This window comes from Streptomyces fulvoviolaceus (assembly GCF_000718165.1).
In the GTDB taxonomy this organism is placed as follows: Bacteria; Actinomycetota; Actinomycetes; order Streptomycetales; family Streptomycetaceae; genus Streptomyces; species Streptomyces fulvoviolaceus.
The window spans coordinates 170,733-226,685 of the sequence record NZ_JOEY01000016.1 but is presented as its reverse complement, the minus strand read 5'-3'; the positions used below and the strand labels follow the sequence as shown (position 1 = coordinate 226,685).

Annotated in this window: 55 protein-coding genes and 3 pseudogenes (2 of these 58 running past the window's edge); 27 read left to right on the top strand and 31 right to left on the bottom strand. The window is 70.1% G+C overall.

What is annotated here, in order from left to right:
- On the bottom strand, positions 1-26 hold the 5' portion of the coding sequence (locus tag IG08_RS0119345; RefSeq protein WP_030603702.1) for a glycosyltransferase family 2 protein. It extends 1,003 nt beyond the left edge of the window; only the first 26 of its 1,029 coding nucleotides appear in the window; its start codon is at positions 24-26; the stop codon falls past the left edge of the window.
- 128 nt (positions 27-154) lie between these two features.
- Here IG08_RS0119345 and IG08_RS0119340 point away from each other — a divergent pair, with 128 nt between their 5' ends.
- A complete protein-coding gene (locus tag IG08_RS0119340; RefSeq protein WP_078655652.1) occupies positions 155-1,621 on the top strand; it encodes an LCP family protein in 1,467 nt (488 codons plus the stop codon).
- Positions 1,622-1,628: 7 nt separating this feature from the next.
- Here IG08_RS0119340 and IG08_RS0119335 read toward each other — a convergent pair whose 3' ends face one another.
- On the bottom strand, positions 1,629-2,186 hold the full coding sequence (locus IG08_RS0119335) for an acyl-CoA thioesterase (RefSeq protein ID WP_030603695.1): 558 nt from the start codon (positions 2,184-2,186) through the stop codon (positions 1,629-1,631).
- A gap of 118 nt (positions 2,187-2,304) precedes the next feature.
- On the opposite strand from IG08_RS0119335, the gene IG08_RS0119330 reads away from it, so the two are divergent.
- The gene (locus tag IG08_RS0119330) at positions 2,305-3,615 is read left to right on the top strand and encodes an LCP family protein (protein WP_030603694.1); all 1,311 of its coding nucleotides are present in this window, start codon (positions 2,305-2,307) and stop codon (positions 3,613-3,615) included.
- Positions 3,616-3,699: 84 nt separating this feature from the next.
- Here the strand turns inward: IG08_RS0119330 and IG08_RS59110 are convergent, their stop codons facing one another.
- The 4 genes from IG08_RS59110 to IG08_RS0119315 form a co-directional block, all read right to left on the bottom strand.
- A complete protein-coding gene (locus IG08_RS59110) occupies positions 3,700-4,113 on the bottom strand; it encodes an FG-GAP repeat domain-containing protein (protein ID WP_052424785.1) in 414 nt (137 codons plus the stop codon).
- Complete coding sequence (locus IG08_RS59105; protein ID WP_106980973.1) at positions 4,044-6,341, bottom strand: S8 family serine peptidase; 2,298 nt, start codon at positions 6,339-6,341, stop codon at positions 4,044-4,046. Before IG08_RS59105 ends, IG08_RS59110 begins: the two co-directional genes overlap by 70 nt.
- 204 nt (positions 6,342-6,545) lie before the next feature.
- Positions 6,546-7,361 (bottom strand): class I SAM-dependent methyltransferase, encoded by an 816-nt coding sequence (locus tag IG08_RS0119320; RefSeq protein ID WP_030603692.1) that lies wholly within the window; start codon positions 7,359-7,361, stop codon positions 6,546-6,548.
- Positions 7,362-7,433: 72 nt separating this feature from the next.
- Complete coding sequence (locus IG08_RS0119315) at positions 7,434-7,796, bottom strand: four-helix bundle copper-binding protein (RefSeq protein WP_030603690.1); 363 nt, start codon at positions 7,794-7,796, stop codon at positions 7,434-7,436.
- A 777-nt stretch (positions 7,797-8,573) separates the two neighbouring features.
- Between IG08_RS0119315 and IG08_RS0119310 the strand changes: the two genes are divergently transcribed.
- Complete coding sequence (locus IG08_RS0119310; RefSeq protein ID WP_234342913.1) at positions 8,574-8,981, top strand: DUF6193 family natural product biosynthesis protein; 408 nt, start codon at positions 8,574-8,576, stop codon at positions 8,979-8,981.
- Positions 8,982-9,148: 167 nt separating this feature from the next.
- On the opposite strand, the gene IG08_RS0119305 is transcribed toward IG08_RS0119310, so the two are convergent.
- The 3 genes from IG08_RS0119305 to IG08_RS0119295 form a co-directional block, all read right to left on the bottom strand.
- Positions 9,149-9,868 (bottom strand): leucine-rich repeat domain-containing protein, encoded by a 720-nt coding sequence (locus tag IG08_RS0119305; RefSeq protein ID WP_106980972.1) that lies wholly within the window; start codon positions 9,866-9,868, stop codon positions 9,149-9,151.
- A 217-nt stretch (positions 9,869-10,085) separates the two neighbouring features.
- Positions 10,086-10,280: a DUF397 domain-containing protein gene (locus IG08_RS0119300; RefSeq protein ID WP_030603681.1), complete on the bottom strand. Its 195-nt coding sequence runs from the start codon at positions 10,278-10,280 to the stop codon at positions 10,086-10,088.
- A gap of 11 nt (positions 10,281-10,291) precedes the next feature.
- Positions 10,292-11,155, bottom strand: coding sequence for a helix-turn-helix domain-containing protein (locus tag IG08_RS0119295; RefSeq protein WP_030603678.1), 864 nt, complete (start codon positions 11,153-11,155; stop codon positions 10,292-10,294).
- 255 nt (positions 11,156-11,410) lie between these two features.
- On the opposite strand from IG08_RS0119295, the gene IG08_RS0119290 reads away from it, so the two are divergent.
- Positions 11,411-11,818 (top strand): ATP-binding protein, encoded by a 408-nt coding sequence (locus tag IG08_RS0119290; RefSeq protein ID WP_030603676.1) that lies wholly within the window; start codon positions 11,411-11,413, stop codon positions 11,816-11,818.
- Entirely contained in the window at positions 11,815-12,846 is a 1,032-nt protein-coding gene (locus IG08_RS57205; RefSeq protein WP_234342912.1) for a tyrosine-type recombinase/integrase, read from the top strand. The genes IG08_RS0119290 and IG08_RS57205 overlap by 4 nt, the downstream gene beginning before the upstream one ends.
- Before the next feature lie 125 nt (positions 12,847-12,971).
- Here the strand turns inward: IG08_RS57205 and IG08_RS0119280 are convergent, their stop codons facing one another.
- Entirely contained in the window at positions 12,972-14,129 is a 1,158-nt protein-coding gene (locus IG08_RS0119280; RefSeq protein WP_030603667.1) for an acyl-CoA dehydrogenase, read from the bottom strand.
- Positions 14,130-14,319: 190 nt separating this feature from the next.
- Between IG08_RS0119280 and IG08_RS0119275 the strand changes: the two genes are divergently transcribed.
- The 6 genes from IG08_RS0119275 (at position 14,320) to IG08_RS0119250 (ending at position 20,438) form a co-directional block, all read left to right on the top strand.
- Positions 14,320-15,663 (top strand): UDP-glucose dehydrogenase family protein, encoded by a 1,344-nt coding sequence (locus IG08_RS0119275; RefSeq protein ID WP_030603664.1) that lies wholly within the window; start codon positions 14,320-14,322, stop codon positions 15,661-15,663.
- Between the two features lie 425 nt (positions 15,664-16,088).
- On the top strand, positions 16,089-16,709 hold the full coding sequence (locus IG08_RS0119270; RefSeq protein ID WP_030603661.1) for a hypothetical protein: 621 nt from the start codon (positions 16,089-16,091) through the stop codon (positions 16,707-16,709).
- Positions 16,706-18,076 carry a copper resistance CopC/CopD family protein gene (locus IG08_RS0119265; RefSeq protein ID WP_078655649.1) on the top strand — a complete coding sequence of 457 codons (1,371 nt, stop codon included), beginning with the start codon at positions 16,706-16,708 and terminating at the stop codon, positions 18,074-18,076. Before IG08_RS0119270 ends, IG08_RS0119265 begins: the two co-directional genes overlap by 4 nt.
- 27 nt (positions 18,077-18,103) lie before the next feature.
- Positions 18,104-19,087: a cupredoxin domain-containing protein gene (locus IG08_RS0119260; RefSeq protein WP_030603654.1), complete on the top strand. Its 984-nt coding sequence runs from the start codon at positions 18,104-18,106 to the stop codon at positions 19,085-19,087.
- 119 nt (positions 19,088-19,206) lie between these two features.
- Positions 19,207-19,695: a hypothetical protein gene (locus IG08_RS0119255; RefSeq protein WP_030603651.1), complete on the top strand. Its 489-nt coding sequence runs from the start codon at positions 19,207-19,209 to the stop codon at positions 19,693-19,695.
- Positions 19,692-20,438 (top strand): cupredoxin domain-containing protein, encoded by a 747-nt coding sequence (locus IG08_RS0119250; protein ID WP_234342911.1) that lies wholly within the window; start codon positions 19,692-19,694, stop codon positions 20,436-20,438. The genes IG08_RS0119255 and IG08_RS0119250 overlap by 4 nt, the downstream gene beginning before the upstream one ends.
- A 111-nt stretch (positions 20,439-20,549) precedes the next feature.
- Here the strand turns inward: IG08_RS0119250 and IG08_RS0119245 are convergent, their stop codons facing one another.
- Entirely contained in the window at positions 20,550-21,059 is a 510-nt protein-coding gene (locus IG08_RS0119245; RefSeq protein ID WP_030603645.1) for a CGNR zinc finger domain-containing protein, read from the bottom strand.
- A 97-nt stretch (positions 21,060-21,156) separates the two neighbouring features.
- On the opposite strand from IG08_RS0119245, the gene IG08_RS0119240 reads away from it, so the two are divergent.
- Complete coding sequence (locus IG08_RS0119240; protein ID WP_030603642.1) at positions 21,157-21,525, top strand: VOC family protein; 369 nt, start codon at positions 21,157-21,159, stop codon at positions 21,523-21,525.
- A 16-nt stretch (positions 21,526-21,541) separates the two neighbouring features.
- Entirely contained in the window at positions 21,542-21,925 is a 384-nt protein-coding gene (locus IG08_RS0119235; protein WP_030603640.1) for a VOC family protein, read from the top strand.
- A gap of 4 nt (positions 21,926-21,929) precedes the next feature.
- Here the strand turns inward: IG08_RS0119235 and IG08_RS0119230 are convergent, their stop codons facing one another.
- Together IG08_RS0119230 and IG08_RS0119225 are read right to left on the bottom strand one after the other, a co-directional pair.
- Entirely contained in the window at positions 21,930-23,048 is a 1,119-nt protein-coding gene (locus tag IG08_RS0119230) for a dipeptidase (protein WP_030603637.1), read from the bottom strand.
- A 106-nt stretch (positions 23,049-23,154) separates the two neighbouring features.
- Positions 23,155-23,514, bottom strand: coding sequence for a MerR family transcriptional regulator (locus tag IG08_RS0119225; protein WP_030603635.1), 360 nt, complete (start codon positions 23,512-23,514; stop codon positions 23,155-23,157).
- Between the two features lie 71 nt (positions 23,515-23,585).
- On the opposite strand from IG08_RS0119225, the pseudogene IG08_RS63035 reads away from it, so the two are divergent.
- Positions 23,586-24,139 (top strand): annotated as a pseudogene (locus tag IG08_RS63035) (oxidoreductase); the annotation flags it as partial.
- 276 nt (positions 24,140-24,415) lie between these two features.
- Positions 24,416-24,562, top strand: a pseudogene (locus IG08_RS63030) (oxidoreductase); the annotation flags it as partial.
- Between the two features lie 26 nt (positions 24,563-24,588).
- Here IG08_RS63030 and IG08_RS0119215 read toward each other — a convergent pair.
- On the bottom strand, positions 24,589-25,767 hold the full coding sequence (locus IG08_RS0119215) for a dipeptidase (RefSeq protein ID WP_030603633.1): 1,179 nt from the start codon (positions 25,765-25,767) through the stop codon (positions 24,589-24,591).
- Positions 25,768-26,046: 279 nt separating this feature from the next.
- Between IG08_RS0119215 and IG08_RS0119210 the strand changes: the two genes are divergently transcribed.
- Positions 26,047-27,249 (top strand): RNA-guided endonuclease InsQ/TnpB family protein, encoded by a 1,203-nt coding sequence (locus IG08_RS0119210; protein ID WP_043454674.1) that lies wholly within the window; start codon positions 26,047-26,049, stop codon positions 27,247-27,249.
- A 33-nt stretch (positions 27,250-27,282) separates the two neighbouring features.
- Here IG08_RS0119210 and purE read toward each other — a convergent pair whose 3' ends face one another.
- Positions 27,283-27,807 (bottom strand): 5-(carboxyamino)imidazole ribonucleotide mutase, encoded by a 525-nt coding sequence (purE, locus tag IG08_RS0119205; protein ID WP_078655648.1) that lies wholly within the window; start codon positions 27,805-27,807, stop codon positions 27,283-27,285.
- The gene (locus IG08_RS0119200) at positions 27,804-28,943 is read right to left on the bottom strand and encodes a 5-(carboxyamino)imidazole ribonucleotide synthase (protein WP_030603624.1); all 1,140 of its coding nucleotides are present in this window, start codon (positions 28,941-28,943) and stop codon (positions 27,804-27,806) included. Before IG08_RS0119200 ends, purE begins: the two co-directional genes overlap by 4 nt.
- Positions 28,944-29,118: 175 nt before the next feature.
- Between IG08_RS0119200 and IG08_RS0119195 the strand changes: the two genes are divergently transcribed.
- The gene (locus IG08_RS0119195) at positions 29,119-29,631 is read left to right on the top strand and encodes a GtrA family protein (RefSeq protein ID WP_030603621.1); all 513 of its coding nucleotides are present in this window, start codon (positions 29,119-29,121) and stop codon (positions 29,629-29,631) included.
- Between the two features lie 138 nt (positions 29,632-29,769).
- On the opposite strand, the gene IG08_RS0119190 is transcribed toward IG08_RS0119195, so the two are convergent.
- Complete coding sequence (locus IG08_RS0119190; RefSeq protein ID WP_030603618.1) at positions 29,770-31,044, bottom strand: ATP-binding protein; 1,275 nt, start codon at positions 31,042-31,044, stop codon at positions 29,770-29,772.
- Between the two features lie 160 nt (positions 31,045-31,204).
- Entirely contained in the window at positions 31,205-31,882 is a 678-nt protein-coding gene (locus IG08_RS0119185) for a response regulator transcription factor (RefSeq protein ID WP_030603615.1), read from the bottom strand.
- Positions 31,883-32,273: 391 nt separating this feature from the next.
- Between IG08_RS0119185 and IG08_RS0119180 the strand changes: the two genes are divergently transcribed.
- A complete protein-coding gene (locus IG08_RS0119180; protein ID WP_030603612.1) occupies positions 32,274-33,770 on the top strand; it encodes an oligopeptide:H+ symporter in 1,497 nt (498 codons plus the stop codon).
- 125 nt (positions 33,771-33,895) lie between these two features.
- On the opposite strand, the gene IG08_RS0119175 is transcribed toward IG08_RS0119180, so the two are convergent.
- The 6 genes from IG08_RS0119175 to IG08_RS0119150 form a co-directional block, all read right to left on the bottom strand.
- Positions 33,896-35,143 (bottom strand): hypothetical protein, encoded by a 1,248-nt coding sequence (locus IG08_RS0119175; protein ID WP_234342910.1) that lies wholly within the window; start codon positions 35,141-35,143, stop codon positions 33,896-33,898.
- Between the two features lie 284 nt (positions 35,144-35,427).
- Positions 35,428-36,531, bottom strand: a complete 1,104-nt coding sequence (locus IG08_RS0119170) for a hypothetical protein (RefSeq protein ID WP_030603606.1) — start codon at positions 36,529-36,531, stop codon at positions 35,428-35,430.
- Positions 36,528-37,364, bottom strand: coding sequence for a COG1470 family protein (locus IG08_RS0119165; protein WP_030603603.1), 837 nt, complete (start codon positions 37,362-37,364; stop codon positions 36,528-36,530). Before IG08_RS0119165 ends, IG08_RS0119170 begins: the two co-directional genes overlap by 4 nt.
- A gap of 87 nt (positions 37,365-37,451) precedes the next feature.
- Positions 37,452-38,132, bottom strand: coding sequence for an LPXTG cell wall anchor domain-containing protein (locus IG08_RS0119160; RefSeq protein WP_030603600.1), 681 nt, complete (start codon positions 38,130-38,132; stop codon positions 37,452-37,454).
- Positions 38,133-38,350: 218 nt separating this feature from the next.
- Positions 38,351-38,866 carry an ATP-binding protein gene (locus IG08_RS0119155; RefSeq protein WP_030603597.1) on the bottom strand — a complete coding sequence of 172 codons (516 nt, stop codon included), beginning with the start codon at positions 38,864-38,866 and terminating at the stop codon, positions 38,351-38,353.
- Between the two features lie 210 nt (positions 38,867-39,076).
- Positions 39,077-39,454: an STAS domain-containing protein gene (locus IG08_RS0119150; protein WP_030603593.1), complete on the bottom strand. Its 378-nt coding sequence runs from the start codon at positions 39,452-39,454 to the stop codon at positions 39,077-39,079.
- Positions 39,455-39,697: 243 nt separating this feature from the next.
- Between IG08_RS0119150 and IG08_RS0119145 the strand changes: the two genes are divergently transcribed.
- Positions 39,698-40,624, top strand: coding sequence for an RNA polymerase sigma factor SigF (locus IG08_RS0119145; RefSeq protein WP_030603590.1), 927 nt, complete (start codon positions 39,698-39,700; stop codon positions 40,622-40,624).
- A gap of 193 nt (positions 40,625-40,817) precedes the next feature.
- A pseudogene (locus IG08_RS57190) lies at positions 40,818-42,260 on the top strand (ricin-type beta-trefoil lectin domain protein); the annotation flags it as partial.
- Positions 42,261-42,354: 94 nt separating this feature from the next.
- On the opposite strand, the gene IG08_RS0119125 reads toward IG08_RS57190, so the two are convergent.
- Together IG08_RS0119125 and IG08_RS0119120 are read right to left on the bottom strand one after the other, a co-directional pair.
- Complete coding sequence (locus IG08_RS0119125; protein ID WP_030603579.1) at positions 42,355-43,254, bottom strand: hypothetical protein; 900 nt, start codon at positions 43,252-43,254, stop codon at positions 42,355-42,357.
- A gap of 33 nt (positions 43,255-43,287) precedes the next feature.
- Positions 43,288-43,701: an ATP-binding protein gene (locus IG08_RS0119120; RefSeq protein ID WP_030603576.1), complete on the bottom strand. Its 414-nt coding sequence runs from the start codon at positions 43,699-43,701 to the stop codon at positions 43,288-43,290.
- Between the two features lie 247 nt (positions 43,702-43,948).
- On the opposite strand from IG08_RS0119120, the gene IG08_RS0119115 reads away from it, so the two are divergent.
- Complete coding sequence (locus tag IG08_RS0119115) at positions 43,949-44,800, top strand: helix-turn-helix domain-containing protein (protein ID WP_030603574.1); 852 nt, start codon at positions 43,949-43,951, stop codon at positions 44,798-44,800.
- An 8-nt stretch (positions 44,801-44,808) separates the two neighbouring features.
- Positions 44,809-45,006, top strand: a complete 198-nt coding sequence (locus IG08_RS0119110) for a DUF397 domain-containing protein (protein WP_030603571.1) — start codon at positions 44,809-44,811, stop codon at positions 45,004-45,006.
- Between the two features lie 204 nt (positions 45,007-45,210).
- Here the strand turns inward: IG08_RS0119110 and IG08_RS0119100 are convergent, their stop codons facing one another.
- Positions 45,211-45,435 (bottom strand): hypothetical protein, encoded by a 225-nt coding sequence (locus IG08_RS0119100; protein WP_030603569.1) that lies wholly within the window; start codon positions 45,433-45,435, stop codon positions 45,211-45,213.
- 119 nt (positions 45,436-45,554) lie between these two features.
- On the opposite strand from IG08_RS0119100, the gene IG08_RS0119095 reads away from it, so the two are divergent.
- Entirely contained in the window at positions 45,555-47,132 is a 1,578-nt protein-coding gene (locus IG08_RS0119095) for a hypothetical protein (protein ID WP_158812258.1), read from the top strand.
- A 28-nt stretch (positions 47,133-47,160) separates the two neighbouring features.
- On the opposite strand, the gene hutI is transcribed toward IG08_RS0119095, so the two are convergent.
- The 4 genes from hutI to hutU all read right to left on the bottom strand — a co-directional run bounded on the left by hutI (position 47,161) and on the right by hutU (position 52,725).
- Entirely contained in the window at positions 47,161-48,336 is a 1,176-nt protein-coding gene (gene hutI, locus IG08_RS0119090; RefSeq protein ID WP_030603563.1) for an imidazolonepropionase, read from the bottom strand.
- A gap of 20 nt (positions 48,337-48,356) precedes the next feature.
- Positions 48,357-49,718, bottom strand: a complete 1,362-nt coding sequence (locus IG08_RS0119085) for a formimidoylglutamate deiminase (protein ID WP_030603560.1) — start codon at positions 49,716-49,718, stop codon at positions 48,357-48,359.
- A complete protein-coding gene (locus tag IG08_RS0119080; protein WP_030603557.1) occupies positions 49,715-50,929 on the bottom strand; it encodes an allantoate amidohydrolase in 1,215 nt (404 codons plus the stop codon). The genes IG08_RS0119085 and IG08_RS0119080 overlap by 4 nt, the downstream gene beginning before the upstream one ends.
- A 131-nt stretch (positions 50,930-51,060) precedes the next feature.
- Positions 51,061-52,725 (bottom strand): urocanate hydratase, encoded by a 1,665-nt coding sequence (gene hutU / locus IG08_RS0119075; RefSeq protein ID WP_030603554.1) that lies wholly within the window; start codon positions 52,723-52,725, stop codon positions 51,061-51,063.
- 129 nt (positions 52,726-52,854) lie between these two features.
- Between hutU and IG08_RS0119070 the strand changes: the two genes are divergently transcribed.
- From IG08_RS0119070 to IG08_RS0119055, 4 genes are all read left to right on the top strand, one after another.
- Positions 52,855-54,258 carry a type III PLP-dependent enzyme domain-containing protein gene (locus tag IG08_RS0119070; RefSeq protein ID WP_030603551.1) on the top strand — a complete coding sequence of 468 codons (1,404 nt, stop codon included), beginning with the start codon at positions 52,855-52,857 and terminating at the stop codon, positions 54,256-54,258.
- A gap of 170 nt (positions 54,259-54,428) precedes the next feature.
- Complete coding sequence (locus IG08_RS0119065; protein WP_030603548.1) at positions 54,429-54,827, top strand: hypothetical protein; 399 nt, start codon at positions 54,429-54,431, stop codon at positions 54,825-54,827.
- The gene (locus tag IG08_RS0119060; protein WP_030603546.1) at positions 54,824-55,603 is read left to right on the top strand and encodes a hypothetical protein; all 780 of its coding nucleotides are present in this window, start codon (positions 54,824-54,826) and stop codon (positions 55,601-55,603) included. Before IG08_RS0119065 ends, IG08_RS0119060 begins: the two co-directional genes overlap by 4 nt.
- Positions 55,604-55,637: 34 nt before the next feature.
- Positions 55,638-55,953: the 5' portion of a roadblock/LC7 domain-containing protein gene (locus tag IG08_RS0119055; protein ID WP_030603543.1), read on the top strand. It continues 185 nt past the right edge of the window; only the first 316 of its 501 coding nucleotides appear in the window; its start codon is at positions 55,638-55,640; the stop codon falls past the right edge of the window.

Below are 55,953 nucleotides of genomic sequence, written 5' to 3'. Positions count from 1 at the left end.
AGTCGCACGTCGGGCTTGGCGTTCATAGGGGGCTCACGTTACCGCGAACGGGGGACACGGATGCGCCCCGCCCGGGGCGGTGCCGGTCGTCGCAGATCGTATGGGCCTACGGTGCTCACGATCCCACGTTCGGCCCCAGCGGAGGTGTCCTCCCATGCCCACGCCGCCCCGCCGCTCCCCCGCCGCCCGTCCACAGCGCCGACCGCAGCCGGCCCGCTCGCCGCGACCCCCCGTACGGCGGAAGCGGCCGCGCTGGGCCATGCGGGCGGTGACCACGGTGTCCGTGGTGGTGCTCGCGTCCGCCGGCATCGGTCACTCGGTGGTCACCAGCCTGGACGCGGACATCGCCCGGGTCGACCCGTTCAAGGACATGAAGAACCGGCCGAGAGCCGGGCACGGGATGAACGTCCTGCTCGTCGGCACCGACGGACGGGACAAGATCACCGAGGCCGAGCGGCAGAAGTACCGGCTCGGCGGCGCCCCCTGCCACTGCACCGACACGATCATGATCGTGCACATCTCGGAGGACCGGGAGCGGGCGAGCGTGGTGAGCCTGCCGCGCGACTCGTACGCCATGACGCCCCCGCACCTCGACCGGACCACGGGGAAACGTCACGGCGGACACCCCGTCAAGATCAACGCGGCGTACGCGGAGGGCGGCCCGAACCTGACCGTGCGCACGGTCGAGCACATGACCCACGTGAAGATCGACCACTATCTGGAGGTCGACTTCACCAGCTTCATGAAGACCGTGGACGTGCTCGGCGGCGTCGAGATCTGCAACGCCGACCCGCTGAAGGACGCGTACACCGGACTCGACCTGGCGGCCGGCCGGCACCGGCTGATGGGCGGGCAGGCCCTGCAGTACGTCCGCTCGCGGCACGTCGACGGGGCCTCGGACCTCGGCCGGATGAAGCGCCAGCAGCGCTTCCTCGCCGCGCTGATCGACCGGACCACCTCCTCCGGGATCCTGCTCAACCCGATGAAGTTCCGGGACATCACGCGGGCCGTGCTGGGCTCCGTACGGGCCGACAAGGGCTTCGGCACGGACGAGCTGCTGGACCTCGGGCGGGCGATGCGGAACTTCTCCCCCTCCTCGTCGGAGTTCACCACCGTGCCGATCGGGACGATGGGATACGCCGTGAAGGGAGTCGGTTCCACGCTGAAATGGGACCCGAAGAAGTCCGAGCGACTCTTCAGGGCCCTGCGTGACGACAAGCCGCTGGCCGCGCACAAGCCGAAGAGCAAGGCGCTGCGGGTGGCCGTGGCCCCGCAGCAGATCCGTGTCCAGGTGGAGAACGGGACGGCCACCGGCGGGCTCGGCAAGCGGGTGGACGCGGCGCTCGCGGCGACCGGGTTCCGTACGACGCGGATGCCGGTGAACGCCGCCGACCGCACGCAGAAGCGGACCGTCGTCGCCTACGACCCCCGCTGGGACCGTTCGGCGAAATCGATCGCCGCCGCGCTGCCCGGGAGCGAGTTGCGGGCGGTGAAGGGGCAGGGGGCGACGCTGAAGGTGATCGTCGGCGCCGACTACAAGCAGGTCAGGAAGGTGCGGGCCGAGGACGAGTACCAGGGCGAGTTCGGGGTGGTGACGGGGGACGAGGTGGGGTGCGCGTGACCCGTCGCTAGTCGTCGAGTCCCTCGGCCGCCCGCTTCTCCCTCAGTTCTACGATCGCCCGCCGCCGCGCCAGTCGATGGGTGCGGCGGATCTGGGCCTCCTGGTAGCGCCGCTCGTCCTTCTCCGTCTCCGGGAGCACCGGCGGCACCCGGCGCGGCTTGCCGTCGGCGTCGACCGCGGCGAAGACGAGGTAGGCGGAGCCGACCTGGGTGGCCGGGGTGGACTCGTTCCAGCGTTCGGCGAGGACCCGTACCCCGACCTCCATCGAGGTCCGGCCGGTCCAGTTGACCTGGGCCTTCACATGGACGAGGTCGCCGACGCGGACCGGCTCCAGGAAGGCCATCTCGTCCATGGACGCGGTGACGGCGGGTCCGCCGCTGTGCCGGCCGGCCACCGCTCCCGCCGCGTCGTCCACGAGTTTCATGATCACGCCGCCGTGCACGGTCCCCAGAAGGTTGGTGTCCGCCTGGGTCATGATGTGGCTGAGCGTGGTCCGGGACGCCGAGGTGGGCCTGCCGGGGATATCCGGAGTGTCCGATTCCGCCGCGGCGGCCTGGTCTGTCATGGCCTCCACCTTATGCCGAGGTGACATCTGCGGACTTTGTGTTGGGTTCGCAACAGCGGTGCCCTGATTTTCCTACGACCCTTGTAAAGGACACAGCCGTTCCCTGCACACTGGGCCCATGAACGATTGGCCCGAGGCATGGTCCGACGACAACCGCGGCAACCGGTACGGACGCGGCAGCGCAGGCGCACAGCCTGAGAGCGCCCGTGTCATGCGGCAGGTCCGCCGTCCCGCCTCGGGCGGCTACGGGGGCTCCAACCCCTCCGCCCCGCCGTACGGCAACGGCGTCCCGCAGCAGCCGTCGTACGTCAACGGCAGCGGTGACGGCTCTTACGACGGGCACGGCGGCGGATACGACAGCGGCTACAACACCGGCCAGGTCTACGGCGCGCCCGGCGGCGGCGACCACGGCGGACCGGGCGACCCGGGCGGCCGGGGTCCGCGGCCCGCGCCGAACTGGCGCAAGCGCATCAAGTGGACCGCGATCACCGTGGTGACCGTGCTGGTCGCGACGACCATCGGCACGTACTTCTGGGCCGACTCCAAGCTCAACCGCGACGTCGACCTGTCCAAGGTCATCGACCGACCGGAGACGGGCGAGGGCACGAACTACCTCATCGTCGGCTCCGACAGCCGCGCCGGCATGTCCGCCGAGGAGAAGAAGAAGCTGCACACCGGCTCCGCCGAGGGCAAGCGCACCGACTCGATGATGATCCTGCACACCGGCAGCAACGGCGACACGCTGATCTCGCTGCCGCGTGACTCGAACGTCGAGATCCCGACGTACAAGGGCTCCGAGTCCGGCAAGACCTACGAGGGCACCGGCCGGCAGGTGAAGCTGAACGCCGCCTACGCCGAGGACGGCCCCGAGCTGCTGGTGCGGACCGTCGAGTACAACACCGGTCTGCACATCGACCACTACGTCGAGATCGGCTTCGCCGGCTTCGCGAACATCGTGGACGCGGTGGGCGGCGTCGAGATCGAGATCCCGAAGGGCGGCATGAAGGACACCAAGTCCGGCGCCGACTTCGAGGCGGGCAAGCAGACCCTGAACGGCGAGCAGGCCCTCGCCTTCGTGCGCACCCGGTACGCGCTGGCGGGCTCCGACCTGGACCGTACGAAGAACCAGCAGAAGTTCCTCAACGCGCTGGCCAACCAGGTCGCCACGCCGAGCACGATCCTCAACCCCTTCAAGCTCTACCCGACGATGGGTGCGGGCCTGGACTCGCTGGTCGTCGACAAGGACATGGGCCTGTACGACCTGGCCAAGATGTTCTGGGCGATGAAGGGCGTCAACGGCGGCGACGGCAAGTCGATGAACATGCCGACCTCCGGCTCCGTCAACGGCAACCTCATCTGGGACAAGACGAAGCTGAAGACGCTGGTGGACGAGCTGAAGAACGACGAGAAGGTCACGGTCTCCGACTGAGGGCTGAGCAAGGCTGAGGACTGAGCACGGCCGGGCCGGCCGGATCTGGCGGGACCCGGCCGGCCCGTCCCGGGGGAGCCTTCGTCACCTGCGTCCGGCGACGATCCTCGGGTGCTTCTCGACGCGCCAGCCGCCGGCGTCGTAGCCGAAGTTCTGCACGACCAGCTGCGGCGCGGCAAAGTTCGTGCCGTTGCCGCCGTTGAGGGACTCCCAGACCCCGGCGTTGCCGAAGCCGATGATGTCGGCGCGGCGGTCGCCGGTGAGGTCAGCGAGGAAGCGCGGGTGCCGCTCGACACGCCAACCGCCCGCGACGTAGGCGAAGTTGGCGACTGTGAGCTGCGGGGCCTGGAAGGTGCCGTTGCCGTTGTTCAGGGCCACCCACACGCCCGCGTCCCCGAAGCCCACGATGTCCGCGCGGCCATCGCCCGTCACGTCCGCCAGGAAGCGCGGGTGCTTCTCCGTGCGCCAACCGCCCGCCGAGTAGCCGAAGTTGCCCACGGCCAGCTCCCGAACCCGACGATGTCCGCCCGGCCGTCACCCGTCAGGTCCGCGAGGAAGCGCGGGTGCCGCTCCACGCGCCAACCCCCGGCGTCGTAGCCGAAGTTCTGCACCACCAGCTGCGGAGCCTGGAAGGTGCCGTTGCCGTTGTTGCGGGACACCCACACGCCGGCGTTCCCGAAGCCCACGATGTCCGCCCGGCCGTCACCCGTCACGTCCGCCAGGAAGCGCGGATGCCGCTCCACGCGCCAACCCCCGGCGTCGTAGCCGAAGTTCTGCACCACCAGCTGCAGAGCCTGGAACGTGCCGTTGCCATTCCCGAACCCGACGATGTCCGCCCGGCCGTCACCCGTCAGGTCCGCGAGGAAGCGCGGGTGCCGCTCCACGCGCCAACCCCCGGCGTCGTAGCCGAAGTTGTTCACGACCAGCTGCAGAGCCTGGAACGTTCCGTTGCCGTTGTTGCGGGACGTATAGACACCCGCGTTGCCGAAGCCGACGATGTCCGCCCGGCCGTCACCCGTCAGGTCCGCGAGGTAGCGCGGGTGTTTCGATGTGCGCCAACCGCCTGCCGCGTAGGCGAAGTTGTTCACGACGAGCTGGGGCCCCTGGAAGGTGCCGTTGCCGTTGTTCAGGGACACCCACACGCCCGCGTCGCCGAAGCCCACGATGTCCGCGCGGCCGTCGCCCGTCAGATCCGCGTCGACCGTCGTGTCGGCAGGGAAGACCAGGGGGCTCGTGACGGCGCGGAAGGCGTTGACGCGGCCGCGGCCGAGGAGTCCGGCGAAGCCGGGGTTGGCGGCGTCCACGTCGTCGCAGGTGCTCTCGACGATACGGCGGACCTGGTCGCCGGTGAGTTCGAGGTTGCGGGCCCAGACCAGGGCGGCGACGCCGGCGGCGTGCGGGGAGGCCATCGAAGTGCCGTTCAGGAAGCGGTAGTTGCCGCCGAGGTACGTCGACCAGATGTTGACGCCGGGTGCGGCGACGTCGACGTTGGTGCCGAAGTTGGAGAAGCCGGCCTTGGTGTTGTTCGAGTCCAGGGCGGCGACCGCGATGACCTCGGGATAGACGCCGGGGTACTGCGGGGTGACGTCGGTGTTCCTGCCGTCGTTGCCCGCGGCGAAGCAGATCAGGACGCCCGCGGCGGTCGCGTCCCGGACGGCCGTACGGATGCCCGCGTGGTCGCCGCTGGTGCGCCAGCTGCAGTTGACGACGTAGCGGCGGTCGGGGTGGGCCAGGGCCTGGGCGCGGACGTAGTTGATGGCGTCGGCGCGGTTGTCGTTCATGCCTGCGGTCAGGTTGATGCGCAGCGGCATGATGCGGCAGCCGGGAGCGGCTCCGATGACGCCGATCTTGTTGTCGACCGCGGCGATGGTGCCGGCGACATGGCTGCCGTGGCCGTCGTCGTCCTCGGGCACGCCGTCGCCCGCGTCGGCGAAGTCCCAGTCCTCCGAGCCGCGGGACAGGAAGTTGTCCTTGAGGTCGGGGTGGTCGAGGTCGGCGCCGGTGTCGATGACGGTGACGATGACGTTCGGGTCGCCGCGGGTGTGGTCCCAGGCGTCCGAGACGCTGATGTCGACGCCGGCGGTGCCGCCGATGCCGCCGACGGCCTGGCCGGTGTTGCGCATGCCCCACAGACGGTCGAAGTCCGGGTCGTCGGGCAGGTAGGGCAGCGCGTCGTTGAACCCGGCCTCGGAGGGCTCGGCGAACCGCACCTCGTCCAGCTCGCTGAACTCCTTGATGGTGGCGAAGAGTTCGTGGCCCTCGGGGACCTCCAGGGTGTAGGCCCCGGGGGTGCGGCGGGCGACGGCGACGCTGCTGCCGTGCTCGGAGATGAGCTGCTCGGCGCGCTCCCGGGTGACGTCGGGGCGGAACTGGACGGAGAGCTCGCCGGGTACGAAGTACCGTGACGCGCCGTTCTCGTCGATCATCACCGGCAGGGATCCGACGACCTCCGGTTGTTCCTGGAGTGCGGCCGCGTCCGTGTGGGCGGCCGGGTTGATGTACACCGCGGCGAAACCGCGGTCCAGGTTGTAGCCCTGGCTGACGGAGAGCAGCGGTGCGGCCTCGACCAGGCCGGTGAGGGTGTCCCCCGTGGCGTCGGCCGGCAGCCGCACCATCGCCTCGCTGTCCGACGGCCGGAAGGTCCTGCGCTTGCCACTCGCTTTGTCGACGTAGCTGAACTCGTCGTTGCCGGAATTTCCGGATGATTCCGGGCGTGCTGTGCTCATGACGTGCCCCCGTTGAAGCTTGAGAAGTGCCCCCGTTGCGGGCGACCCCGGTCAGAACGCCGGACGGTCGCGACCCATGCGGGACCACACTGCTCCTCGGGTCCCAGGGCGCCTAGGGCCGTGTCCGGGAAGGCGCCGCAGATACGCCGACTGACCCCACCGGTGCCGCCGCCCGCGGCGTAGCGGCGCCAGACCGCCCGTTCCCTACGCCCGCTTTCCCTGCGCGAGCAGGGCGACGTGGGGCAGCGCCAACTCCCCGTCGGTCACGGCGAATTCGGCACTCAGCCGCTCGTACTCCCGCCGGATCCGTACGACGGTCTCCGGCTCCTGCGAGGTGACGACGAGCCCGATGGTGGCGACCCCGCCCGCGGCGCCGCCCCACCACTCCTCGACGGTGGCCCGGTGGTCCCAGGCGAGTTCGGCCGCCTCCGCCGCCACGAACCCGGCCTCGCCCAGCAGCTCGGCGAGCCCGTCCGCCGTACGGACGAAGTCCTCCCTCAGATCCAGCCGCGGCAGACAGGACGGCGGTACGGCCCCCGCCGCCTCGCAGGCCCGCCCGAGCAGGTCCTGCCCGGCTCCGCGCCGCGCGCCCCACGTCGTCAGCGCGACGCTCCCGCCCGGCCTCAGTACGCGTCGCAGTTCGGCGAGGGCGGCGCGGGGGCGGCCGACGTGGTTGAGGACGAAGTTGCCGATGACGGCGTCGAACTCACCGTCCCTGTAAGGGAGTTCGGGCAGGGCGGCGACACGCGCATCGACCCCGCGTTCCCGTGCCGCGGCCACCATCCCCGCGTCGGCGTCCACCGCACGCACGCGTGCCCCGCGCTCCAGGGCCGCGAGGGCCGCCGTACCGGTCCCGGTACCGGCGTCGAGGACGTACGACCCCGCCCCGACCCCGGCCGCGTCCAGCAGCGCCCCGACCGGGTGGGCGCACAGCCGGGCGAAGCTCGCGGCGTACGCCTCCACCCTCCCCTCCCACATCCCGCGCTCGGCGGCGTCGAAGGCCTCGGTCGCATCCGTCATGCGCCCAGCCTGCCCCAAGCATGATCGAGGGCACCCGAGTGGGTGCCCTCGACCACGGTCAGACGAGCGGCGTCACATCGCCATGCCCGCCATCGCGCGACAGGTCTCCATACAGCGACGACACGCCTCCGCGCAGCGCATCATCTGGGGATCGTCCGGCATCGCCATACACGCCTCGGCGCACATCTCGCACGCCTTGGCGCACATCGCGCACATCTCCGCCGACATGGGCGAGCGGCGCATCATCATGTCCGCGCACATCCGGGTCGTCTCGGCGCAGTCCATGAGCGCGCGCATGATCTGCATCTGGGCCTGGCCGCCCATCTGCATGCAGGAGCTCATGGTCTCCTCGCAGACGCTGTGGCAGTCCATGCACGCGGCGACGCAGTCCTGCATCTCCTTGCTCATCGCGGTCATGCTTCCGGCCTGGGTCATGGCTCCTCCTGGGGGATGCGGGAGCCCGAGCGGGCCCCGTGCCCTTCCGTCCTACGCCCGCCACCGCCCCGGCGCCATCGGGCGGACGGGAACAATCCGTCCCGAATGTCTCAGCGTCGATGCGCCACGGCCTTCACCCCTCCTCCAGAGCCGCGTGACCGTTGGGCCGATCGACTGGCCTTCAAGATCGTTTATTCCGGATCAGGAATAGTCCGGAGTCGGCGTGGACGAGCCGTGATGCATTCCATAGCGTCGTTCCCGAAGAGCCCCGACCGGGCGGAAGGCAAGGGGGCACCACGGCACGCGAGGACCTGACGCGCCTTACCGGCAAGTTCGGCGGACCCAATTGCGATGACGACGACTGCCCGAACGTGTACCGCTCGGCGAGTGGCTCCATCGTGGTCCAGGGAAACGTCTCCGACGCCTTCCCGCCACCCCACGGCGAGGGCCTCGTAGAGATCTCGTAAGCGGTACTCAAGGAGGCGTCTATCTGGAACGGCCTGCCTACCTGTCCCTGGCTGTGGTGGCTTGCTCACCGAACCCGGCCGCTCCCGAACTGGCCTGCCCGCTCAGGTAGCAGAGACCGTGCGGATCTTATAGACCATCCCGTTGATGACCTGCCGGTCGTCCTTCCTCGGCCTGCCGGTCACAACCCAGGGCAGGAGCGGAGCAAGTAACTCCCGCTCTTGATCGGTGAGTTCATGTCGACGCACCCCGCCATGATCCGCCAGTAGGCGATCTTCGACGATGCGGACGCAGGACCCGCACAATCGTGGTGTGACCGACATCGTCGAAGCCGCCTGGCACCAGATCCTGACCACTGTCGGCGAGCCCTCCCCGCCGGAGGACACGCCGCTCCTGGGGCCGTTCACCGAGATGGTGCGGGTGGCGTATGCCGAGCCGCAGCTACGCCGGCTCTACCCGTGGACCGGTATGTGGGAGCTGCACTTCAGCAGGTGCACTGAGTTCCGCCCCACCTGGGACATCCCCTACATCGGCGCACTGGGAGACGGCCGGTACTACGTGGAAGGGCCGAGCCGGAGCAGCCCGCGGATCGCCGAGACAGATAGCGCACAGGCCGCGGTAACGATGGTCATCGAGCGACTGCCGGCGCACTGCGGCCCGGCCTTCGTTGGCAGTGCGGAGGAACTGGCCGCTTACGAAAGGGCACGAGACAGCAGGTAGGAGCATCCCGTCACCACGATCGAAGTGCTGACCTGGGAAGCAATGATCGATAGTTCTCATGATCCGCGCGGTTCTCCGCCCCATGCGCCCTGATTGCGCCCTCGGAGCCAGTTGCTGCGGAGGCTGAGACAACGCGCGTCATGGGAGATCGAAGGGGCCTCCCTCAGTCAGGTCAGGACGACGCATCCCCGCCGCTCCAGATGGGTCAGCGTCTGCGGGGAGGGTTCGCATGAGTTCCAGCGCAGATCCAGCTTTTCCAGCGAGGGCATGTCGACGACCCAGTCCGGCAGCCGGGTGAGGTGGTTGCTTCGCACGTCAAGCTGGCGTAGTCGGGGCAGTCTCGCCAGGATCTCCGGTAGCTCGGCGAGTGCGTTCTCCCGCAGGTCCAGGTGGCGTAGTTCGTGAAGGTCGACTGCAGACGGCGGCAGGCTCGCGATCGCGTTCCCTCGGAGCCAGAGTTCGCGCAGGTTGCGGAGGCGGCCGATGCTGTCGGGCAGCGTGGCCAGTCGGTTGTACTGCGCCCGGAGCTCGATCAGGTCGGTCATCCGGCCGATGGCCTCGGGCAGGGCGGTGAGGGTGTTCTCGCCAACGTTGAGGTAGCGCAGCCGCGTCAGATTTCCCAGGGCGTCGGGGATCTCGGTCAAGTCGTTGTCGTGAAGGTAGAGGCAGCCGTTGAGGCCGACCAGGGAGCCGAGTTCGTCGGGCACCGATGCGAGATGGTTGTGGGCGATGTCCAGGGTGGTCAGCCGAAGCAGTCGGCCGATCTCGGGTGGGAGGTCCGTCAGTCCGTTGTCTGCCAGGATCAGCACCTGGAGCTCGCTGTCCTGCCAGACCGACTCGGGTACCTTTCCCAGCTTCTGACGCCAGAGGTTCAGCGTGTGCGGCACGGCGTGATCCCTTCTCGCTCAGCCGCAGCGGCCCGTTTGCCGGATGCCAACAGGCTGCCGCCTGGCCAACGTCACATCGGTCATCAGCCCTGGCGGAGGCCAGGTCAGCTACTCCGTCACCGGCGGACTCTTCTCCGCCTCCAGCAACGATCCGGTCGCCCGGTCGCGTTCCCGCATGGGCATACGAGCGAGAGTCGGTCAGAACCAACTGGCGTACTCAGTCACAGGAGGGCGTCTTGAAGGCGCCCAGCAGCGCGCGCATCGACGCAGGCGTCGTGAGGAGTACGGTGGCCGGCTCGTCGGACTCGCGCAGCAGCAGCCTCTCCCTGCCGGGGGCGGCTGCGACTTCCACGCAGTCCCGGCTCGCGTCGTCGCCGGAGAAGCTGGACTTCTGCCACACGGGGTCGGGCACCTATACCTCGCTCAGAATCGAAGCCGCTCGGCTACATCCCGTATGAGCTTCAGTGACGGTCCGGGGCCGAGGGCAGTCGCCCTCAACTGATCGAACATCAGTTTATACGCGGCCACTTGAGCGTCATCCTGAACGTACAGAGATGACAGGGCGGTCTCCGTCCGCACCACGTCCATTCCGGGGTCCGGCATGCCGACGATCCCGAAGGGGCCGTTCACTCCTCGATGGGACTCGATCGTGTACGGCAGTACCTGCACCGTCACATGGTCGCGCTGCGCCATCCGCGTCAGCTGCAGCAACTGCTCCCGCATGACGTCCGGGCCACCGAACTGCGCGTGCAGCACCGCCTCGTAGAGCACGAACCACAGGTCCGGCGCCCCATCGCCGTCGTAAAGGGTCTGCTGGCGGTGCATCCGTCCTCGCACGTGAGCCTCCACCTCTCCCTCCGGAGGCTCAAGTCGGCCACGCCGGAAGAGGACACGCATGTAGTCGGGAGTCTGGAGGAGACCGGGCACGAGGATCGTCTCCCAGGAGTGCAGACTCTGCGCCTTCGACTCCAGCTCGGCGAGGTCGGCGAATCCCGGCGGCAGAACACTCTCGTACTGGTTCCACCAGTTCCGCCTACGGCCCTCGCGTGCCATCTCCACGAGTGCCTCTACGAGTTCGCCGTCGTCCACGCCGTACGCCTGAAGCAACGCCTTCAGCTCCGCGATACGGATCCCGCTCATGCCCGTCTCTACGCGGCTGATCTTTCCCTTGCTGCATTCAAGAGCCTCGGCAGCTTGCTCCCCGGACAGGCCGGCGGCCTCTCGGAGTCTGCGCAACTCCGCCCCCAGGCGCTTCTGCCTGACGGTCGGGTACCTCCTGGGCGGCATCTGGACTCCCTTGCTGGTAATGCGAGTTGAGTCTTCCGTCGAGTGCTTCGACCGTCTAGTCACACGGTCGAGTGAAGCTACTCGAGAATGTTGCACCTCAGAACATCGCACTTCTACCTTCGAAGGCAGAGCGCTCCTCCACGCTCCTCACGGCCCCGGAAGGGCACCGCCACCGCACCCCATGCGGCAGGCGGCGGCGCCACCGCGTGAGCAGGGCGTCGTATCAACCGTCGCTACCTGGAAGGGAGTTCAACGATGAACAAACCTCCGCCCGAACCGCCGGACGACTCCTGGGAGTACCGTCTCACCCTCCCCCACCACGCCATCGGCTCCGGCGTCGCTCGCAACACCGTCCGCTCGATCCTCACGCGCCACTCGCTGTCCGACCTCGCCGATACGGCAGAGCTGCTGACCAGCGAGTTGTGCGGCAACGCATACCGCTACGCCACCGGCTCCGTGATCGTCGGCGTGCGCTGGTGCGACCGCACGCTCCATGTCGGCGTGTGCGACGAGAGCGGCGTACTGCCCTCGCCGACCAGCGGCGACATCGCACTCGCCGGTGGTCGGGGGCTGTTACTGGTGAGCCGGTGCGCTCAGGCTTGGGGCAGCCGGACGGTATCCGCCGGGGCAGGAAAAGTCACCTGGTTCGAGCTGCGCCGGTGACAGCCGGGACGTACCTCAACGACCGGTTGGGCAAGCAGCCGGTGACGGCCGTCTGGGAGCAGTGGACCAATCAAAGGAAGCTGGAGAACAGCACCAAGAAGCAGTACCGGTCCATCCTCAACACGACCATTGAGCCGTTCTTCAAGGCCCGTTCCATCGTGTCTATGAAGGTCCCTGACGTTGAGCAGTGGCTCTTGTGGATGGAGCAGGACCGGAAGCTCTCGGCCCGCACACGACGTCAGCGGTTCTCGTTCTTCTCCGGGATGATGGACTGGGCCGTCGCCAACGAGATCATCGGCCGGAACCCGTGCAAGAAGGTCAAGGGTGCCGGGAGTCGCGCCAAGGAGATCAGAGAGCACAAGAGCACCGCGCGGCGACTCACGACGCGGGAAGTGCTGGCGATGCTGGATGCTGCTCCGCCCCGATACCGCGCGCTGCTGTGGCTCATGGCCGGGTGTGGTCTGCGGTTGGGTGAGGCCATGGCGGTGTCCCGCGATCAGATCGACTTCAAGGCCGAGACGCTTCGGGTCGACTTCCAGATTACGGAGGACGGTGACAGTGAATCGGGCAAGAACAGCGCGATTCAGCGTCGGCACATCAAGGCTCGCGACGAGGGCGAGCCAGGACGTACCGTTCCCCTCCCTCCGAACGTCGCCTTCGAGCTTCGGCGGCACATCAGGAACCACGGCGCATGGGGGCCGGAACGGCTTCTCTTCCCCAACGTGACGCGGACCGGGTACCTCTACGCGTCGTACTTCTACCCGAAGATCTGGATGGAGGCTCTGGGCAAGGGGCAGGTGAAATACTGCAAGGCTCACTCACTCCGGCACTACTACGGGTCGCGGCTGCTGTACGCCGGAGTCCCCGAGAACGACGTGGCCGACTGGATGGGCCACAGCAGCACGGACGTACTGAGGGAGCACTACCACTACATCTTCGAAGGAGCCGAGCAGCGCGGCCGGGCCGCCATCGCAACGATGCTGACGCCCGGCGCTGACGACCCCACGGAGGGGTCAGAGGTCGCCTGATCCGCATACGGCAACAGCCCCCGGCATCATGCCGGGGTCTGTGCTGTTTGTGCTGGTCAGTAGCCGTTTCCAGCCGGTCATTCCCTGCGAACCCTCAAAAGCGCCGCTGACCTGCAAAAACCTGACTAGGGAAGGTTCCTTGCCATCACGATCCGCTGGACCTGGTTCGTGCCCTCGTAGATCTGTGTAATTTTCGCGTCGCGCATCATCCGCTCGACCGGGTAGTCACGGGTGTAGCCGTAACCGCCCAGCAGCTGGACCGCGTCCGTGGTGACCTCCATCGCCACGTCCGAGGCGAAGCACTTGGCGGCCGCGCCCTGGAAGGTGAGGTCCTTGTCGCCGCGCTCGGACTTCGCCGCGGCCTGGTACGTCAGGGCGCGGGCGGCCTCGATCTTCATGGCCATGTCGGCGAGCATGAACTGGATGCCCTGGAAGTCGGCGATCGGCTTGCCGAACTGCTTGCGCTCCTGGACATAGCCCTTGGCGTAGTCGAGGGCGCCCTGGGCGACACCGAGGGCCTGGGCGGCGATGGTGATGCGGGTGTGGTCGAGGGTCTTCATCGCCGTGGCGAAACCGGTGCCCTCCTCGCCAATCATGCGGTCGGCCGGGATGCGGACGTTGTCGAGGTAGACCTCGCGGGTCGGGGAGCCCTTGATGCCGAGCTTCTTCTCCGGGGCGCCGAAGGAGACGCCCTCGTCCGACTTCTCGACGACGAAGGCCGAGATGCCCTTCGAGCGCTTCGACGGGTCCGTCACGGCCATGACCGTGTAGTACTCGCTCACGCCGGCGTTGGTGATCCAGCGCTTCACGCCGTCGAGGACGTAGTGGTCGCCGTCGCGGACCGCCTTCGTCTTCATGCCGGCCGCGTCGGAGCCCGCGTCCGGCTCGGAGAGACAGTACGAGAACATCCCGTCGCCCTTGGCCAGCGGCGAGAGGTACTTCTTCTTCAGGTCCTCGGAGCCGGAGAGGATCACCGGGAGCGAGCCCAGCTTGTTCACCGCGGGGATCAGGGAGGAGGAGACGCAGGCGCGCGCCACCTCCTCGATCACGATCACCGTGGCGAGCGCGTCGGCGCCCGCGCCGCCGTACTCCTCGGGTACGTGCACCGCGTGCAGGTCGTTCGCCACCAGCGCGTCCAGCGCCTCCTGCGGGAAGCGTGCCTCCTCGTCGACCGCGGCGGCGTACGGCGCGATCTTCGCCTCCGCCAGCGAGCGGATGGCGTCCCGGAGCATGTCGTGCTCCTCGGACGGGCGGTACAGGTCGAAGTCAGCCGATCCGGCCAAGGTGTCTCACGCTCCAAGGACACTGTGATGACGGTGCTAATTACCGTTAAGTAACCCAAATTTTAGAGGCCTGCCCACTGGAGTGATACGTGAGCTTGGCGACAGCGGGAAAGTTGCCCCCTGAGGGGCTCCGCCACGCCCCGACTAGGATCGGGCAGCGCACCGAACGACGTCCCTCTCTGGAGCATCCATGAGCCTCAAGATCACCGTGATCGGCACCGGCTACCTCGGCGCCACCCACGCCGCGGCCATGGCCGAGCTCGGGTTCGAGGTGCTGGGGCTCGATGTCGTGCCCGAGAAGATCGAGAAGCTGGAGCGGGGCGAGGCCCCGATGTACGAGCCCGGGCTCGACGACCTGCTGCGCAAGCACGTCGCCGGCATCGAGGGCTCCAGCGGGCGGCTCCGCTTCACCATGGACTGGGCCGAGGTCGCGGAGTTCGGCGACATCCACTTCGTCTGCGTGACGACCCCGCAGAAGCACGGCGAGTACGCCTGCGACATGTCCTACGTCGACTCCGCCATCGCCTCCCTCGCGCCGCACCTCACGCGCCCGGCCCTGGTCGTCGGCAAGTCCACCGTCCCCGTCGGCTCCGCGGACCGGCTCGCCGCCTACCTGGCCGAGAACGCGCCGGTCGGCGAGGACGCCGAGCTGGCCTGGAACCCGGAGTTCCTGCGCGAGGGCTTCGCCGTCGACGACACGCTGCACCCCGACCGGATCGTGGTCGGCGTGCGCAGCGAGCGGGCGGAGAGCCTGCTGCGCACGGTGTACGCGACGCCGCTCTCCGAGGGCACGCCCTTCGTCGTCACCGACTTCCCGACCGCCGAGCTGGTGAAGACGTCCGCGAACTCCTTCCTGGCCACCAAGATCTCCTTCATCAACGCGATGGCGGAGATGTGCGAGGCCTCCGGCGGCGACGTCGCCAGGCTCGCCGAGGCCATCGGGTACGACGACCGGATCGGGAAGAAGTTCCTGCGGGCCGGGATCGGCTTCGGCGGCGGCTGCCTGCCCAAGGACATCCGCGCCTTCATGGCGCGGGCCGGTGAGCTGGGTGCCGACCAGGCTCTGACCTTCCTGCGCGAGATCGACTCGATCAACATGCGCCAACGCGGCCAGATGGTGGAGCTGGCGCGTGAGGCGCTGGGCGGCGGGCCGTTCCTCGGGAAGCGGATCGCGGTGCTGGGCGCCACCTTCAAGCCCGACTCGGACGACGTACGGGACTCGCCCGCGCTCAACGTCGCCGGGCAGATCCACCTCCAGGGCGGCCAGGTGACGGTGTACGACCCGAAGGGCATGGACAACGCGCGCAGGGTCTTCCCGACGCTCGGGTACGCCGACACGGCCGTCGAGGCGGTCCGGGGCGCCGACGCCGTACTCCATCTGACGGAGTGGCGGGAGTTCCGCGAGCTGGACCCGGCGGCGCTGGGCGAGGTCGCGTCGGTCCGGCTGATCCTCGACGGGCGCAACGCGCTCGACCCGGAGCTGTGGCGGAAGGCCGGGTGGACCTACCGGGCGATGGGGCGGCCCACGGCCTGAGGGACCCGAGGAGCCCGAGGACTTCCGACCGGATTTCGAGTTCCATGAATTCCTGACGGATTCGAGGGAGTTTCTGGAATTCCGGTGAAGGCCCGTGAAGGCCCGAACTCTTTCGCGGGGATTTCGTGGACGAAAAGTCAGGGCAAGGCCCCGGCGCGAGTGAGCGCCGGGGCCTTTCTGCGCCTGAACGGCACGGGCACCCCGGCTGGCATATGCAGCCCTCCCCGGAATCCTCAACACGAGTTCGATTCACATTCGAGCATTTAGCGGAATTGACCGTTCTCACAGACCAAGCACCTGCAAAAGAGAGGTAGGCAACGATCGGTTAACCGACGCGTAGTCATGCGGAATCCGCCCTCCACTCCACTGGTCCCCATTCGCCGCATCCATCGATCGGCTTGATCTGACCATGCCAGGAGTGATCCATGCCCTTGTTCCGCAGGGCGGAGTGGCCACGGGACCATCGCGACGAGATGGTGGCCGGAGCGCTCGTCGGCGCCGTGGTGATCGTGCTGGGCTACGCGTCCGGCATCGGCGCCACCTCCGCGTCCGGCTCCGACCAGGCCGCCGTACCCCCGGCGGCCACGGCACCGATGAGCCCTGCGCCGGCCGCCTCGGCTCCGGGGGCCGGGACGGGCCAAGTCCCCGTGGGCACAGGTGAGTTGCCCGGGTACGGCGGTGTCGGCGTCGGCACCGGGTACGGCACCGGCGGCCTGGGAACCGGCACAGGCACCGGCACCGACCACAGCGGCCATTCCGGCCACACGACCTTGCCGCCCACCGGCAGCACCTCCCCCGCGCCCACCCCCTCCCCGTCGGACAGCACCTCGCCCCCGGCCGACGCCGACACCTGCGAGGACGGCGAGGTCACCCTCGTGGAACCGCTCCTGACCGGCATCACGGACTCCGTGTTCGGTCTCCTCAACGGCACGGACGCCTCCCCGTCCCCATCCCCGTCGGCCTCCCCCTGCGTAGGCCTCGCCCCGGTCGGCAGCCTCCTCGGCGGAATCGCCTCGCCCTCCCCGTCGGCGGGGGCGACGCCATGACCCCCACGACGACGACCGTCCGCCGCGCCCTGCTCCTGCTGCTCCTCACCCCGTTCCTCTGCGCCCTGCTCAGCACGCCCGCCTCCGCCCACACCGAGTTGGTGAGCGCGTCCCCCAAGGACGGCGCCGAGCTCAAGAAGGCGCCCGAGCGGCTCACCCTCACCTTCGACGAGGCCGTCGACGTGGCCGACGTACGGGTGCTGACGGAGGACGGCGACCGGCTCCCGGTCACCCGGGCGTCGAAGGACGGCGTGCGGATCGCCCTCCCCACCGTGGAGCACGGTCAGCGACTCGCCGTCGTCTGGTCCGTCGTCGACGAGGAGGACGGACACGCCTCCTCCGGCCGGCTCAGCTTCACCGTCGGCGCAGCGGCCACCCCCCGGGCCGGCGGCGACGAGGCCGTATCCCCCCTTCCCGCACCGTCCCCCTCGGTGCGCAGGGGCCTCGTCGCCGCCCGCTGGGCCGGCTATCTCTCGCTGGCCCTGTTCATCGGCGGGCTCGCCTTCATCACGCTGCTGTGGCCGCGCGGCGCGTACGAGCCGCGGGCCCGGGCGCTGCTCGGGCTGGCCTGGACGGGCGGACTGCTGGCGACGGTCGCGGCGATCGGGCTGCAGGGGGCGTACTCCCCCACGCTCGAATTCGCTCGCGCGGGGGGACCCCCATCCTTCGGCGGCCTGCGGGACGCGCTGCGCGCCTCGACGTACGCGGACGTGCTGGCCACCGAACCCGGCGTCGTGCTCGCCGCGCGCGGTCTGATGTGGGTGCTCGCGGCCGTGGTGCTCGGCGCCCTGCTGCAGGGCGGGGCGGGCACCTCCCGCTCGCCCGGCTGGCGGGTGGGCGCCCTCGCGGTGACGTTCGGACTGCTGCGTACGACCGGCATGACGGGCCACAACTCCGAGGGCAGTGAGCCCACTTGGGGCGCGGTCGCCGACGTCGTCCATCTGCTCGGCGCCTCGCTGTGGATCGGCGGCCTGGCCATGCTCGCGCTGGCCGTGCTGCCGCGCCGACGGCCCGGGGAGCTGGCGGTGGTGGTGCCGGGCTACTCACGGCTCGCGGCCGTGAGCGTCACGGGCATCGTCGTCGCCGGGCTGGTGCTCGCCTGGCAGGTGGTGGGGTCGTACGACGCCCTGCTGCACACCTCGTACGGGCACCTGCTGCTCATCAAGACCGCCGTTCTCGGGGGCGTCCTGCTGGCCGCGTACGCGAGCCGCCAGTGGGTGCGCACCCGCCTAGATCTCGCCGTGCTGCTGCGCGGCGACGCCGCCACCGTGCGGCCCTTCGGTTACTCGGTCGCGGTCGAGACGGGGCTCGTCCTCGTCGTGCTCGTCGTGACGAGTCTGCTGGTCACGGCCGACCCCGGCCGCTGAACTCCCCCAATGCACATAGGAGTTGACGTGAAAGAAAGTAACGAGACCGGTGTACGGCGGCGCAGGCCGCGTACCGGGAACCGGGGCCTGCTGGTCGCGGGGTTCGGAGCGGCACTGGCCGCGGTGCTCAGTCTCGGACTGCTGAGCGCGGCCTCGGGTTCCACCACCTCGGAGCAGGCTGCGGGCGCGGCTCAGGCGCCCGCTGCCGCCGCTGCCGACGCACAGCAGGCCGCCGCCGCCGCGCCGGACTACCAGGTCGACATCATGAGCTACAAGTACGGCGACGGGAAGCAGCTCGTCGTCGAGGTCGGCCAGACCGTCCAGTGGACCAACCACGACAGCGCGCCGCACACGGTCACCACGACCAAGGCCCCGGTCTCCTTCGACTCGGGGACGCTGCAGCAGGGCGACTCGTGGTCGTACACCTTCACCAAGGTGGGGACGTACGAGTACTACTGCGCGGTGCACCCGGACATGGTGGCGTCGGTGAAGGTCGTCGCGGCCTCCGGCGGCGGTTCGACCCCCACGCCGACGGCGACACCCACGGCCACACCCACGGCCACGCCTACGACCACCCCCACCGCGACGCCGACCACCACGGCCACGCCGACCGCCACGCCGACGGCCACGCCGACCGACGGCTCCGGTGACGGCGAGCAGTGCACCAGCATCCAGAACGTGCTGCTGCCGATCCTGCAGCACATCAATGCCGCGCACCTGGAGACGTCTCCGGGGCAGCAGGTGCAGGACGCACTGGCGCTCGACTCGTACATCAAGATGCACACGGTGTGGATCGAGAGCATCCTCAGGCCCGCCACCGAGGGCGGGGGCACGGTGCTCGACGACACCCTCAGCGTGCTGCTGGCCCACATCAACTCGGCGCACCTGGAGGAGTCGCTCGGACAGCAGATCACCGATCTGCTCAACGTCGACTCCTACGTGAAGATGCACACGGTCTGGGCCGAGCACCTGCTCGCGCCCACCACGGACTTCGTCACCAACAACTGCTGACGCGGTCCGCGACACAGGTGGACGCCGCTCCGGCCGGGGCTCAGCCGGCCGGAGCGGCGTCCACGGTCCATTCTCCACACCCCCGCCACATTCCGGGAACCGCTTCCGAGGAGTTCGGGATGACAACCGTCACCCTGCCCACCGTTCCACCCCCGCCGGAGTCCCGCACCGGCGCGCTCCCCCTGCCCGGCCGCTACACCGTGGCCCCCGGCCGCTCGCTGGTCGAACTCACCGCCTGGTACGGGCCGTTGCCGGTACGGCGGCGCCGCGTGTCCCTCGCCGGGGCATCCCTGGAGGTGTCCCCCGAGGCCGAACACCCCGAGTTCCGCTTCGAGTTCGACGGCCGTGAGCTGCGGGCCGCGCTCACCACCGAGCGCGTCGAGGAGACTGCCGGCCGCCTCCAGCTCACCGCCGACCTCGACATCGACGACGTCGCCTTCCCCGTCCTGCTGCGCCTGCGCGTGGTCGACCACACCGACGACCGGCTGCTCGTCGCGGGCACCGCCCGGCTGCCGTACCGGCTGCTGCACCGCGCCACGGGGTTCCGGCTGCCGTGGCGGCTCCCGGCGACGCGGCTGCGGCTGCTGGTCGCGGCGGAGTTCGCGTGAGGGCCGCGCAAGGGTCGATACGGTCGACACCCGGGCGGGCGGTCCGGAGCGCCGCCGTCATCGCCGTACTCGCCCTCCTCGCCCTGCCGTTGCTCCCCTCCGGACAGGCGTCGGCGGCCTCGTACAGCGTGGCGATGAAGGGGTACGCCTTCTCACCCGCGACCCTCTCCGTCCCGGCCGGGTCCACGGTGACCTGGACCAACTACGACACGGCACCGCACGACGTGAAGACCACCTCGGGTCCGGTCTCGATCCACTCCCCCATGCTCGACAAGGGAGACACCTGGAGCTTCACGTTCGGCACGGCCGGGTCCTACGGCTACTACTGCACCGTCCACCCGGACATGACGGCCGGGATCACGGTCCGCGCGGCGGCCCCGGCGACGACGTCGAAGGCGCCGGCGACGCACCAGCACACGAGCTCCTCGACATCGTCGACGTCGTCGGGGCACCACGCGACGGAGCCGACCCGGACCGCGGCGAGCAGCATGCCGAGCATGAGCATGCCGCCGTCGACGTCTCCCACCACTGCCGGGGCGGCCGCGTCGAACGCGCCGCAGGCGTCCGGGTCACCGCAGACGGCGGCACAGCTGCCCGCGACCCAGACCACCGCGTCGACGGTCCGCCCCCTCGATCCCCTGCTCGTCCTGGCCGGCCTGGTCGCCGGTGTCGCGGTCCTGTGCCTGCTGCTGGTGGGCTCGCGGGCGGCGTCCGCTCCGCGCGGAGGGGCGGAGGAGGAGTAGGCGCCGTAGGGGGTGCCACGTCATGCCGTCGGGCGGGTGCGGGTTCGTCGTGGCTTGTCGCGTGGGCGCGACCGGCCACGACGGCCCCGCACCCGGCATGACGCCGCACCCCTACGGCGCCCCCCTCGCCCGATACCGCCGCATCTTCGCGCGCGCCCCGCACACCTGCATCGAGCACCAACGACCGCGGCCCGCCGGGCTGCGGTCGTAGTACGCCCAGTGGCAGTCGGCGGCCTCGCAGGCCTTCAGGCGGGTCCAGGAATCCGCGACCAGCGACTCGGCCACGGCGGCCGCGACGCGGGAGAGCAGGGAGCGGCCGTCGGCGGGGGCGAGGGCGGCCGAGCCGTCCCCGTCGTCCACCGTGAGCACGAGGGGCGCCCGGGCCAGCAGCTCCCCCAGCGGGGTCACCGAGCGGTGCGGCGGGTGGCCGGCGTGGGCGAGGAGGGCCGCGCGCAGTGATTCACGCAGCTCGCGAGCGTCCACGGCCTCGTCCTCCGTGAGCCCGAAGCGCGCCCGGCCGTCCGCCGTGTCGAGCGCGTCGGCGCCCGTGTCGATCTCCAGCGTGTTCACCAGGGACTCGACCAGAGCCAGGCCCCCCGGTGCGGCCGATCTCTCACTCATGCTTGCGACGTTACCTCCTATGAGGGAGTATGCAGTAACCGTTACCGGTTGCCAGCATCAAGAGGTAACCCTCGCTCCGAGCTTCGAGGAGGAAGTCATGGCTCTCGCCGAACTGGGCGTCGTCGTCCTGGACTGTCCCGACCCGCGCGCGCTGGCCGGTTTCTACGCCGAGGTGCTGGGCGGCACCGTGGAGGGAGACCCCGGAGACGCCGACTGGGTGGACCTGAAGCTGCCCGGCGGACAAACGCTGGCGTTCCAGGCCGCCGCGGGATTCGTACCGCCGAAGTGGCCCGCACCCGACGCCTCCCAGCAGTTCCACCTGGACCTGACCGTCGAGGACATGAACGCGGCCGAGCAGGGCGTGCTGGCACTCGGCGCGAAGCCGCTGGACGCGGAGGACCGCTCACGGGGCTGGCGTGTGTATGCCGACCCGGCCGGGCACCCGTTCTGTCTCTGCGCCTGCTGAACCAGGAGGAACCGTCGTGACTGTGGCACGTTTCCGCACCGTCGTGCTCGACTGCCCCGACCCGCACGCGCTCGCCGCCTTCTACGCCGGGGTGGTGGGCGGTACACCCCGATCCGAGGACGACGACTGGGTCGTACTCCCGATCCCGGGCGGGCCGCGGCTCGGCTTCCAGCGGGCGGAGGGGTACACCCCGCCGGAGTGGCCGCGCGCGGACCGGAACTCGCAGCAGTTCCACCTCGACTTCGACGCCGGGGCGACCTGGGCCGAGATCGAGGCGGCCGAGGGGAAGGTGCTGGCGCTGGGGGCGCGGCCGCTGCACCAGGAGGACAAGGAGGACTTCCGGGTGTACGCCGATCCGGCAGGGCATCCGTTCTGCCTCTGCCGGATCGAGCATCCGTGAGCGGCTAGCCGTCCAGGTCCGCGATCCTCGACGTCGACGGCTCCCGGCGCTCCTGGGCCGCTCGGGCGGTGAAGTCGGCGCTGCGCAGGACGCGTTGGACGTTGCCCCAGGTGAGGAGGGCGAGGTCCTCCTCGCTCCAGCCGCGGTCGAGGAGTTCGGCGATGAGGTTCGGGTAGCAGGAGGCGTCGCCGAGCTCCTGGGGGTGGGCGGTGCCGGCGTCGTACGTGCCGGACAGGCCCACGCACTCGGGGCCCGCGACCGTGCGGACGTGGTCCAGGTGGTCGGCGACGTCCCGGACCGTCGGGCCGGTCTGCTCGGCGGTCAGCGGGACCATGCACAGGCCCTTGGCGGCACCCAGCTCGGCGAGCAGGTCGTCGGGGAGGTTGGCCGGGTGGGGGCGCAGGGCGCGGGCGGCGGAGCGGGTGCACAGCACGGGTGCCTTGGAGACCGCGAGCGCCCGCAGGATCGTGCCCTCGGCGGCACCGGAGAGGTCGGCGAGGACACCGAGGCGGTTCATCTCGCGCAGCACCTCCTCGCCGAACCGGGTCAACCCCGCCTCGCTGGCCCAGGACGCGCCGCTCAGGGTGAGGACCCGCAGGCCGAGGGCGTGCAGCGAGCGCAGGATGCCGAGCGAGTCGCCGAGCGCGGCGGCTCCGGCGGGGCCGAGCAGCACGGCGACGCGGCCGCAGTGACGGGCGTCGGTGGTCTGACCGGCGGTGCCGACGAGCCGCAGGCCCTCGGGATGGTTCCGTACGACCGTCCTGACGAGGTCCAGCTGTTCCAGCGTGGCGCCGACGGCCCGGTCCCCGTCGAGTCCCTCGGGCAGGTGCAGCGACCACATCAGCGCGCCGACATGCCCCTCGCGCAGCCGCGGCACGTCCGTGTCGACGGCGCTCTCGCCGAGCTCCAGGTCGAACCACGGCAGGTGCCTGAGGGCCCAGGGCAACCCGCTGTAGCCGTCGGCGACGGGGTGCACGGCGAGGATGGCGTGGGCGCGCTCCAGGGGCGAGGTGCCCGGGTCGGAGACGGGCGTGTACGGCGCCGCCTCGAAGGGATCGGCGGGCAAGTCGTCGAGCCCGCCCACCTCGGCGGTGGTGTGCAGTTCGTCCTGGAGGTCTGCCATGGCGGGCTCCGTACGTCGTGATCGGCGTCGTGATCAGCAGTACGGTCACCGTCGCACGGAGCGGAGGGGGCTTCCTGGTGGGTGGGGCGTACGGGGGTCCGCCGATTCAGTGATCCCGGGCCGCGTCGATCACGTCGTCCAGCGTCTCCCGGGAGCGGACGAGGTCGGCGATCAGGCGGTCGATGCGCTCGCGTTCCTCGGTCAGGTCGGCGACCAGGCGCGGGGTGGCGATCGTGGAGGGGCCGCCGTCCTGGTCGCGCATGCAGGGCAGCAGCTGCCGGATCTTCTCGCTGTGCAGTCCGGCCGCGTACAGCTCCTGGATCCGGATGACCCGGTCGACGGCCGCCTCCGGGTAGTCCCGGTGCCCGCCGGGCGTGCGGTCGGCGGCCAGCAGTTCCTGGGCCTCGTAGTAGCGCAGCGACCGTTCGCTCACGTTCGTCCGCCGCGCCAGTTCACCGATCCGCATGAGCGGCGCCCCCCCGGGCTTGAATCACCAGACTTGAATCTGACATCAGTGTCAGGTTCTAGCGTACGGCCATGACGAACACACCGGACTTCCTGGCACCGGCCCGGCTCGGCCGGCTCGCGCTCCCCCACCACCTCGTGATGGCCCCGCTCACCCGCAACCGCGCGGAGGCAGACGGCACCCCCACCGACCTGATGGCCACCCTCCCCCAGCTCTCGACTTCGCTCGAGCCGGGGGGACCCCCATCGCCCAGCGTGCCTCGGCCGGCCTGATCATCGGCGAGGCCTCGACGCCGAACGCGGTCGGGCAGACGTATCCGAACATCACCGCGATCCACACCGACCGGCACACGGCCGGCTGGCGGCGGGTGACCGAGGCCGTGCGGGCGGCCGGCGGGCGGATGTTCCTCCAGCTCCAGCACGGCGGACGGGCCAGCCACCCGGCGACCACCGGTCTGACGCCGGTCGCGCCCTCCCCCGTGCCGCTGCCGGAGACGATCTTCACTCCGGGCGGGCACCGGCCGTCCGTCGTGCCCCGGGAGATGACCGTGGACGACATCCGGTCCACCGTCGCCGACTTCGCCGCGGCCGCCCGGCGGGCCGTCGAGGCGGGTTTCGAGGGGGTCGGCAACTGCTCGCCGGGGAGTGCAACGATCTGGGACGCCGGGTACGGCGCCAGCGTGCGGGGCCCCTGCTCCACCGGAGTGATGGTTCAGGGCCTCCCCGTCGCCTCTGGCCGTACCCACATGGCCAGGTCGCACAGGGAACTGGCCTCCCGGGCCCGGACCACGCACAGGATGCGTGTCACCGCCCCGGGGTTGAGTACGCCGGGGACCAGTGCGCCCAAGACCGTTCGGGGCGTGCGGCTGAGCGGACTCACTCCCGCCCAGTCCAAAGGAACGGTCGAGGTGCACTCGGCCAACGGGCATCTGCTGCACCAGTTCCTCGCCGGGAACACCAACCGCAGGACGGACGGATACGGCGGGTCGCCTCAGCGGTGGACGCGGTTCACGGCGGAGGCGACCGAGGCGGTGGGCGGGGCGGTCGGCTACACCGACTACCCCACCCTCGACGCTCAGCCGTCGAGCGACCCGATCGTCGCGTTGGACGGCCCCCGCGTCGTCTGAAGGCCGCGGGCCACGTCCTCCGCGGCGCCCAGGACCCGTACCGCGTTCCGCCAAGTCAGCTTGGCGAGGTCGGACTTGGACCAGCCGCGGTCGAGGAGCTCCGCGATCAGGTTCGGATAGCCGGAGACGTCGTTCAGGCCGTCCGGCGTGAAGGCCGTGCCGTCGTAGTCGCCGCCGATGCCGAGGTGGTCGATGCCCGCGACCTCGCGCATGTGGTCCAGGTGGTCCGCCACCGTCGACACCGTGGCGACCGGACGCGGGTGCAGCTCCTCGAAGGCGCGGTGGACCTTCATCGCGTCCGGGGTGGTGGCGAGGTGGTGGAAGCCGTGCTCGCGCATGTTCTCGTCCGCGGCGGCCGTCCAGTCCACCGCCGCCTGGAGCACGAACTTCGGGACGAAGGTGACCATCGCCATACCGCCGTTGCCCTGGAGACGTTCCAGGACGTCGTCGGGGATGTTGCGGGGATGGTCGCACACGGCCCGCGAGGAGGAGTGGGAGAAGATCACCGGCGCGAGCGTCGCGTCCAGCGCGTCCCGCATCGTCGTCGCCGCCACGTGCGAGAGGTCGACGAGCATGCCCTCGCGGTTCATCTCGCGCACCACCGCACGCCCGAAGGCCGACAGGCCCCCGACGCCCGGCTCGTCCGTCGCCGAGTCCGCCCAGTCCACGTTGTCGTTGTGGGTGAGGGTCATGTAGCGGACGCCGAGCGCGTACAACCCCCGCAGCGTGGCGAGGGAGTTGGCGATCGAGTGGCCACCTTCGGCGCCCATCAGAGAGGCGATACGGCCTTCCGCGCGCGCCGCCTCCATGTCCGCGGCCGTGAGCGCGGCCCGCAGGTCGGCCGGATGGCGGTCGATCAACTGCCGTACGCAGTCGATCTGTTCCAGCGTCGCCGGCACCGCGTCGGGCAGGTCCGAGCGGACGTACACCGACCAGTACTGCGCACCGACGCCGCCCGCCCGCAGCCGGCCCAGGTCGGTGTGCAGATGGGCGCTCTGGTCGGCGGCGATGTCCCGCGCGTCGAGGTCGTAGCGGACCTGTTCGCGCAGCGCCCAGGGGAGGTCGTTGTGACCGTCGACGACGGGGAACTCCCGCAGGAACTGCCGGGCTTCGTCGAGTGAGGTCATGGGCATCACCTGTTTCTTGCGGAGGCCCCGGCGTTGTCGCCGGGGGAGGAATCGGAACCTGGCGTCGCGACGCGAAGTGTCGCCCTACCGGTTCATGGGCGCGGGGACCGGGCAGCAGGCCGGCAACACCGGAGAGACGCGAACACGCGTGCCGCTGTTCACCACTTGGCATGGTGATCGCGAGATCGGGCACGGGTGTGCGGCCGTCGTACGTACGGTCTCCTCCAAAGACCGGGGCCGTCGCGGTATTCCGCGGAGGATTGCCAAGGGAGTGAGAGCGTGGCGGAGCTGAGGGTGGCTGCACTGGAAAGGCATACCCGCAACACCTACAGGCTGCGCGTTTCGTCGACCGCCGGTGCCGCGCTCGATGCCGAGTGGGCTCGTTGCCGGTGGATCTGGAACGAGTGTGTCGCCCGTTCCACAAAAGCCCACCGGGCCGGCGAGGCGTGTGGCCCGGCCCGCCTCGACCGCATGCTCACCGAGGCAAGGGCGAGCAACGCATGGCTGCGAGAGGGTGGTTCGGTTCCGCAGCAGCAGATCATTCGCGACTTCGGCAAGTCCCGGGCCAAGGCGCTCAAGGACATCGGGCAGGGGCTGCCCATACATCGCCGCGCCGGGATGCCGAAGTACAAGAAGAAGTACGAGGCGCGACCGACACTGAGCTACACCAGACGCGGCTTTCGGCTGCAGCAAGGCCGCCTGCATCTGGCGGGCGGGATCGTGCTGACGGTGGTGTGGTCGCGGAATCTTCCGGCGGAACCGTCCTCGGTCCGCGTGTACCAGGACTCCCTGGGCCACTGGTACTGCTCGTTCGTTGTTCCGGCAGAGGTGATGCCCCTGCCCACCACGGGCGCGGTGATCGGGATCGACTGGGGAGTGAAGGACACCGCGACCACCACCAGCGACGCACACGACCTCCCCCACGCAGAACACGGCCGGAAGGCCAGGAAAACGGTGACCCGGTACGACCGGATGGCAGCCCGCCGCAAGCCGAAGAGCGGGCAGACTGCTTCGAAGGGCTACCGGGCAGCGAAACGGCTGCGGGCCAAGGCCCACAAGAAAGTCGCCCGCCAGCGGCAGGACACTGGCCGCAAGTGGGCAAAGAAAGTGGTCAGGGATCATGACGCAATCGCGGTCGAGGACTTCCGTCCCAAGTTCCTCGCCAGGACCACCAGGGCACGCAAGGCCGCCGATGCGGCTATCGGCGCAACCAAGCGGGCCCTGATCGAGATGGGCCGCAAGCACGGGCGTGACGTCCGTCTCGTCCATCCCGCGCACACCACGATGGACTGCGCGCAGTGCGGAGCGAGAACCAAGCACGCACTTCCTCTTTCGGAACGTACTTACACCTGCATTGCCTGCGGAGCCGTATCCCCCAGGGACAAGAACTCCGCACGCGTGATGCTCGTCCGGGCTGGTCTGAACCCGGCTGGTGCCGATCGCGTAAGACTCGACCGCTCGCCGAGCGACCGAGCGGCGTGAGCCAGGAATCCCCCTCGGTACGAGGAGGAGCATTCAATTCCCGAAGCCGAAGCCGTTGCCCGCGCCCTCGACCTTGGTCCGCAGGCGCTTGCCCTTCTCGGTGGCCTGGTCGTTGAGTTCCTGCTGGAACTCGCGCATACGGCGGAGGAGTTCCTCGTCGTGGGCGGCGAGGATCCGGGCCGCGAGCAGACCGGCGTTGCGCGCGCCGCCGACGGAGACGGTGGCGACCGGGACACCGGCCGGCATCTGCACGATCGACAGCAGCGAGTCCATGCCGTCGAGGTACTTCAGCGGGACCGGCACGCCGATGACCGGCAGCGGGGAGACCGAGGCGAGCATGCCCGGGAGGTGGGCGGCGCCCCCGGCGCCCGCGATGATCACCTTGAGTCCGCGCCCGGCCGCCTCCTCGCCGTACGCGATCATCTCGCGCGGCATGCGGTGCGCGGAGACGACGTCGACCTCGTACTCGATCTCGAACTCGTCGAGGGCCTGGGCGGCGGCCTCCATGACGGGCCAGTCGGAGTCCGACCCCATGACGATGCCAACAACGGGGCTCATTCTGTGATCGTGCCTCTCAGGTAGCCGGCTGCGTGACGTGCGCGCTCGAGGACGTCGTCCAGGTCGTCGCCGTAGGTGTTGACGTGGCCGACCTTGCGTCCGGGCTTCACGTCCTTGCCGTACATGTGGATCTTCAGCTTGGGGTCACGGGCCATGCAGTGCAGATACGCGGAGTACATGTCGGGGTAGTCACCGCCGAGCACGTTGACCATGACCGTCCACTTCGCGCGCGGGCGGGGGTCGCCGAGCGGGAGGTCCAGGACCGCGCGGACGTGGTTGGCGAACTGGGACGTGATCGCGCCGTCCTGCGTCCAGTGGCCCGAGTTGTGCGGGCGCATCGCGAGCTCGTTGACGAGGATGCGGCCGTCGCGGGTCTGGAACAGCTCGACGGCGAGGTGGCCGACGACGTCCAGTTCCTTGGCGATGCGCAGGGCCATCTCCTCGGCCCGCAGCGCCAGGGTCTCGTCCAGGTCGGGGGCCGGGGCGATCACCGTGTCGCAGACGCCGTTCACCTGCCGGGACTCGACCACCGGGTAGGCGACGGCCTGGCCGTGCGGGGACCGTACGACATTGGCGGCGAGCTCACGGACGTAGTCGACCTTCTCCTCGGCGAGCACGGGCACGCCGGCGCGGAAGGGGTCCGCGGCCTCCTCGACGGAGTCGACGACCCACACGCCCTTGCCGTCGTAGCCGCCGCGGACGGTCTTGAGGACGACCGGGAAGCCGTCGCCTTCCGCCGCGAAGGCGACCACGTCCGCCGGGTCGCTCACGATGCGGTGCCGTGGGCACGGCACCCCGATCGCGTCGAGCCTCGCCCGCATCACGCCCTTGTCCTGGGCGTGCACGAGCGCGTCGGGGCCGGGGCGGACGGGGATACCGTCCGCCTCCAGGGCCCTCAGGTGCTCGGTGGGTACGTGTTCGTGATCGAAGGTGATCACGTCGCAGCCCCGCGCGAAGTCACGCAGCGTGTCGAGGTCGCGATAGTCGCCGATGACGACATCGCTGACGACCTGCGCCGCGGAATCCTGTGGGGTGTCACTGAGAAGCTTGAATTTGATGCCGAGCGGGATGCCCGCCTCGTGTGTCATACGAGCGAGCTGCCCCCCGCCGACCATGCCGACTACCGGGAACGTCACGCCCCCAGGGTATCGGCCGCGCCACGGCGGCCGGATTCCGCTCCTCTTACCGCACCTCTTACCGGTCTCTGTGAGTTCGTCCACAGGCAACCGACAAGGGGGATGGTTAGCATGGTTGGGTTGACGAATCCGACCGACGGTTGCTCAAACCGACCGACTGGGGGACTGTACGACCATGGGACGTGGTTCCTCAGGGCTGCGAAGGCTCGTGCGCGAGGCCGCCAAATTCGGCGCCGTCGGCGGTGCGGGACTTCTGGTCAATCTCGTCGTGTTCAACCTGGTCCGGCATCTGACCGAGTTGCCGGTCGTGCGAGCGAGCATCATCGCCACCGTCGTGGCGATCGTCTTCAACTACATCGGCTTCCGCTACTTCACGTACCGGGACCGTGACAAGAGCGGCCGCACCAAGGAACTGACCCTGTTCCTGCTGTTCAGCGCGGTCGGCCTGGTGATCGAGAACGGCGTGCTCTACGCGGCGACGTACGGCTTCGGCTGGGACAGCCCGCTGCAGAGCAACGTCTTCAAGTTCCTCGGCATCGGCGTCGCGACGCTCTTCCGGTTCTGGTCGTACCGCTCGTGGGTGTTCAAGACCCTGCCGGCCCGGGAGGCCGTGGCGAGCGCGGAGTCATTCCTGGAAGAGGCCGAGAGGGCGGCGCCGAAGCCCCGGCCCAAGCTGCCGGTGCGCTGACGCTCCGCTGGGTATGCAGTTCATTTACCGCGGGCCGGTGGGGGCTGGTCGCGCCCACGCGGCGGAGCCGCAAATCGATACAGCCCCGCGCCCCTTACGGGGCGCTGCCGAACCCGGAGTGGATTTCGCCGGACCCGCTCAGCGGACCGTCGGCTCCTCGTCCTCCGTCACCGACTTCTTCAGCGGCGTACGCGACAGAAACAGGGCGAACACCGCCGGCTTGGTCTGGAGCATCTCCAGGCGCCCTCCGTCGGCCTCCGCGAGGTCCCGGGCCACCGCCAGGCCGATGCCCGTGGAGTTGCGGCCGCTGATGGTCCGCTCGAAGATCCGCGCCCCGAGGTCGGCCGGGACACCGGGCCCCTCGTCCGTGACCTCGATGACGGTCTGGTTGCCGGTGACACGGGTACGCAGGGCGACGGTGCCGCCGCCGTGCATGAGGGAGTTCTCGATCAGCGCGGCCAGCACCTGCGCGACCGCGCCGGGCGTGCCGACCGCCGTCAGGTGCCGCTTGCCGGAGCTGACGATCGCCCGGCCGACGCCGCGGTAGGCGGGCCGCCACTCGGCGAGCTGCTGCTGGATGACCTCGTCGAGGTCGAAGGTGACGGCGTTGCCGGTACGGGGGTCGCGGGAGTTCGTCAGCAGCCGCTCGACCACGTCCGTCAGCCGCTCCACCTGCGTCAGCGCGACGTTCGCCTCCTCCTTCACCGTGTCCGGGTCGTCGGTGAGGGTGATCTCCTCCAGGCGCATGGAGAGGGCCGTCAGCGGCGTACGGAGCTGGTGGGAGGCGTCGGCGGCGAGCCGGCGTTCCGCGGTGAGCATGCGGGCGATGCGCTCGGCGGAGGAGTCCAGCACATCGGCGACCCGGTCCAGTTCGGGGACGCCGTACCGCTTGTGCCGTGGGCGCGGGTCGCCGGAGCCGAGGCGTTCGGCGGTCTCGGCGAGGTCGGTGAGCGGGGAGGCGAGCTTGTTGGCCTGGCGGATCGCCAGCAGCACCGCGGCGATCACCGCGAGCAGGGCGACCAGCCCGATGATCAGGAGCGTACGTCCGACCTCCCGGGTCACCGAGGAGCGCGGCTCCTGCACGGTGACCGTCTCGCCCTCCTCGCCCTCCTCCGTCGAGCTGATGACGTCACCGGTGGGCTTGGTCCCGACCTCGATCGGTGACCTGCCCGGGATCCGGATCACGGCGTATCGATCCTGCGCGACCTGGTCCCGCAGGACCTGCGCCGTGACGTCCTCCGCGGCGAACAGCCTGCTGTCCACGATCCCGGCCAGCCGGATCGCCTCGGAGTCCACCCGCTCCTGCGCGCTGTTGCTGATGGTGCGCGTCTCGACGATGACGAGGGACACACCGAACACGGCGATGACCACGAGCACGACGGCAAGCGTGGACTGGATAAGACGGCGACGCACGGGTCCCTCCGGGCAGTGGCTCTATGACGAACGGTGCGGGAATCGCGCCCTTAGGGGCGCGGGGCCGTCCCAATTTGCGGCTCCGCCGCGTGGGCGCGACCAGCCACCGCCGACGGTCAGCCGCGCACCCACACAAGCCACCACGGCGCAACCCGCGAACTCAACTCTTCTCGAACCGGAACCCGACCCCACGCACGGTGGCGATGTACCGGGGATTCGCGGCATCGTCGCCGAGCTTCTTCCGCAGCCACGAGATGTGCATGTCGAGCGTCTTGGTCGACGACCACCAGGTCGTGTCCCAGACCTCCCGCATCAGCTGGTCACGGGTGACGACCCGACCGGCGTCCCGCACGAGGACCCGCAGCAGGTCGAACTCCTTGGCCGTGAGCTGCAACTCCTCCTCGCCCATCCAGGCGCGGTGCGACTCGACGTCGATGCGCACACCGTGCGTGGCGGGCGGCTGCGCCGGCTCCGCGGCACCGCGCCGCAGCAGCGCCCGCACGCGGGCGAGCAGTTCGGCGAGCCGGAAGGGCTTGGTGACGTAGTCGTCGGCGCCCGCGTCGAGGCCGACGACGGTGTCCACCTCGTCGGCGCGTGCGGTCAGGATGAGGATGGGTACGGCGTGGCCTTCGGCACGCAGCCGGCGGGCCACTTCCAGGCCGTCCATGCCGGGCAGCCCCAGGTCGAGCACGACCAGGTCGATGCCGCCCTGGATGCCGGCGTCGAGTGCGGTGGGGCCGTCCTCCCGCACCTCGACCTCATACCCTTCCCGGCGCAGGGCGCGGGCCAGCGGCTCCGAAATGGACGCATCGTCCTCGGCGAGCAGTACACGGGTCATGACCTGATGGTAGACCGCCCTTGACAGGTGCTGGGGTGTGATCGCAACCCCGTGATTCTTACCTTTGGGCTTACCGGGGCGAACCTGTGTCTGTGCGGTGTGAAGGGTGCAGACACCTTAGAAAAGGTGTGTACGGTTCCCCTGTCACCTGTGATCCGCGTCTCAAGTCCTTCCATATCCTGCTGTGTCCTGTCGTATGGTGATTGAACGCCTGTAGCACCGTGGGGACCTTTGGCGAGGATTTGACGCTGAAGGTCTCTTTTGTGTGCGGGCTGGCTCGGCCAGCCTTGAAAGGAACGACCTGTGGCCGGTCCCCCAGGAGGGGACGGCGACCACCGGGCGCGTGGCAGCCGCTCAAGCACAAGCGCGTCCCGAGCAGCAAGGAACGACCATGGCGTCCAGCCTGACGAAGGACTCGGTGACTCCGGGCACCCCCGGTTCCGAGAAGACCTTCTTCGGCCACCCCCGCGGACTGGCCACTCTCTTCATGACCGAGATGTGGGAGCGTTTCTCCTACTACGGCATGAGGGCTCTCCTCCCGCTGTACCTCGTCGCCCCGGGCGGCCTGCACCTCAGTGCGGCGACCGCGACCGCGATCTACTCCGTGTACGTCTCACTGGTGTACCTGCTGGCGATGCCGGGCGGCTGGTTCGGCGACCGGGTCTGGGGCCCGCGCAAGACCGTCGCCGTCGCCGGCGGCGTCATCATGCTCGGCCACCTCACGCTGGCCCTGCCGAACTCCGGCACCTTCTACGCCGGTCTCGGTCTCGTGGCGATCGGCTCGGGTCTGCTGAAGGCCAACATCTCCACGATGGTCGGCCACCTCTACGAGGGCCCGGACGACGCCCGCCGCGACGGTGGCTTCACCGTCTTCTACATGGGCATCAACCTCGGTGCGTTCGCCGCGCCGCTGGTCATCGGCACCATCGGCGAGAACGTCAACTGGCACCTGGGCTTCGCGCTCGCCGCGGTCGGCATGGCGCTGGGTCTCGCCCAGTTCCTGATCGGCAGCCGCCACCTGGCCGACCGCTCCAGCGTCGTCCCGACCCCGCTGTCGGACCAGGAGAAGGCCTCCACCCTCCGCAAGGCCGCGATCTGGGCGGGCATCGCCGTCGTCTTCTACGCGATCGTCGGCTTCTCCGGCCACTACACGCTGAACTGGATCCTGGTCCCGCTGACCCTGCTCGGCGTGATCATCCCGGTCATGGTGCTGACCCGCATCAAGCGCGACAAGGGCCTGGACCGCACCGAGCAGAAGTCGATGTCGGCGTACATCTGGTTCTTCGTCGCCGCGGCCGTCTTCTGGATGATCTACGACCAGGGCGGCTCGACCCTGTCGATCTTCGCCGACGCCTCCGCCGAGAACACCGTCTTCGGCTGGGAGTTCCCGGTCTCCTGGTACCAGTCGGTCAACCCGGTCCTGATCATGGCCCTGGCCCCGGTCTTCGCCTGGTTCTGGCTCGCGCTGAACCGGCGCGGCAAGGAGCCCAGCACGATCGTGAAGTTCTCCTCGGGTCTGGTCCTGGTCGGCGCGTCCTTCTTCCTCTTCCTCGCCCCGCTGTCGATCGCCGAGGGCGGTCACAAGGCGGCCGCGATGTGGCTGGTGGCGATCTACTTCGTCCAGACCGTGGGTGAGCTGCTGCTGTCCCCGGTGGGCCTGTCGGTGACGACGAAGATGGCGCCCGCGAAGTACGCCTCGCAGATGATGGGTGTGTGGTTCCTGGCGGTCACCGCGGGTGACGCCACGACGGGGCTGCTGTCCATCGCCGGTGTCGACCTCAACAAGACGGGTGTCGTCGCCCTGGAGGCCACGCTTGCCGTGGTCGCCGGTGTCGCGGTGTGGATGTACCGGAACAAGGTCAAGGAGCTCATGGGCAGCGTTCGCTAGCCGTGGGCCCGAGTCGACGGGGCCGTCGGAACCCAGGTGGGTTCCGACGGCCCCGTCGCTCTGTGTGGCTGGGCGCCCACGCGGCGGAGCCGCATATGGATACAGTCCCGCGCCCCTGAGGTCGGTCAGCGTGCCCTTCGTCCGGGCATGAACGTGAACACCGCCGCGCCCAGCAGGACTGCCGTCCCTGCCACCAGGCCCAGGGCCTTCAGCGCGGCGTGATCATCAGCGCCGGTCGCCGCCAGACCACCGTCGGTCGACGAACCGCCCGTGCTCGACGAACCGCCCGTGCTCGACGAACCGCCCGTGCTCGACGAACCGCCCGTGCTCGAAGAGCCGCCGGCCGCGCCGCCCTCCTGCTCCGTCGTGTCCAGGGTCAGGGAGACCGACGTCTTGTCCGGCTTGCAGGTCGTGGTCGTGCCGAGGGCCTCGATCGTGAGGACGCCCGGTGACAGGGTCGACGAACCGGTCGCGCCCGGCTTGTAGGTGCCGGTCAGGTCGGGGATCTCGATCGGGTCGCCGGACTTGATGGCCTCGGAGTTGGTCGGGCCCTCGACGTGGACCGTGCCCGTGTCGTCGCCGCCCAGGACGACCTCCATCGACGGCTTGACCGAGTCCGCCGGGATGTCGGCCGGGCTGTCCATCACCGACTTGCCGAACTTCACGGTGAGGTCGTAACTCCCGCCGTCCTTCTTGGCGTTGATCTGGATCGGGGAGGTCGCCTTCTTCTCGCCGAGGGGCGAGTCGCAGGTGTAGGGGATCTCGACCTCCTTGCCGGTGAAGTCGGTCTGGCCGCCGCCGGTTTCAGTCGCGCTCGGACTCGTGCTCGGGGTCGGGGTCGCGCCGTCGGTCGGCGTGGCGCTGTCGGTCGGCTCGGCGGACGTGGTCGGCGTCGGGGAACTCCCGTCCCCCTCCTCCACGTTGATGGTCGCCGCCGACCCCACCGTCTCCGTCGGCGAGCACTCCGTGTTCGTCGACATGGCGTTGACGGTGTACGCGTCCGGCGTCAGCGTGACCTCTCCGGGCGCCGTCAGCTTCAGCGTGCCCTTCATGTCGGCCAGCACCATGTCGCCGCCCTTGGGGATGGCGGGGTTCTCGCGCGGCCCCGTCATCGCGATGTCGGTGGTCTGTGCCCCGGCCGCCTTGAGGGTGCCGGACGGCTGGACCGAGTTCTCCGGCAGGTCGATGATGTCGGGGTTCTTGGAGGCGGCCTGCACGAACTTCCACACCACCTCGACCTCGTCACCCACCTTCGCGGTCGCCGGCGCGGTGATCTCCACCGTGGACGTGCCGTCGACGGGGTCGATCCCGGCGGGCGGCACGCAGTGGGTCGCGAACGACACCTCCGCGGCCTGCGCGGGCACCGCGGCCACGCCCAGCAGGACGACCGCCCCGCCGAGCGCCAGCGCGAGGCGGTGCCGGTGAGGTGCGGGTGCGTTCCCGCGCCCACAGCGGCAGCGGCCGGTGTCGCAGCCGGTGTGTGCTCTCGGCGTGCCGGATGAAGGTGCTCGCAGCAGAGCTACCAGGACCTTTGGCCGGTGCGGCGAGACTGCGTGCCGGGCGGCGTGGGGGCGTGCCTGAACCTCACCGGCACCTCCTGGGCCCGCCGCGCCCGCTCTTCTCGGCCCGGTGGCCGGTGTGACTCTCCTTCGCATGCTCACGGGTGTCCCTTCTGGGTGGGAGTCGTAGGACTCGTGGGAGCCGTAGGACTCGTCGGGCTGTCGTCGTGCGGTGCGGAGAGCCGACCGGCCGTCCCCGGATCGGCATCCGGGGTGAACCACGGCAGGGTCGAGGTGGTGTCAGGGGTGGGCGCCTCGGTCCGGCGCTTCAACCCGGGCAGGCGCAGGGAGAGTTCGGGCATCCGCAGCTCTCGGTGACGAATGCCGCCGGACCTGCGGCGCGGCCGCACCCGGTCCACCACCGCCATCCCGGCGCGGAACACCGCGGCCGGCACCACGATGCAGACCAGGACCCAGAACAGGGTCACGCCCCAGGGCCGGCCCACGCCCCAGGGCTGCTCGGCGAGGACCTTCCCGCCGTACTTCAGCGACACCGTGTAGTCGCCGTGCGCGCCGCCCGGCAGCTCGACGGGCAGCTCGATCCGCGCCTTCTTGCCGGGCTGGATCGTGCCCCGCCACTGCTGTTCCTCCCACTGCGGGGCGAACACGCCGTGGGCGGTGCCGACTTGGAAGACGGGGTTCTTGACGGTGGAGGTGCCGACGTTGCCGACGGTGAAGACGAGGGTGCGGGCGGGCGGCGCCCCGAACCAGGTCAGCAGCCCGCTGGAGCCGTCGAGCCGGGTGTCGGTGAGGACGGACAGGCGTCCGCCGGACGTCTCCGCGGGCAGCGGTTCGACCGCGTGCCCGGCCACCTGGAAGATCGCGTCGGCCTCGGCCTTCGCCCCGGTCACCGTCGCCACGTGCACGACGCACGGGCACGGCACCGGCGGCTCGGCGACCGGCAGCCTCCGGCTGAAACGGCCCGCGGAGTCGGTCGTCACGGCCCTGCCGTCCGCGTTGGCACAGGAGTTGGTGCCACCCACCACACCCCGCGACGGCACGGACTGCCCGCAGACCAGGATCATCAGCAGCGCCCGCGCCCGCCAGCCCTCGCCGGTCACGGTGATCGAACCCCCGGTCCCCGCCTGGGACTTGGACAGCTTCACGGTCGGCCCGTCGGCCGCGGCAGTCGTGCCCGCCAGAAACGCGAAGCACAACGCGAGCACCGCCGCCAACGCCGGAATCCGCACCTTGCCGCTCACGTCATCGCTCCCGTCAACTCGGCTTCCGCGCGTGGGGGTTGAGGTGCCTCGCCGCCCTCGGGCGTACGGCGTCCTCGACGTCGTACGACGATGAGGGCGCCCGTCGCCGCCACCGCACCCGCGGCCCCCGCCACCGCCACCGCCACCGCACCCCACGGCACGAACCACGCCGACGCGCCGGCCGTGTCGCGCGCGCCGCCCGCCGCCGTGACCGTCAGACGCACGTCGACCGCGTCCAGGGCGGGCCGGTCATGCCATGGCTCGCCGAGCTCGACGCGGCGGCCCGGGGGCAGCTCGACGGGGAGCGTGCGCGGGGCGCGGTCGAGGACCGGGCCGAAGAGGCCGTCCGCGCGCACGGTGAGCTTCGGTACGAGGGTCGTCGTACCGCGGTTGACCAGCTCGTACGTGATGCGGTCGGCGCGGACGGACACGTGCTCGACGGTCAGCGCGGACAACTCCGGGACGGTGGCGCGGAGTTGGAGACGGATCTGCTGGGTGCGGCCGTCGGTGTCGCGCGCGACGATCTCGGCGGTGCGGTCGTCGGCCGGGACGGTCACCGTGAAGGGGACGTCGGCGCGGGTGCGGGCGGGGACGCGTACGGCGGCGTCCGCGAAGGTGACGCCGTCGGCGTGCAGCCGTACGGTGACCGGCCTGTCGCCGCGGTTGGCCACGGACACCGTGTCCTGGAGGACCGCCCCGGGCTCGCCCTCGGCGTACAGGACGGGCCGGCCGCCGAAGGGCGCGAGGGACCAGCCCTCGGCGGCGGTGGCCGTCGGGGCCGCCCACAGCAGGGCGAACAGGGTCAGGGACAGGACACGGGCGGCGGACGGCATCGGCGGCTCCATCAAGCAGGTGCGGCGCGAAGCGCCTCGTTGAGGGGCGGTGGCCGGGCGACGGGCGGGCGTGGGCCAGAAGCCCGGTCAGCGCCGAGCCGCCTGGTTCCGCCTCGTCAGCCACAGCGCGCCCGCCGCGCCCGCGAGCAGCACCGTGCCGCCGAGCGTGCCGAGGGCGATCGCCGAGTCCTCGGGGCCGGTCTGCGGGAGTTCGGAGCCGGAGCCGCTGTCGCTCGGGGAGGAGTCGGAGGCGCCGCTGGCGGCGGTGACGTCCAGGGTCAGCGACGGGCCGGGGCTGTTGGTGGGCGTGCACGTGGTCGTCGTGCCGAGCGCCTTGATGGTGAGCACGCCCGCCGTGAAGGTGACCTTGCCGGACTTCTTCGGGGTGTACGTGCCGCTCAGGTCGTTGATCTTGATGGGGGTGTCGGCCGGGATCGCGGCCTGGTTGGCCGGCCCCGACACCGCCACGGTGCCGCTGTCGGCGCCGCCCAGCTTGACGACGGCACTCGGGTTCATCGCGCCCTTGCCCAGTTCGACCGGGCTGGACGAGACGCCCTTCTGCCAGGACATGGTGATCTTGTAGCCGCTGCCGCTCTTGACGCCCTTGATGTCGATGGGCGAGACGGCGCTCTTGTCACCGATCGGCGTCTTGCACTGGTACTTCACGTCGACGACCTCGGCGTGGGCGGCGGGGGCGGCCATCAGCACCGCCGAGCCGGCCAGGGCCGCGGCGGACGCGAGCGCGGCGGTTCGTTTCCGGTACGACACGATTTCCGCTCCCCTTCGATTTCCTGACGGCACATCAGATCGGCCGTCAAGGTACGCCGGGGGCCCAGAGGAGGGAAGACAAAGGGCGTGTTGGAAGTGTGGGGATGCGGAAGCGCCCCTTCAGGGGCGCGGGGCTGTGTCCATATGCGGCTCCGCCGCGTGGGCGCAACAAACCACAGACGGCCGGCAGCCGCCAGATCACAGGCAGCGGCACCCCTCTAGGCGGGCGCCCCCAACTCCGCCCACACCGTCTTACCGGCAACCCCAGGAGTACGCACAACTCCCCAATCCAGACAAAGTCGCTGCACGATGAACATCCCGTGACCACCCGGGCGGCCGGCCCTGTGCGGCGTCCGCGGCGCAGGCTGCCCCGTCCCCCGGTCGGAGACCTCGACCCGGATCACCTTGTTGTCACAGGCGATCCAGAGCTGGTCCGGCCCCTCGGCGTGCAGGCAGGCATTCGTGACCAGCTCGGAGACCACGAGAAGGACATCCTCCGCGGCGGCCCGCTGATCGGCGGTGGCGGCGGGCAGCCAGCCCCACGCGTACAGCGCCTGGCGGGTGAAGTCGCGGGCGAGCGGGACGACACCGCTCTCGCCGTCGAAACTCAGCGTGCGGACCTGCCGGCCCGCCGATGGCCCGGACGGCACGTCCGCGCCCCCCTCGGACGCCCCGGAAGCGCCGCTGGACTCCGGGCCACGGTCGCCCGGCGAGTAGGGCCGGGTGGTGCTCATCAGCGCTTCACCTCACCGATTCACCAGTTCACAATTCAAAAAGTCACCGCAAGTGTCGCTGCAAGTGTCACTACGAGTGCCACCGCAAAGCCATTCACCGAACAGTCAGTACGGATGTCTCCTGCCCGACCGGACCGGCAGAACACCCCTGTATTCGGCACGAAACGCGTGACACCCGGAAAGTGCCGGTCACAGGGGGGACGAGCGGGCTCAGCCGGTCTCGTCCGCCAGAGCCGCGTCCAGGGTGTCATGGACGGTGAAGACCGCATCCGCCCCGGTGATCTCGAAGACCCGCGCCACGACCGGCAGCATCCCCGCGAGATGCACCCCGCCCCCGGCCGCCTCGGCCTTCAGGCGCGCCCCCAGGAGGACGTTGAGTCCGGTGGAGTCGCAGAACTCCAGCCGTGAGCAGTCCACGACGAGCCGGCTGAATCCTTTGGCGAGGCAGTCCTCGAGTGGCTCACGCAACAAATCGGCCGTGTGGTGATCCAACTCACCTGCCGGAATCACGACGGCGCTGGAGCCCTCTTCCCGCACCTCGACAAGAAGCCGGCCCGACTGTGCGCTGCCGACTGTCCTGCGGTCCATGCCGTCTCTCTCCCGACGTCCTGGCTGCTGTCTGACGCCCTCGAACACTACGCCTTCTCCACACCCTCCGACACCCGAACAATCACACGCAAACGGACATAACCGCACAGAACACACTTGCGGTCGGCTCGGGAAAGCGGGTAGGGCTAGTAGAGACACGTACTCAACCACGGCCGGCTTTGGAGGCGCCGCACACCGCAGTGCACGCACTGGCTTCGGCAGCCATTACATATGCCGAGAACGATGGAGGACATCATGTCACCCCGGCTCGACGCACCGCATACCCAAGAGGCGACGTCGACATCCCCCCCGGAACATCTGGATCCCATCGAGCATCACGACGTACCCGTCGACCCTGACGGCTTGCTCGCCGGGCTTCCGGACATCCCGCCCTTCGACGAGGTGGGGCCGGTGGACGCACGGGCCCTGTCCAAGACCCTCTTCGCGCGGCTGGAGTCGCTGGAGGAAGGCACCCACGAGTACTCGTACGTCCGCAACACGCTCGTCGAACTCAACCTCGCCCTGGTCAAGTTCGCCGCCTCCCGCTTCCGCTCGCGCAGCGAGCCGATGGAGGACATCATCCAGGTCGGCACGATAGGCCTGATCAAGGCGATCGACCGCTTCGAGCTGAGCCGCGGCGTCGAGTTCCCGACCTTCGCGATGCCGACGATCGTCGGCGAGATCAAGCGCTTCTTCCGTGACACCTCGTGGTCCGTGCGCGTACCGCGCCGACTGCAGGAGCTGCGGCTCGACCTGGCCAAGGCCGGCGACGAGCTGGCCCAGCAGCTGGACCGGGCGCCGACGGTGGGTGAACTGGCCGAGCGCCTGGGCCTCACGAACGACGAGGTCGTCGAGGGCATGGCCGCGTCCAACGCGTACACCGCCTCCTCGCTGGACGCCCAGCCGGAGGAGGACGACGCCGAAGGTGCCCTCGCGGACCGCATCGGTTACGAGGACCACGAACTCGAAGGCGTCGAGTACGTCGAGTCGTTGAAGCCGCTGATCGCCGAACTGCCCTCCCGGGACCGGAAGATCCTCTCCCTCCGCTTCGTCGCGGGCATGACCCAGTCGGAGATCGGCGACGAGCTGGGTATCTCGCAGATGCACGTGTCGCGACTGCTGTCGCGGACACTGGTGCGGCTGCGGAAGGGGCTGACGGTCGAGGAGTGACCGCGGCCGCAGCCAAGGGTGACTGAACCAACCCGGCCCGGCAGGGGCCGGGTTGGTGTGTTACCGACGTCACCCGGGTTGCCCGCGTTACCCGAGGGAACCTCTTTCCTCATACGGCCCCATCCACCACTATGGTCACCCCAAACTGGCTGGTACGTCAGGACGGCTTCGCGGGGTGCGAGGAGGTGGCCGGATGGCTCGGGCCGACGAGACCGGTGACGAGGCGTACTCGGGCGCCTCCGACGCGCGGCTGACGGAACTGCTCCGCGCCGACACGGCCACCGCGTACACCGCCCTCCGGCAACTCCGCGCCCGCCACCTCCCGGCGGTCCTCACCTACGCCCGCCTGTGCACCACGAGCGACTCCGCGGCACGGCAGCTGGCGGCACAGACCTTCACGCTCGCGGCGCGGGAAACGGCCCGCGGCGTCGACCCGGGCGTCCCGTGGCGGCACCAGCTCCTGTTGTTCACCGGCAGGTTGGCAGCCTCGTGGGCTGTGGACGAGCGGTCGGCCGGACTCGACGCGAGCCTGCTCCTCGTCCTCAACACGGCGGCCCCCGAGGGCCCCGTCCCGCCCATGCTGGCGCCGTTCCAGTCCCTGCCGGCCCGCGCCCAGGGGCTCGTCTGGTACGGCGTCGTGGAGCAGGAGCCCCCGGTGCGGACGGCCGGCCTGCTCGGCCTCACCCGCGAGGACGTGGTCCACGGCACCGACCAGGCCCTCCAGTCCCTGGCCCGGTCCTGCCTCCGCTCACGACTCGCCGCCTCCGACGATCCGCGCTGCGGCGACTTCCGCCGCCTCATCGAGGAGTCCGTACGACCGGACAGCCCGCGTGAGAGTCCCGACCTGCAGGCTCACATGGCGCACTGCCCGCACTGCACGACGGCGTACGAGGAGCTGTGTGCGCTACGGGACACGCCGGGCAGCGCCTTGGCGGAGGGGCTGCTGCCGTGGGCGGGGACGGCGTACGGGGCGCGCGACGCCGGCGCGACGGTCACCAAGGGCCGTACGCCGTCCGGCACTTGGCAGCCGTCCCGCCGCTTGGTGGTGACCTCGGCCGTGCTCGGCGTGGCCCTGGCGCCACTGCTGGTGTTCCTGCTGACGCGGGGCGGTTCGGCGCCCCAGGAGTCGGCGGGCGCGGCGGTTCCCACGCCGTCGGGACCGTCGCCGGTACCGCCGGTGACGGTCACGGCGACGGTCTCGGCCACACCGTCGCCCTCCCCCACGAGCAGATCGCCCTCGCCGACGAGGAGCCCGTCGCCGTCCAGGACGGCACGTCCCACACCTGCGCCGGTGCGCCCGCCGAGCGGCGCCTACGCCCAGGTGGTCAACGTCTCCACCGGCCGTTGCCTGGACGTGGCCGGCGAGTTCGACAACGGCACGGACGTCGTCACCGCCCCCTGTGACTCCGGCCGCGGCCAGCGCTGGCGGGTCGACTCCGCACGCGGTGTCCTGCAGTCGTCCGCCGATCCCGACTTCTGCCTGGACAGCCGGGGCGACGTCGACAAGGGCCTCGGCGTCTGGTCCTGCGACTCGGTCGACGGGCGCAACGGCGACAACCTGAGGTTCACCGTGGACGACGACGGCGTGATCCGCCCCGCCATCGCCGTCGCGACGGCGGTGAGGGGGGGGGGGGGGGGTGTGGGGGGGGGGGGGGGGGGGGGGGGGGGGGGGGGGGGGGGGGGGGGGGGGGGGGCCCCCCCCCCCCCCCCCCGCCATACAGCCGTACAACTCAAGAGCCGTCGGCGAACAGTTCCCACGCGTCGGTTACCTGGTAGGAGCGATCGAGCCAGGTGTCGAGTTGGTCCATGTCGGCGGAGGCGAGAATCCGCTCGCGGACGTCGTCGGGTACGTCGATCTGACGCCACTGGAGAGTGCGCAGAATGGCTGCTGCCCTCTCCTGAGCCCGCCCCTCCTCACGGCCTTCTTCTCGTCCTTCTTCGCGCACCTGCTCGGCCAGTGGGTGCCGCCAGAAGTACTGCATCGCCGTCATGAGGTCCCTCCACATGTGTTGCGCCTGGGGGTCGGCCAGGCATGAGTCGACGAACTGCACGAAGACCGCGGCGGTGTCCGGGTCGATGGTCCGCAGGGCGGCTGACAGGGATTCCAGTATGGCGGGAGCCTGCCGACCCCGGCCATGCGTCATGGCCGAAAGCACCGCAAGGGGTACGTCCTGCTCGGCCTCCCGCTCGTCCGCGATCAGCGGCACGTTGTCCGGCCCCAGCACGAACGGCCGTACCGTCAGCGAGGGACACCCCCGCACCCCGAAATGAATGGGCTCCGCCGCCCAGCGGGCCGTAGCGCTGCTCTGGGTGATGACGATGAGCACCGGTTCACAGCGGTACTTCTCGTGCAGGTAGCTGAGGTAGTAGGGCCAGCTGCCGCGCTTTCTCTCGTCCGGCTGACCCTGCGACTCGACGACCAGGAGGTAGACGCCCTCGTCGGTCTCCGCCCGCAGCAGCGTGTCCACACGCCGCTCGACCGGCTCGATCTCGGTGAGGTCCACGTTCATCGCCGCGAAGTCGCGCGGCTCGGGGAAGGGGATGCGTAACACGTGTTGCAGGGCGCGGGTCAGGAGCGCGGGATCCTTCTGGAAGATCCGGTGCAGCGCCTCGTGCGACGAGCCGACCATCGGCTCTCCTTTCTGTCCGATGTGATCAACGGTCTAGGCGGCGGCCAGGTCACACCACACGTACTTGCCGCGATTGCCGTTCCGGGTGAGCGGCTGCCAGCCCCAGAGATCGGCGCAGGCCCGCACGAGAGCGAGCCCCCGCCCCTCCTCCGCACCGATGAGCTCCGCCAACTGCCCCGGCGCTTCGGGCGGTTCGGGATCCGCGTCCCACGCCCCGATCCGCAGCACCCCGGCCGACCAGCGCAGCCGCAGCGCGGCGGGCCCTTTCGTGTGTCGTACGGCGTTGGAGACCAGCTCGGCCGCGAGCAGCTCGGCGGTGTCCACCAGGCGGATGAGGCCGTGCAGGGCGAGGACGAGACGGAGAGTACGGCGGCAGACGGTGACGGCACGGGGGTCGTTGGGGATGTACAGGGTGTACTCCCAGGGGGCGGTTTCGTCTTCGGGCATGGCTGAGCTCCCGTCGGAGGAGGAGAGGAGGAAGGGGAGTCGGCAATCCTGCGGGGCGGCGGGCGGTGGCATTGCCGCAACCGTCATGGCAGGACGGGGCGGTGCGCTTCCGGGATCCCGGCATTCCGCACTGCGTGCGTCGCATCACTGACGGTAGGGCCATAATTTGGGACCGCGCAAGTCGTTGCCGTAATCTGCCCCTCGAACGAGGTGCTGCTCCAGGGCAGTTGGAGGCAAGGGAGACGACATGGCGCGCCGGAAACAGCCCACCGCACGCCAGGAGCGCCTAGGCGCTGAACTACGAAAACTGCGGGAGGCCGCAGGGCTCAAGGGACGTGAAGCTGCCGCACTGCTCGGGACGGACTCAGCGCAGATGAGCCAGATCGAGTTCGGAACCGCGGGCGTGAGCGAAGCGCGTGTCCGCCAGCTCACCTCTCACTACTCCTGCACGGACGACGAGTTGATTGCGGCGCTGGCGGCCATGGCAACCGACCGGACACGCGGCTGGTGGGAGGAGTACCGGGGGCTGCTGCCCACACCGTTCCTGGACCTCGCCGAACTGGAGCACCACTCCACCTACCGTCTGGACGTGGAGTTCCTGCACGTGCCCGGCCTGTTCCAGACGGAGGACTATGCACGGGCCGTCTTCTCGTACCGAGTGCCCGAGCCTCCGGAGAACGACCTTGAGTTGCGTGTCCGCCACCGCATGGAGCGCAAGGTCGTCATCGAGCAACTGGCGCCCATCCCGTATGAAGCGGTGATCCACGAGGCGGCACTTCGCATCAGAGTCGGCGACCGCACAGCAGCCCGCTCTCAGCTCACGCACATCCTGGAGCTCTCCGAGGCGGAACACATCACCGTGCGCGTCATCCCCTTCGACCTGGACGACTTCGCCGGCGCCACGAACGCCATGATGTACGTGGGCGGCGCCGTCCCCAAGCTGGACACGGCAGTCCGCGACGCACCCCAGGGCGCTGCCTTCATCGACTCCGAAGCCCAACTCGGCGCCTTTCGAACGCTCTTCCGTAAAGTGGAAGCTGCGTCACTCGACCCCGAACGGTCGCGCGACTTCATCCACGGACTGGCGAAGGAACTGTGAGGCACGCCGTGACCACCCCCGACACCTGGCAGAAGTCCTCCTACTCCGGAAGCGGCGACGGCAACAACTGCGTGGAAATCGCAAACCGCCGCACTCGCATAGCAATACGCGACTCCAAGGCCCCCGCCCACGGCACCCTCTCCTTCCCGCCGGGCACCTTCACCACCTTCGTCGAGACGCTCAAGACAGCCGCTTCCCTCAAGTGAGCGCCAGCGTCGACGCACCGGCCCCGACCACGAGAGCCACGAACAGGGCAACCTCGACGCCGTAGGTCTCCGTAAGGCCACCCGACACGACCTGACCGGCGGCCGTCCCAAGGGGACCACTGCCGCACAGGATGGTCATGGCGTCGCTGGGCCCATGGCTTCTGAGCCAGGACGGTGACGGGGCTGTTCCGTATAGTCGGCCGATCACTGATTTCTGCTGGAGACCAGGGCCGTACGCGTCCAGGCGATGAGCTGCTGCACGATCGCCTGAGCCCCAGCGCTGTGCCGGGGAAAGAACGGCAGCAGGATGAGGGCCGGCACGGACGCCAGTGTCACGACGAACAGCGGAAGTAGCGCAAAGAGGACGATGAGCACCCGCTGGGCCCAACGGGCCCTAGTGACGACGGCTGACCAGGACGACGGTGCCATGACGGATGCGTTCCTTTCGGATGTGGCGACTGGGAACCCGTCCACTGTCGGTGGCGTCCGGTACGTTGCGAAAGCGGCAACGGTTGCCAACGGTGCGTCAACTGATGGGGAGATGAGCAGTGGCCGAGTCAGCGCCCTCAGCCAGGAGTTCATGGGAACTGGAGCGGGGGGAGGTGCGCGAAGTTGCCGAGTTGGGCAACGCGTTGACCGACCTGTTCAACACCCTGAAGATCACTCAGAACGCATACGCCGTTCGCATCTCCATGGACAAGTCGATTGTCTCCAGGTACCTGAGAGGTCGGAAAGTCGCGACCCAGGACTTCATAGACCGTCTGGTACGGGAGGTCGAGACTAGGCGAGGCGCCTCCGTCCAACCCGAAGTACGGAACCGGCTGACGCAACTCAGACTGGACGCGCTCAAGGTCACCAGCCCCGCCACGTACGAACTGGAGGCCCTGCGCGCCGAGATGGTCCAGTCGGAGCGCAAGGTACAGATGCTGGTCAGGCATCAGGAAGCCCTGCACGACCTGCTGGAGAAGCGGGAGACGGATGTCCGCACGGTCCAGGGAGAGCTGGAGGCCGTACGGCAGGACTGGACCGCGGATCTGCTGCGCGCGGAGCGGGCCGAGATCGTGCTGCACGAACGGGCCGAGCAGCACTCCACGGAGCGTGAACGACTCGTCGAGGAGATCACCCGGCTCAGGGCCGAGCTGTCGGAGATCGCTTCTCTGAAGGCCGAGGCGGAAAGGCGTTGCGCCGACCTCGAAGCTCGGGTCAGAGCCATGGAAGAAGAGCTGGCCACCGGGCTCGGCACGAGCGGCGAGTCGCAGCTTCCACTTGCCTTGTTCAAAGAGCAGTTGGCGAGGCTTGTCGAGGCGGGCGAGCAGCGGGAGGCGTCAAGAGAGGTCGCGGAGGCGGCCTGGGGGCGGTCCATCGGCGAGATCGCTGCTCTGGTCGCGTGGCTTTCGGAGCGGCGGGACTACAGCCGGAGGGATCGGCTGATCGCGGAAGTTGCTCATGCCCGCGACGTGGAGGAGTTGGCCGAGTTCGGGCACCTGGTCCGAAACCCTGGGAAGGGTTACCTTCCATCCGTACTCATCAACGAGACGGCGGCAGTTCGATCGCCTCAGGAAGTCATCCACCTACACACTGAATGGCTGGACTGCTGGTCCCCCCGAGGGGGGAGCCTGTTGAAGGCCCTGCTCCGCTCCCCTCGGGACGAAGGCGATGTCGTCGAGACACTCTCCCTTCTCGATCCGATGGACATGGTGGCCCTCACCCTCCTCAGGGAACTCCGGGGAACTCCAAGCTACGACCGGCGCTACACGAGAATCATTACTCGGCTGGAGGAAATTGGGTGCGAGGACGCAGCCACGGCACTTTGCGAGAACCTGTTTTGGAGACTCAGTGTGCCGCTGAAGTCGCTGCTGAGTGGTCTGAATGACCAACAGTGCGCCTCTTTCACCGGCGTCTTGCTCCGGTCAGTACCAATCGAGGTCATCACCCACTGGCTGGTGAAGGACTTCACACATTCGTCGGGCCGAGCAGATGATGAATTCCAACTCGACCACCGGGTAGCGGCGTTCATCGACATGGTGAGTGCGACGGGTCGGCTCCCAGAGATGCGGGCGTCGATAGCCGCTGTCAATCCTCGCTCAGCTGCCGCCTCCTCTGTCCTCAGGTACCTCGAGAACTGACCGCCCAGACTGGGTAAGGCCCGCTCCGTCAAACCACCCGAACCCCTCGCCGCCACACCCCGCTGACCAGCGGCACCCCCGGCCGGTACGCCAGGTGTACATGGCTGGGCGCGTCCAGGAGGGTCAGGTCGGCGTACGCGCCGGGGCTCACACGGCCGATGTCCTCGCGGCGGAGGGCCGCCGCCCCGCCCGCCGTCGCCGACCACACCGCCTCGTCCGGGGTCATCCCCATGTCCCGTACCGCGAGCGCGATGCAGAACGGGACGGAGGAGGTGAAGGACGAGCCCGGGTTGCAGTCGGTGGAGAGGGCCACGGTGGCGCCCGCGTCGAGGAGGCGGCGGGCGTCCGGCCACTGGGCGCGGGTGGAGAACTCGGCGCCGGGGAGGAGGGTGGCGACGGTGGCGCTGTTGGCCAGCGCGTCCACGTCCTCGTCCGTCAGGTGGGTGCAGTGGTCGGCGCTGGCGGCGTCGAGTTCCACGGCGAGCTGGACGCCCGGGCCGTAGGAGAGCTGGTTGGCGTGGATGCGCGGGTGCAGGCCCTTGGCCTTTCCGGCGCTCAGGATCGCGCGGGCCTGGTCGCCGTCGAAGGCGCCCTTCTCGCAGAAGACGTCGATCCAACGGGCGTACGGGGCACAGGCGTTCAGCATCTCGCCGGTGACGAGGGCGACGTAGGCGGCCGGGTCGTCGGCGTAGTCGGGGGACACGATGTGCGCGCCGAGGTAGGTGACCTCGTCGGTGTGCTGTGCCGCGATGCGCAGGGCGCGGGATTCGTCCTCGACCGTCAGGCCGTAGCCGGACTTGGTCTCGAAGGTGGTCGTGCCCTGGCGGAGGGCCTCGGTGAGGTAGCGGGTGAGGTTCGCCTCCAGGTCGGCGTCCGACGCGGCGCGGGTGGCGGCGACCGTCGTACGGATGCCGCCCGCGGTGTACGACCGCCCCGACATCCGGGCGTTGAACTCCTGCGTCCGGTCGCCCGCGAAGACCAGGTGCGAGTGGGAGTCGACGAAGCCCGGGAGGACGGCCCTGCCCTCGGCGTCGACCCGGTTGTCAGTGGCGGGTGCTTTGCTTGATTCACCGGTCCACGCGATGCGGTCGCCGACGATGACGACGGCCGCGTCCTGGATCAGACCGAGGGGAGATCCGTCACCCAGGGAGGGGTCGTTGGTGACCAGCGTGGCGATGTTGGTGATGACGGTGGTGCTGCTCATGGCGTCCTCGTGGGTGGTCGTCAGGTGCGGAGGGCGTCGACTGCCCGCGCGAGGGCTTGGGGCACATCGGGTACGAGCGTGTGGACCCCGTCTCGTACGACGTGCCGCCCTCCGACGATCGTGTGCCGTACGTCCGCCGCCGTCGCCGCGAATACGGCGGTCTCGGCGCCGAGCCTGGGCACCGGCCCCGCTGTTCTGACCGAGTCGAGCGCGATCGTGGTGAGGTCGGCGAGCGCGCCCTCCTCGATGGTGCCCGCCTCGTCCCAGCCGAGGGCCGCGTGTCCGTCGGCGGAGGCGGCCCGCAGCAGGGCGGCAGCCGTCCAGTGACCGCGGGTGCGGGTGCGCAGGCGCTCGTTGAGCTCCATCGCGCGCGCCTCTTCGAGCAGGTCGATCACGGCGTGGCTGTCGGAGCCGAGGGAGAGCGGGGAGCCTGCCCTCTGGAGGGCCACCGCCGGGCCGATGCCGTCGGCCAGGTCGCGCTCGGTCGTCGGGCACATGCAGGTGCCGGTGCCGGAGTCGCCCAGCAGCGCGATGTCCTCGTCGGTGAGGTGCGTGTTGTGGACGCCCGTGGTGCGCGGTCCGAGGACACCGTGCTCGGCGAGGAGCTGCGTGGGCGTGCAGCCGTGGGCTTCCCGGCAGGCGTCGTTCTCGGCGGTCTGCTCGGACAGGTGCACATGGAGCGGGGCCCGCCGCTCCTCGGCCCACCGTGCGACGGTCGCCAACTGGGCGGCGGGCACCGCCCGTACGGAGTGGATGGCCGCCCCGATCCGCGCGTGATCCCGGTCCTTGAGAACTGAACAGCGTTCCGCCCAGGCGTCCGCGCTGCCGTCGGAGAAGCGGAGCTGGTGGGTGGTGGGCGGCTGCCCTCTGTGCTTGTTCAGAAGGGCGGAGGAGAGGTAAGCGGTGTCGAGGAGGGTGATGCGGATACCGGCTTCGGCGGCGGCCTCGACGAGGGCCTCGCCCATCGCGTTCGGGTCGGCGTAGGGGGTGCCGCCCGGGGCGTGGTGCACGTAGTGGAACTCGCCGACGGCCGTGATGCCGGCCAGCGCCATCTCGGCGTACACGGCACGGGCCAGCGCGTGGTAGGTCTCCGGGGTCAGCCGGTCGGCCACGGAGTACATGACCTCGCGCCAGGTCCAGAAGGTGCCGGAGCCGACCTGCACGGTGCCGCGCAGGGCACGGTGGAAGGCGTGCGAGTGGGCGTTGGCCAGCCCCGGGAGGGTGAGGCCGCGGAGGATCTCGGCGCCCGGGGGCGGGGTGGGGACCTCTTGGCGGACGGCCGCGATGCGACCGTCCTTGACGTCCAGGGCCACCCCCGGCTCGACGTGGGTGTCGAGCCAGGCGTGTTCCAGCCAGTACGTCCGCGTGTGGGGGTGGGTCACCTGCAGGCCAGCCCTTCCAGTACGTCGGCGAGTGCGGTCACCCCGGCCACGCAGTCGTCCTCGGCCGCGAACTCGGCCGGGGAGTGCGAGACGCCCGTGGGGTTGCGCACGAACAGCATGGCGGTCGGGATGCGGTCGGAGAGGATTCCGGCGTCGTGTCCGGCGCCGGTGCCGAGGACGGGGACCGTGAGGTCGGTGGCTCCCTTGGTGGCCTTGCCCAGGATGCGGGCGAGTTCGTCCCGCAGGGCGTGGTCGAACTCCACGACGGGCGTGAAGGACTCCCGGACGACCTCGAGGTCGACGCCGTGCGCGGCGGCGTACTCGCGGGCGGCCTTCTCTACCCCGTCGACCACCTGGTCCAGGCGCTCCTGGTCGGCGGCGCGGGAGTCGAGCCAGCCGCGCACGAGGGAGGGGATGGCGTTGACGCCGTTCGGCTCGACGGAGATCTTGCCGAAGGTGGCGACGGCACCGGCGAGTTCGGCCTCGCGGCGGGCCGCGAGCACGGTCTCGGCGTACGACAGCATGGGGTCGCGCCGGTCCACGAGCCGGGTGGTGCCCGCGTGGTTGGCCTCGCCCCGGAAGTCGAACCGCCACCGTCCGTGCGGCCAGATGGCGCTGGCGATGCCGACACGGTCTCCGCTGAGGTCGAGTGCCCGCCCCTGCTCGACGTGCAGCTCGACGAACGCGCCGATGCGGGCGAGCCGCTCCGGGTCCGCTCCGATGGCGTCGGGGTCGTACCCGGCGGCCTCCATGGCCTGCGGCAGCGTGACCCCGTCCCCGTCGGTGAGCCGGTGCGCCTGCTCGACGGTGAGCTGCCCGGCGGTCAGCCGCGACCCGACACAGGCGAGCCCGAACCGGGCGCCCTCCTCGTCGCCGAAGTTGACGATGGCGAGGGGCTTGGTGAACTGCACTCCCCTGCCGCGCAGTTCATCGAGGGCGGCGAAGGACGACACCACCCCGAGGGGCCCGTCGAAGGCCCCGCCGTCGGGCACGGAGTCGAGATGCGACCCGGTGACGACGGCGTCCCCGGCGGAGGGATCCCCGAGCCAGGCCCACTGGTTCCCGTTCCGGTCGACCTCGTGGACCAGCCCACGCCCCTCGGCCTGCTCCTTGAACCAGGCCCGGCATTCGCCGTCGGCACCGGTCCAGGCGTAACGGCGGTAACCGCGGGAGTCGGGGTGCCGCCCGATGGGGAGCAGCTCGCGCCACATGGCGTGGAAGGAGCTGCCGGTTGGCCCGCCGGGCTGTGGGCAGTCGTTCCGCAGGGCGGAACGGGTGGGCACAGCCGGACCCGCGGACGGCGACGAGACCTCAGCCCCCACCGAAGTGTTGCCGCCCTCCTTCACGCCGAGTCACCTTCACGCATCGGCACCCGGACACCGCGCTCGGCGGCAGTGGTCTCGGCGATGTCGTAGCCCGCGTCGACGTGCCGGATGACGCCCATGCCGGGGTCGTTGGTGAGCACGCGGCGCAGCTTCTCGCCAGCGATCTTGGTGCCGTCGGCGACGGAGACCTGGCCGGCGTGGATGGAGCGGCCCATGCCGACGCCGCCGCCGTGGTGGATGGAGACCCAGGAGGCACCGGAGGCGACGTTCACCATGGCGTTCAGCAGGGGCCAGTCGGCGATCGCGTCGGAGCCGTCGAGCATGGCCTCGGTCTCGCGGTAGGGGGAGGCGACGGAGCCGGAGTCGAGATGGTCGCGGCCGATGGCCAGGGGAGCGGCCAGTTCGCCGGACGCCACCATGTCGTTGAAGCGCTCGCCGGCCTTGTCGCGCTCGCCGTAGCCGAGCCAGCAGATGCGGGCGGGCAGGCCCTGGAAGTGGACGCGCTCGCCGGCCAGCTTGATCCAGCGGGCCAGGGACTCGTTCTCCGGGAAGAGGTCGAGGATCGCCTTGTCCGTCTTGTGGATGTCGGAGGCCTCGCCGGACAGGGCGGCCCAGCGGAAGGGGCCCTTGCCCTCGGAGAAGAGCGGGCGGATGTAGGCGGGGACGAAGCCCGGGAAGGCGAACGCCCGCTCGTACCCGGCGAGTTGGGCCTCGCCGCGGATCGAGTTGCCGTAGTCGAAGACCTCGGCACCGGCGTCCATGAAGCCGACCATGGCCTCGACATGCTTGGCCATCGACTCGCGGGCGCGGGTGGTGAAGCCCGCCGGGTCCTTGGCCGCGTAGGAGGCCATGTCGTCGAAGTCGACGCCCGTCGGCAGGTACGCGAGCGGGTCGTGGGCCGAGGTCTGGTCGGTCACGATGTCGATGGGGGCGCCCTCGGCGAGCATGCGCGGGAGCAGGTCGGCGGCGTTGCCGAGGAGGCCGATGGAGAGCGGCTTCCGCTGGTCACGGGCCTCCACCGCCAGCTGGAGGGCGTGCTCCAGGGAGTCCGCGCGAACGTCCAGGTACCGGTGCTCGATGCGGCGCTCGATGGCGCGCGGGTCGACGTCGATACAGATCGCGACGCCGTCGTTCATCGTCACGGCGAGCGGCTGGGCGCCGCCCATGCCACCGAGGCCGGCCGTCAGCGTGATGGTCCCTGCGAGGGTGCCGTTGAACTTCTTCGCGGCGACGGCGGAGAAGGTCTCGTAGGTGCCCTGGAGGATGCCCTGGGTGCCGATGTAGATCCAGGAGCCGGCGGTCATCTGGCCGTACATGGTCAGCCCGAGGGCCTCCAGGCGGCGGAACTCCTCCCAGTTGGCCCAGTCGCCGACGAGGTTGGAGTTGGCGATCAGGACGCGCGGGGCCCACTCGTGGGTCTGCATGACGCCGACGGGGCGGCCGGACTGGACGAGCATCGTCTCGTCCTGCTTCAGAGTCCGCAGCGTGCGGACCATCGCGTCGAAGGAGCGCCAGTCACGGGCCGCCTTGCCCGTGCCGCCGTAGACGACGAGCTTGTCGGGGTGTTCGGCGACCTCGGGGTCGAGGTTGTTCTGCAGCATCCGCAGGGCGGCTTCCTGCTGCCATCCCAGGGCGCTCAGTTCCGTACCACGCGGTGCTCGTACGGGGCGGGGTCCTGACATGGTCTGCCTCCTAGCGGATTGTTGCTGCCGTTATTCACATCCTGGCTTTCTGAATAGAACTAGTCAATAGCCAGACGCGTCAGTACGGGTGGGCAACGGATATTTGGCCGGATGCGCGAGCCTGGATGCATGGGCACGGGCGACGACATGACGGGGGACATTGTGAGCGACGGAAACAACAGCGGGACGGACCGTGCGGCTCGCCGCGACGAAGCGGTGCGGGCCGCGGTCGAGCAGGGCCTGCTCGGGCCCGGCTCCCCCATCGTCGGCCTTCTCGACGTCACCGGCATCCGGGAGTCGGCGGCAGAGCTGCGGGCGGCGTTCGACGCGGTCACGGCGCCCGGCACGCCCGTGCTGCACGCCTTCGCGGTGAAGGCGACCCCGCTGGTGCCGGTGCTGCGGCTGCTGCGCGAGGAGGGCATCGGCGCGGAGGTGGCGAGCCCGGGTGAGCTGGCACTGGCGCGGGTGGCGGGGCTGCCGCCGGCCCTGACGGTGCTCGACTCGCCCGCCAAGACACCGGCCGAGCTGCGGGAGGCGCTGGCGCTGGGGATCGCCGTCAACGCGGACAACCCGCAGGAGCTGGACCGGATCGACGCCCTGATGCGGTCGGCGGCGAGCCGCTCCCCGCTCGGGATCCGGGTGAACCCGCAGGTGGGAGGGGGTTCCATCGAGGCGCTGTCCACCGCCACGGCGACCTCGAAGTTCGGGGTGGCCCTGCGGGACGAGGGGGCGCGGGAGTGGGTGGTGCGGGCGTACGCGGACCGGCCCTGGCTCACCCGGCTGCACGCGCACACCGGGTCGCAGGGCATCCCGCTCGTCCTGATGGCCCAGGGCATCCGGGAGACCTATGCGCTCGCCGAGGAGATCAACCGGCGCATCGGACGGCCGCAGATCGACACGATCGACATCGGCGGCGGGCTGCCGGTGAACTTCGCCTCGGACGTGACGACACCGACGTACGCGGAGTACGCGCGCGTGCTGCGGGAGACGGTGCCGGGGCTGTTCGACGGGCGGTACGGACTGGTCACCGAGTTCGGGCGGTCACTGCTGGCCAAGCACGGCACGGTGGTGGCGCGGGTCGAGTACGCCAAGAGCGCGGGCGGCCGGCCGGTCGCGGTGACGCACGCGGGCGTGCAGGTGGCGACGCGGACGGTGTACGTACCGGAGGCGTGGCCGCTCAGGATCACGGCGTACGACGGCAAGGGGCGGCCGAAGACCGGGCCCGAGGTGGTGCAGGACGTCGCCGGTCCGGCCTGTTTCGCGGGCGACCTGCTGGCCGAGGGGCGCGCACTGCCCCTGCTGGAGCAGGGCGACTACGCGGCGGCGCTGGACACGGGCGCGTACTACTTCGCGCACCACTACGCGTACAACTCCCTCGCCCGGCCGGGCGTCTACGGCTTCGCCCCGGACGGGACCGGGGGCGTGACCTTCGCGACCGTGCGCGAGCCGCAGACGGTCGCCGAGATCGTGGCCGAGTCGGGAGGGGCGCACGCCGACGCGCTCACCACCCTCCGCGCACCGGGGCGCCCTTGACGCACACCGGCGGACCCATTGATCAAAGAGTGTGAAAACAGGGCCAGTTGACCCACCTTAGTCACTCGTCGCATGTTCCACCGGAAAATGCCAGAACCCTCACCCCTCGCGCACACGTTGCGTAGCTTCGTCGTCACTCAGCCGAACTCCAGGCGGGGAGGGGAACGACGGTGCCCGGAATCGACGAGTGCCTGCTGGAAGCCATGCGACTGCCCGGTGCCCGGGGCGCCGCACTGGTCGACTGGACGAGCGGGCTGGCCCTGGGCGCCGTAGGGGAATCCCCGGGCGGCGACCAGGAGGCGGCCGCGGCGGAGGCCGCCGAGCTCGCCCGGCTGGCCGCCGAACAGCACGCCTTCACGGCCGACGGGGGCACGGAGGAGGAGGGGGCCGACCCTCCGGTCGAGGACCTCATCCTCAGCAACCGGGACAGCTATCACGTGCTGCGGTTCGTACGGACGTCCTTCGACAGCAGCGTGTTCCTGCACCTGTGGCTGGCCCGCACGGAGGGCAACCTCGCGCTGGCCCGCATACGGCTCGGCGAGATGGCCGGACGGCTGGTGCTGGGATGACCACCGTCCGGACCACCACGCCCGCCCCGCCGCCCCGCCTGCCCGTGCGGGACAAGGCGGCCGCCCTGGACCGGGGCTGGGGCGGTGTCTCGCCGATGCTGACCCGGCTCGCCGCCGAGCGGGCCACCGGCATCCTGGTCCGCGAGCGCGGCACGCTCCACCTCGCCGACGGCCAGGTGGTGCACGCCGAGAGCCCGTCCGCCCCCGGCCTGGACACTCTCCTCACACCCCACGGCGGGGACCCCGCCCCGGGCGCCCTGGAGCTGTGCCACCTCACCGCGCTCTACGACGCCGCGTACTTCACCCTCGCCCCCAGCAGCACGCCCGGCCGCTTCCGCTACGGCTCCGCCGTCGGACTCGACGGACCCCTGGCGCTCGGCGCCGTACGCCCCGTCCCCGTGGCCGCCCTGGAGCGCGAGACGCTCCGCCGCCGCGACCTGCTGCACCGCATCTGGCCCGACCCGACGACGGACGAGGCCCCGCTGACCCGGCCGGACCGCGTCGGGGCCCCGCCCTGCCCGGCCCGGCGGCGGGCGGTGCTGGCCCGGGTGGACGGCGTACGGACGGCGCTGGACATCGCGCGGGAGCTGGGGCGCCCGGCGTTCCACACGCTGGTGGACGTACGGCGGCTGGCGGCGGCCGGTGTCGTCTCGCCCCGCCCGCCGACGCCGGCCGAGGCGCCCCCGCCGCCACCCCAGCCCCTCCTCGAAACCGAGGTCGTCGATCCCCACATCACGTTGCTGAAGAGGCTCAGGGATGCGCTGGAGGCCCTTTGAGCGGCAGCGGACCCGCGCCGAGAGGAGAGACCCGATGGCAGCAGCGCAGGACGGGATCCTGGAGGAACTGCGCCGGCTCAGAGCCCGCGTGCCACAGCTCACCGGCGCCTTCGCGGCCGGCCTCGACGGTCTCGTCCTCGCCCAGGACACCCCGGGGGTGGACCCCGACAACGTGGCCGCGCTCACCAGGACCGCCCGCGACCTCGCCGCACAGCTGGCGGACGCGACCGGGCAGGGGGACTTCCGCGAACTGCTCGTGCGCGGCGTGTACGGCTACGTCGCGACCTACGCGGCGGGCGACGCCGCCCTCCTGACGCTGCTCGCCCAGGACCGCGTCAACATCGGCCGCC

What these genes read in the sequence shown, in the direction of transcription:
- IG08_RS0119340 (WP_078655652.1), top strand. Translation starts at nt 155, where the DNA reads ATGCCCACGCCGCCCCGCCGCTCCCCCGCCGCCCGTCCACAGCGCCGA.
- IG08_RS0119335 (WP_030603695.1), bottom strand. Translation starts at nt 2,186, where the DNA reads ATGACAGACCAGGCCGCCGCGGCGGAATCGGACACTCCGGATATCCCC.
- IG08_RS0119330 (WP_030603694.1), top strand. Translation starts at nt 2,305, where the DNA reads ATGAACGATTGGCCCGAGGCATGGTCCGACGACAACCGCGGCAACCGG.
- IG08_RS59105 (WP_106980973.1), bottom strand. Translation starts at nt 6,341, where the DNA reads ATGAGCACAGCACGCCCGGAATCATCCGGAAATTCCGGCAACGACGAG.
- IG08_RS0119320 (WP_030603692.1), bottom strand. Translation starts at nt 7,361, where the DNA reads ATGACGGATGCGACCGAGGCCTTCGACGCCGCCGAGCGCGGGATGTGG.
- IG08_RS0119315 (WP_030603690.1), bottom strand. Translation starts at nt 7,796, where the DNA reads ATGACCCAGGCCGGAAGCATGACCGCGATGAGCAAGGAGATGCAGGAC.
- IG08_RS0119295 (WP_030603678.1), bottom strand. Translation starts at nt 11,155, where the DNA reads ATGCCGCCCAGGAGGTACCCGACCGTCAGGCAGAAGCGCCTGGGGGCG.
- IG08_RS0119290 (WP_030603676.1), top strand. Translation starts at nt 11,411, where the DNA reads ATGAACAAACCTCCGCCCGAACCGCCGGACGACTCCTGGGAGTACCGT.
- IG08_RS0119275 (WP_030603664.1), top strand. Translation starts at nt 14,320, where the DNA reads ATGAGCCTCAAGATCACCGTGATCGGCACCGGCTACCTCGGCGCCACC.
- IG08_RS0119270 (WP_030603661.1), top strand. Translation starts at nt 16,089, where the DNA reads ATGCCCTTGTTCCGCAGGGCGGAGTGGCCACGGGACCATCGCGACGAG.
- IG08_RS0119265 (WP_078655649.1), top strand. Translation starts at nt 16,706, where the DNA reads ATGACCCCCACGACGACGACCGTCCGCCGCGCCCTGCTCCTGCTGCTC.
- IG08_RS0119255 (WP_030603651.1), top strand. Translation starts at nt 19,207, where the DNA reads ATGACAACCGTCACCCTGCCCACCGTTCCACCCCCGCCGGAGTCCCGC.
- IG08_RS0119245 (WP_030603645.1), bottom strand. Translation starts at nt 21,059, where the DNA reads ATGAGTGAGAGATCGGCCGCACCGGGGGGCCTGGCTCTGGTCGAGTCC.
- IG08_RS0119240 (WP_030603642.1), top strand. Translation starts at nt 21,157, where the DNA reads ATGGCTCTCGCCGAACTGGGCGTCGTCGTCCTGGACTGTCCCGACCCG.
- IG08_RS0119230 (WP_030603637.1), bottom strand. Translation starts at nt 23,048, where the DNA reads ATGGCAGACCTCCAGGACGAACTGCACACCACCGCCGAGGTGGGCGGG.
- IG08_RS0119225 (WP_030603635.1), bottom strand. Translation starts at nt 23,514, where the DNA reads ATGCGGATCGGTGAACTGGCGCGGCGGACGAACGTGAGCGAACGGTCG.
- IG08_RS0119215 (WP_030603633.1), bottom strand. Translation starts at nt 25,767, where the DNA reads ATGACCTCACTCGACGAAGCCCGGCAGTTCCTGCGGGAGTTCCCCGTC.
- purE (WP_078655648.1), bottom strand. Translation starts at nt 27,807, where the DNA reads ATGAGCCCCGTTGTTGGCATCGTCATGGGGTCGGACTCCGACTGGCCC.
- IG08_RS0119195 (WP_030603621.1), top strand. Translation starts at nt 29,119, where the DNA reads ATGGGACGTGGTTCCTCAGGGCTGCGAAGGCTCGTGCGCGAGGCCGCC.
- IG08_RS0119185 (WP_030603615.1), bottom strand. Translation starts at nt 31,882, where the DNA reads ATGACCCGTGTACTGCTCGCCGAGGACGATGCGTCCATTTCGGAGCCG.
- IG08_RS0119180 (WP_030603612.1), top strand. Translation starts at nt 32,274, where the DNA reads ATGGCGTCCAGCCTGACGAAGGACTCGGTGACTCCGGGCACCCCCGGT.
- IG08_RS0119165 (WP_030603603.1), bottom strand. Translation starts at nt 37,364, where the DNA reads ATGCCGTCCGCCGCCCGTGTCCTGTCCCTGACCCTGTTCGCCCTGCTG.
- IG08_RS0119155 (WP_030603597.1), bottom strand. Translation starts at nt 38,866, where the DNA reads ATGAGCACCACCCGGCCCTACTCGCCGGGCGACCGTGGCCCGGAGTCC.
- IG08_RS0119150 (WP_030603593.1), bottom strand. Translation starts at nt 39,454, where the DNA reads ATGGACCGCAGGACAGTCGGCAGCGCACAGTCGGGCCGGCTTCTTGTC.
- IG08_RS0119145 (WP_030603590.1), top strand. Translation starts at nt 39,698, where the DNA reads ATGGAGGACATCATGTCACCCCGGCTCGACGCACCGCATACCCAAGAG.
- IG08_RS0119125 (WP_030603579.1), bottom strand. Translation starts at nt 43,254, where the DNA reads ATGGTCGGCTCGTCGCACGAGGCGCTGCACCGGATCTTCCAGAAGGAT.
- IG08_RS0119120 (WP_030603576.1), bottom strand. Translation starts at nt 43,701, where the DNA reads ATGCCCGAAGACGAAACCGCCCCCTGGGAGTACACCCTGTACATCCCC.
- IG08_RS0119115 (WP_030603574.1), top strand. Translation starts at nt 43,949, where the DNA reads ATGGCGCGCCGGAAACAGCCCACCGCACGCCAGGAGCGCCTAGGCGCT.
- IG08_RS0119100 (WP_030603569.1), bottom strand. Translation starts at nt 45,435, where the DNA reads ATGGCACCGTCGTCCTGGTCAGCCGTCGTCACTAGGGCCCGTTGGGCC.
- hutI (WP_030603563.1), bottom strand. Translation starts at nt 48,336, where the DNA reads ATGAGCAGCACCACCGTCATCACCAACATCGCCACGCTGGTCACCAAC.
- IG08_RS0119080 (WP_030603557.1), bottom strand. Translation starts at nt 50,929, where the DNA reads ATGTGGCGCGAGCTGCTCCCCATCGGGCGGCACCCCGACTCCCGCGGT.
- hutU (WP_030603554.1), bottom strand. Translation starts at nt 52,725, where the DNA reads ATGTCAGGACCCCGCCCCGTACGAGCACCGCGTGGTACGGAACTGAGC.
- IG08_RS0119070 (WP_030603551.1), top strand. Translation starts at nt 52,855, where the DNA reads ATGGGCACGGGCGACGACATGACGGGGGACATTGTGAGCGACGGAAAC.
- IG08_RS0119060 (WP_030603546.1), top strand. Translation starts at nt 54,824, where the DNA reads ATGACCACCGTCCGGACCACCACGCCCGCCCCGCCGCCCCGCCTGCCC.